Origin of the sequence: Lysinibacillus sp. NPDC048646 (assembly GCF_050272295.1) — a bacterium.
Classification (GTDB): Bacteria; Bacillota; Bacilli; order Bacillales_A; family Planococcaceae; genus Lysinibacillus.
Window position 1 is genome coordinate 57,672 of the sequence record NZ_JBNNLZ010000009.1, and the last position, 57,671, is coordinate 115,342.

Annotated in this window: 48 protein-coding genes (2 of these 48 cut by a window edge); 16 read left to right on the top strand and 32 right to left on the bottom strand. The window is 37.9% G+C overall.

From position 1 onward, the window contains the following. Nucleotides 1-741, top strand: the 3' portion of a protein-coding gene (locus ACQKII_RS11900; protein ID WP_427459472.1) for an NAD-dependent epimerase/dehydratase family protein. 165 nt of this gene lie to the left of the window's left edge; 741 of the gene's 906 nt are visible here — the last part of the coding sequence; the start codon falls outside the window, past its left edge; the stop codon is at nt 739-741. A gap of 68 nt (nt 742-809) precedes the next feature. Here the strand turns inward: ACQKII_RS11900 and ACQKII_RS11905 are convergent, their stop codons facing one another. The 5 genes from ACQKII_RS11905 to acsA all read right to left on the bottom strand — a co-directional run bounded on the left by ACQKII_RS11905 (nt 810) and on the right by acsA (nt 7,135). Next, the gene (locus ACQKII_RS11905; protein WP_427459474.1) at nt 810-1,940 is read right to left on the bottom strand and encodes an acetylornithine transaminase; all 1,131 of its coding nucleotides are present in this window, start codon (nt 1,938-1,940) and stop codon (nt 810-812) included. A gap of 115 nt (nt 1,941-2,055) precedes the next feature. Further along, nucleotides 2,056-2,847: an acetylglutamate kinase gene (gene argB, locus ACQKII_RS11910; RefSeq protein ID WP_427459476.1), complete on the bottom strand. Its 792-nt coding sequence runs from the start codon at nt 2,845-2,847 to the stop codon at nt 2,056-2,058. Next, on the bottom strand, nt 2,810-4,042 hold the full coding sequence (gene argJ / locus ACQKII_RS11915) for a bifunctional glutamate N-acetyltransferase/amino-acid acetyltransferase ArgJ (RefSeq protein ID WP_427459478.1): 1,233 nt from the start codon (nt 4,040-4,042) through the stop codon (nt 2,810-2,812). Before argJ ends, argB begins: the two co-directional genes overlap by 38 nt. Before the next feature lie 72 nt (nt 4,043-4,114). Continuing rightward, entirely contained in the window at nt 4,115-5,149 is a 1,035-nt protein-coding gene (gene argC / locus ACQKII_RS11920; protein ID WP_427459480.1) for an N-acetyl-gamma-glutamyl-phosphate reductase, read from the bottom strand. A 264-nt stretch (nt 5,150-5,413) separates the two neighbouring features. Then, the gene (gene acsA, locus ACQKII_RS11925) at nt 5,414-7,135 is read right to left on the bottom strand and encodes an acetate--CoA ligase (RefSeq protein ID WP_427459623.1); all 1,722 of its coding nucleotides are present in this window, start codon (nt 7,133-7,135) and stop codon (nt 5,414-5,416) included. 349 nt (nt 7,136-7,484) lie between these two features. On the opposite strand from acsA, the gene ACQKII_RS11930 reads away from it, so the two are divergent. Genes ACQKII_RS11930 through ACQKII_RS11940 form a run of 3 tightly spaced genes read left to right on the top strand, consistent with a single transcriptional unit; the run spans nt 7,485 to nt 9,948 of the window. Continuing rightward, entirely contained in the window at nt 7,485-8,117 is a 633-nt protein-coding gene (locus ACQKII_RS11930) for a GNAT family N-acetyltransferase (protein WP_427459482.1), read from the top strand. A gap of 23 nt (nt 8,118-8,140) precedes the next feature. After that, entirely contained in the window at nt 8,141-8,788 is a 648-nt protein-coding gene (locus ACQKII_RS11935) for an acetoin utilization AcuB family protein (protein WP_427459484.1), read from the top strand. Beyond that, complete coding sequence (locus tag ACQKII_RS11940) at nt 8,788-9,948, top strand: acetoin utilization protein AcuC (RefSeq protein WP_427459486.1); 1,161 nt, start codon at nt 8,788-8,790, stop codon at nt 9,946-9,948. Before ACQKII_RS11935 ends, ACQKII_RS11940 begins: the two co-directional genes overlap by 1 nt. A gap of 214 nt (nt 9,949-10,162) precedes the next feature. Here the strand turns inward: ACQKII_RS11940 and ccpA are convergent, their stop codons facing one another. Together ccpA and ACQKII_RS11950 are read right to left on the bottom strand one after the other, a co-directional pair. Beyond that, nucleotides 10,163-11,167, bottom strand: coding sequence for a catabolite control protein A (gene ccpA, locus ACQKII_RS11945; protein ID WP_427459488.1), 1,005 nt, complete (start codon nt 11,165-11,167; stop codon nt 10,163-10,165). A 564-nt stretch (nt 11,168-11,731) separates the two neighbouring features. After that, nucleotides 11,732-12,817: a bifunctional 3-deoxy-7-phosphoheptulonate synthase/chorismate mutase gene (locus ACQKII_RS11950; protein ID WP_427459490.1), complete on the bottom strand. Its 1,086-nt coding sequence runs from the start codon at nt 12,815-12,817 to the stop codon at nt 11,732-11,734. 172 nt (nt 12,818-12,989) lie between these two features. Here ACQKII_RS11950 and ACQKII_RS11955 point away from each other — a divergent pair, with 172 nt between their 5' ends. After that, nucleotides 12,990-15,146, top strand: a complete 2,157-nt coding sequence (locus ACQKII_RS11955) for a cell division protein (RefSeq protein WP_427459491.1) — start codon at nt 12,990-12,992, stop codon at nt 15,144-15,146. A 59-nt stretch (nt 15,147-15,205) separates the two neighbouring features. On the opposite strand, the gene ACQKII_RS11960 is transcribed toward ACQKII_RS11955, so the two are convergent. From ACQKII_RS11960 to ACQKII_RS12000, 9 genes are all read right to left on the bottom strand, one after another. Then, on the bottom strand, nt 15,206-15,700 hold the full coding sequence (locus tag ACQKII_RS11960) for a YtxH domain-containing protein (RefSeq protein ID WP_427459493.1): 495 nt from the start codon (nt 15,698-15,700) through the stop codon (nt 15,206-15,208). A 131-nt stretch (nt 15,701-15,831) separates the two neighbouring features. Next, entirely contained in the window at nt 15,832-16,338 is a 507-nt protein-coding gene (locus ACQKII_RS11965) for a DUF948 domain-containing protein (RefSeq protein WP_427459495.1), read from the bottom strand. A gap of 230 nt (nt 16,339-16,568) precedes the next feature. After that, complete coding sequence (gene murC / locus ACQKII_RS11970) at nt 16,569-17,867, bottom strand: UDP-N-acetylmuramate--L-alanine ligase (protein WP_427459497.1); 1,299 nt, start codon at nt 17,865-17,867, stop codon at nt 16,569-16,571. Nucleotides 17,868-18,101: 234 nt separating this feature from the next. After that, entirely contained in the window at nt 18,102-21,233 is a 3,132-nt protein-coding gene (locus ACQKII_RS11975) for a DNA translocase FtsK (RefSeq protein WP_427459499.1), read from the bottom strand. A gap of 210 nt (nt 21,234-21,443) precedes the next feature. After that, on the bottom strand, nt 21,444-22,058 hold the full coding sequence (gene ytpR, locus ACQKII_RS11980) for a YtpR family tRNA-binding protein (RefSeq protein WP_427459501.1): 615 nt from the start codon (nt 22,056-22,058) through the stop codon (nt 21,444-21,446). After that, on the bottom strand, nt 22,055-22,879 hold the full coding sequence (locus ACQKII_RS11985; protein ID WP_427459503.1) for a DUF1444 domain-containing protein: 825 nt from the start codon (nt 22,877-22,879) through the stop codon (nt 22,055-22,057). The genes ytpR and ACQKII_RS11985 overlap by 4 nt, the downstream gene beginning before the upstream one ends. Nucleotides 22,880-23,099: 220 nt before the next feature. Next, complete coding sequence (locus ACQKII_RS11990; RefSeq protein WP_427459505.1) at nt 23,100-23,618, bottom strand: hypothetical protein; 519 nt, start codon at nt 23,616-23,618, stop codon at nt 23,100-23,102. A 94-nt stretch (nt 23,619-23,712) separates the two neighbouring features. Then, nucleotides 23,713-24,234, bottom strand: a complete 522-nt coding sequence (locus ACQKII_RS11995) for a DUF84 family protein (protein WP_427459507.1) — start codon at nt 24,232-24,234, stop codon at nt 23,713-23,715. Between the two features lie 59 nt (nt 24,235-24,293). Next, a complete protein-coding gene (locus tag ACQKII_RS12000) occupies nt 24,294-25,370 on the bottom strand; it encodes a M42 family metallopeptidase (RefSeq protein WP_427459509.1) in 1,077 nt (358 codons plus the stop codon). A gap of 164 nt (nt 25,371-25,534) precedes the next feature. Here ACQKII_RS12000 and ACQKII_RS12005 point away from each other — a divergent pair, with 164 nt between their 5' ends. After that, nucleotides 25,535-25,849 (top strand): hypothetical protein, encoded by a 315-nt coding sequence (locus ACQKII_RS12005; protein ID WP_427459511.1) that lies wholly within the window; start codon nt 25,535-25,537, stop codon nt 25,847-25,849. Between the two features lie 84 nt (nt 25,850-25,933). Here ACQKII_RS12005 and ACQKII_RS12010 read toward each other — a convergent pair whose 3' ends face one another. From ACQKII_RS12010 to ACQKII_RS12045, 8 genes are all read right to left on the bottom strand, one after another. Further along, the gene (locus ACQKII_RS12010; RefSeq protein ID WP_427459513.1) at nt 25,934-27,160 is read right to left on the bottom strand and encodes an ATP-grasp domain-containing protein; all 1,227 of its coding nucleotides are present in this window, start codon (nt 27,158-27,160) and stop codon (nt 25,934-25,936) included. A 768-nt stretch (nt 27,161-27,928) separates the two neighbouring features. Then, complete coding sequence (locus ACQKII_RS12015) at nt 27,929-28,792, bottom strand: YtnP family quorum-quenching lactonase (protein ID WP_427459515.1); 864 nt, start codon at nt 28,790-28,792, stop codon at nt 27,929-27,931. A gap of 19 nt (nt 28,793-28,811) precedes the next feature. Next, nucleotides 28,812-29,459, bottom strand: a complete 648-nt coding sequence (gene trmB, locus ACQKII_RS12020; RefSeq protein ID WP_427459517.1) for a tRNA (guanosine(46)-N7)-methyltransferase TrmB — start codon at nt 29,457-29,459, stop codon at nt 28,812-28,814. A 100-nt stretch (nt 29,460-29,559) separates the two neighbouring features. Next, entirely contained in the window at nt 29,560-30,492 is a 933-nt protein-coding gene (locus ACQKII_RS12025; protein ID WP_427459519.1) for a diacylglycerol/lipid kinase family protein, read from the bottom strand. A 3-nt stretch (nt 30,493-30,495) separates the two neighbouring features. Then, the gene (locus ACQKII_RS12030; protein WP_427459521.1) at nt 30,496-31,506 is read right to left on the bottom strand and encodes a nuclease-related domain-containing protein; all 1,011 of its coding nucleotides are present in this window, start codon (nt 31,504-31,506) and stop codon (nt 30,496-30,498) included. 161 nt (nt 31,507-31,667) lie between these two features. Continuing rightward, the gene (gene dat / locus ACQKII_RS12035) at nt 31,668-32,522 is read right to left on the bottom strand and encodes a D-amino-acid transaminase (protein ID WP_427459523.1); all 855 of its coding nucleotides are present in this window, start codon (nt 32,520-32,522) and stop codon (nt 31,668-31,670) included. Between the two features lie 26 nt (nt 32,523-32,548). Beyond that, entirely contained in the window at nt 32,549-33,955 is a 1,407-nt protein-coding gene (pepV, locus tag ACQKII_RS12040) for a dipeptidase PepV (RefSeq protein WP_427459525.1), read from the bottom strand. 58 nt (nt 33,956-34,013) lie between these two features. Further along, nucleotides 34,014-34,238 carry a hypothetical protein gene (locus tag ACQKII_RS12045; RefSeq protein WP_427459527.1) on the bottom strand — a complete coding sequence of 75 codons (225 nt, stop codon included), beginning with the start codon at nt 34,236-34,238 and terminating at the stop codon, nt 34,014-34,016. Between the two features lie 374 nt (nt 34,239-34,612). On the opposite strand from ACQKII_RS12045, the gene ACQKII_RS12050 reads away from it, so the two are divergent. Both ACQKII_RS12050 and ACQKII_RS12055 read left to right on the top strand, forming a co-directional pair. Next, the gene (locus ACQKII_RS12050; RefSeq protein WP_010860244.1) at nt 34,613-34,834 is read left to right on the top strand and encodes a DeoR family transcriptional regulator; all 222 of its coding nucleotides are present in this window, start codon (nt 34,613-34,615) and stop codon (nt 34,832-34,834) included. 140 nt (nt 34,835-34,974) lie between these two features. Further along, nucleotides 34,975-36,156, top strand: a complete 1,182-nt coding sequence (locus ACQKII_RS12055; RefSeq protein WP_427459529.1) for an MDR family MFS transporter — start codon at nt 34,975-34,977, stop codon at nt 36,154-36,156. A 186-nt stretch (nt 36,157-36,342) separates the two neighbouring features. Here ACQKII_RS12055 and ACQKII_RS12060 read toward each other — a convergent pair whose 3' ends face one another. The 4 genes from ACQKII_RS12060 to asnB form a co-directional block, all read right to left on the bottom strand. Beyond that, on the bottom strand, nt 36,343-37,848 hold the full coding sequence (locus ACQKII_RS12060; RefSeq protein WP_427459531.1) for a GGDEF domain-containing protein: 1,506 nt from the start codon (nt 37,846-37,848) through the stop codon (nt 36,343-36,345). A 212-nt stretch (nt 37,849-38,060) separates the two neighbouring features. Beyond that, nucleotides 38,061-38,774, bottom strand: coding sequence for a pseudouridine synthase (locus ACQKII_RS12065; RefSeq protein ID WP_427459533.1), 714 nt, complete (start codon nt 38,772-38,774; stop codon nt 38,061-38,063). An 8-nt stretch (nt 38,775-38,782) separates the two neighbouring features. Next, nucleotides 38,783-40,396 carry a putative polysaccharide biosynthesis protein gene (locus ACQKII_RS12070; RefSeq protein ID WP_427459535.1) on the bottom strand — a complete coding sequence of 538 codons (1,614 nt, stop codon included), beginning with the start codon at nt 40,394-40,396 and terminating at the stop codon, nt 38,783-38,785. Nucleotides 40,397-40,608: 212 nt separating this feature from the next. After that, nucleotides 40,609-42,456 carry an asparagine synthase (glutamine-hydrolyzing) gene (gene asnB, locus ACQKII_RS12075; protein WP_427459537.1) on the bottom strand — a complete coding sequence of 616 codons (1,848 nt, stop codon included), beginning with the start codon at nt 42,454-42,456 and terminating at the stop codon, nt 40,609-40,611. Nucleotides 42,457-42,884: 428 nt separating this feature from the next. Here asnB and ACQKII_RS12080 point away from each other — a divergent pair, with 428 nt between their 5' ends. After that, on the top strand, nt 42,885-44,135 hold the full coding sequence (locus ACQKII_RS12080; protein ID WP_427459539.1) for an NAD(P)/FAD-dependent oxidoreductase: 1,251 nt from the start codon (nt 42,885-42,887) through the stop codon (nt 44,133-44,135). 552 nt (nt 44,136-44,687) lie between these two features. Here ACQKII_RS12080 and ACQKII_RS12085 read toward each other — a convergent pair. Both ACQKII_RS12085 and ACQKII_RS12090 read right to left on the bottom strand, forming a co-directional pair. Then, a complete protein-coding gene (locus tag ACQKII_RS12085; protein WP_427459541.1) occupies nt 44,688-45,380 on the bottom strand; it encodes an AIM24 family protein in 693 nt (230 codons plus the stop codon). Between the two features lie 452 nt (nt 45,381-45,832). After that, complete coding sequence (locus tag ACQKII_RS12090) at nt 45,833-47,104, bottom strand: L-lactate MFS transporter (protein ID WP_427459543.1); 1,272 nt, start codon at nt 47,102-47,104, stop codon at nt 45,833-45,835. Nucleotides 47,105-47,918: 814 nt separating this feature from the next. Here ACQKII_RS12090 and ACQKII_RS12095 point away from each other — a divergent pair. The 7 genes from ACQKII_RS12095 to ACQKII_RS12125 all read left to right on the top strand — a co-directional run bounded on the left by ACQKII_RS12095 (nt 47,919) and on the right by ACQKII_RS12125 (nt 55,910). Next, entirely contained in the window at nt 47,919-49,547 is a 1,629-nt protein-coding gene (locus tag ACQKII_RS12095; protein WP_427459545.1) for an ATP-binding protein, read from the top strand. Then, nucleotides 49,540-50,208 (top strand): response regulator, encoded by a 669-nt coding sequence (locus ACQKII_RS12100; protein ID WP_427459547.1) that lies wholly within the window; start codon nt 49,540-49,542, stop codon nt 50,206-50,208. The genes ACQKII_RS12095 and ACQKII_RS12100 overlap by 8 nt, the downstream gene beginning before the upstream one ends. Before the next feature lie 350 nt (nt 50,209-50,558). Beyond that, a complete protein-coding gene (locus ACQKII_RS12105) occupies nt 50,559-51,602 on the top strand; it encodes a DctP family TRAP transporter solute-binding subunit (RefSeq protein WP_427459549.1) in 1,044 nt (347 codons plus the stop codon). Between the two features lie 58 nt (nt 51,603-51,660). Then, entirely contained in the window at nt 51,661-52,707 is a 1,047-nt protein-coding gene (locus tag ACQKII_RS12110; RefSeq protein ID WP_427459551.1) for a DctP family TRAP transporter solute-binding subunit, read from the top strand. A 240-nt stretch (nt 52,708-52,947) separates the two neighbouring features. After that, entirely contained in the window at nt 52,948-53,445 is a 498-nt protein-coding gene (locus ACQKII_RS12115) for a TRAP transporter small permease (protein ID WP_427459553.1), read from the top strand. Beyond that, on the top strand, nt 53,426-54,694 hold the full coding sequence (locus ACQKII_RS12120; protein WP_427459555.1) for a TRAP transporter large permease: 1,269 nt from the start codon (nt 53,426-53,428) through the stop codon (nt 54,692-54,694). Before ACQKII_RS12115 ends, ACQKII_RS12120 begins: the two co-directional genes overlap by 20 nt. A 10-nt stretch (nt 54,695-54,704) precedes the next feature. Further along, nucleotides 54,705-55,910: an MFS transporter gene (locus ACQKII_RS12125; protein ID WP_427459557.1), complete on the top strand. Its 1,206-nt coding sequence runs from the start codon at nt 54,705-54,707 to the stop codon at nt 55,908-55,910. 288 nt (nt 55,911-56,198) lie between these two features. On the opposite strand, the gene ACQKII_RS12130 is transcribed toward ACQKII_RS12125, so the two are convergent. Together ACQKII_RS12130 and leuS are read right to left on the bottom strand one after the other, a co-directional pair. Next, the gene (locus ACQKII_RS12130) at nt 56,199-57,146 is read right to left on the bottom strand and encodes a DUF4181 domain-containing protein (protein ID WP_427459559.1); all 948 of its coding nucleotides are present in this window, start codon (nt 57,144-57,146) and stop codon (nt 56,199-56,201) included. Nucleotides 57,147-57,526: 380 nt separating this feature from the next. After that, nucleotides 57,527-57,671, bottom strand: partial view of a leucine--tRNA ligase gene (gene leuS / locus ACQKII_RS12135; protein WP_427459561.1) — the end only. It continues 2,273 nt past the right edge of the window; the window shows 145 of its 2,418 coding nt (coding positions 2,274-2,418); the start codon falls outside the window, past its right edge — the gene reads right to left on this strand; its stop codon occupies nt 57,527-57,529.

Here is a 57,671-nt window from a genome sequence, read left to right on the forward strand (position 1 = left end):
TTAGCTCAAGCACTTTCTAGTACGACATGGGATATTGTCTACGATAATATTTGTTATTCCCCAAAAGAAGCACAAAAAATTGTACAAATTTTAGAAGGTAAAACAAAGAAGCTTATATTTACCTCAACACTTTCTACTTATGAAGCAGATGGTATTGTAAAAACAGAAGCAGATTTTAATCCGTATGATTATGAAATTCGTATGGGTGATCGAGAAGATTTCACTTATGGTGAAGGTAAACGCCAAGCGGAGGCGGTCCTATTTAAAGAAGCTCCATTCCCAGTTGTGGCAGTGCGTTTCCCCATCGTTGTTGGCGAACAAGACTATACACGCCGTTTACACTTTCACGTAGAGCGTATAGTAAATGAGCAGCCAATTACGTTCACAAATGTGGATGCAAAAATGAGTTTTATTACCGATGATGAAGCTGCTGCATTTTTATATTTTGCAGGTATATCTACGATAGAAGGACCATTCAATGCTACAGCAAGTGGTGCTATTTCATTAAAAGATTTACTTAGACTTATTGAAGATGAAAGTGGCAAATATGCGAAAGTTTCACTGTTTGGAGGAGATGCAGATTCACAGTCTCCATATGCTATTCCAGCAGATTGGTATATGTCGAATGCCAAGGCAGCAGCTGCAGGCTTTTCATTTAGCCAGCTAAACGATTGGCTGCCTAAGCTAGTTAACACATTAGTAAAAGAGCAACAAAAATCAATACTGCCTCAACAGCATTAATTACTGTTTTTGAAAAAGTAAGTATGCAGGAAAAGGCGTCCAACCTGTTCCAAGATTGAACGCCTTTTTTATAGTAATATCGTTTTTAAAATCGCTACTGCTTCATCAATCTCCGCTTCTGAGACTGTAAGCGGCGGAAGAAGCCGGATAACGTTCGGCCCTGCTCCTACTAAGAGTAAACCCTTTTCCTCAGCTTCTGTAATATACGATGCTACCTCAGTGTCGCCACAACTAATGCCAAGCAATAAGCCCTGCCCTTGCACCGTATATGTAGTTGGTAAATTGGTTTTCAACTGTTCTACAAAATATGAGGATACATCTTGCACATTTTGTAAAAAGGACTTTGTAAAAACGTGATTAAGCACTGTTTCTGCAACACTCATTGCTAGTGGATTACCACCGAATGTTGTCCCATGTGTACCTGGTCCAAATGTATCATAGAGCTCAGCCGTTCCGAGCATTCCACCAATTGGGAAGCCACCACCTAAGCCTTTTGCTAATGTTACGATATTTGGTTTCAACACAGTCTGCTCATAAGCAAAGCGTGTCCCTGTACGTCCGATACCCGTTTGAACCTCATCAATAATCAGAAGAATACCCTTTTCCTCACATGCTCTTGCAATTGCCGCTGCAAATTCAGCTGATACGCTGTTAACGCCACCTTCTCCTTGAATCATTTCTAGCATAATTGCTGCAACTGAATCATCAACCGTTGCTTCGAGCGCATCGACATCATTAAAAGGTAAAATCGTAAATTTATCTACAAGTGGTCCAAATCCATTATGTACCTTCCCTTGTCCCGTTGCAGACATTGCTCCAAATGTGCGCCCATGAAACGACTTTTCAAATGTAATGATATGGTTTTTCCCAGTATGCTTACGTGCAAGCTTAATGGCAGCTTCATTTGCTTCAGCACCGCTATTACAGAAAAACGCATATGAAAAATGCGTATCTGCCACTAGTTTTTTCGCAACCGTTTCCTGCCCAGGTATTTCAAATAAATTAGAAATATGCCATAATTTCTCGCTTTGTTCGTGCACCGCCTTGACAATCGCAGGATGTGCATGCCCAAGACTTACAACAGCAATCCCACTTGTAAAATCTAAATATTTTTTTCCATTAGCATCTTCAACAACGGTTCCTTGCCCTTTGACGATTTGTGCACGACGTTTGCCGTAATTTCCAAATAAAGCACTCATTTTATCAGCTCCTCCTATCGATTACACCTCGGCGTAATGTGTCCTGATGTTTATCGAGCTACAGCGATAAACATCTTAAAAATCTGTGACACCCTGTCGAATACCTAACTCACCATTATAAAAAAGATAGACTTTTACTGGCTGAAGTTAAAATAGTCGTACCTAGTAAGGTATCGCCAACAATTTGTACGGACGGGATACCTGCATCTAGACAATCAATCGCCCCTTGCACCTTAGGAATCATTCCACCGTAAATATGGCCTTCCTCAATCCATTGTGCTATTAGGGAAGGTGTTACCTCTGTTTGGTATTCATCTTCAATACGAATACCTGCTACATCTGTGACAAGTAACAGGCTATCTGCTTTAACTGCAAGTGCGATTTCACTTGCAACTGTATCGCCATTAATATTAAGTGCCTGCCCATCTTCATCAGCCCCCACACAAGCAATAACAGGTACAATACCCGCATTCATTAACGCTTCTAAAAGTGCTGTATTCACCGACTGAATTTCACCGACAAACCCGTAAACATCTTTGTCTAAAAAATCCGCTACAATCAATTGATTATCAAAGCCGTTTAAGCCAACTGCTACAATACCTGCAGTTGTTAATTCATGGACTAGTGCAGGATTCACCTTACCGATTAACGTTGACTGTACAATATCAATCGCTGCCTCACTCGTTACACGGATGCCATTTAATGCATGAGATCCTACGCCACGTGCTGCAAGTTCGCGATTAATGGCAGGACCGCCACCATGCGTGATGATAAGCTCTACATCGCTATCTTGTAGCTTTTTAAAATTTTCAAAAAACGCTGCATTCAAGCCTTCCAGTGTACTTCCACCAAGCTTAATGACCATGCGCTTACGAGCGGTATGATGCATTGATTTGAACATAGTCATAAGTTAAATCACATCCCCATGCATGCCCCTTGCCTTCGCCAACACCAAGTGACACATAAATTTTTACTTCATGCATTTTCAAAATTTGAATTAACTCATCTTCTGAGAAAGGAATTGGCTCACCGTTTTCGACCATAGTTGCCCCACCAATTTGAATCGTAATTTTATCAGGGTCCACTGTTGCACCACTGTAGCCAACCGCTGCAATAATACGACCCCAGTTTGCATCACAACCAAATACTGCCGTTTTCACAAGCGGTGAACCAACAACTGTCTTTGCAATCTTACGCGCTTCCTCATCAGAAAATGCACCCTCAACTTCAACTTCGATTAGCTTCGTTGCACCCTCGCCATCTTTTGCAATCATCTTCGCTAAGTCTTGCGCAACTGTCTTTAATGTAAAATAGAAGTTTTGCCAATCCGGATGAGCCGTTGTTAAAGATTCGTTGCCTGCTAAGCCATTCGCCATCACTACTACCGTATCATTTGTAGATGTATCCCCATCCACTGTAATAGCATTAAACGTAAGGTTTGTTACATCAGACAACGCAGCCTGTAATACATCTGATTCAATATTCGCATCTGTCGTAATAAAGCCAAGCATCGTTGCCATGTTTGGCTCAATCATTCCTGAGCCCTTTGCTACACCAGCAATAATGACCTCCTTACCATCAACTATTGTGCTATAGCTCGTATTTTTCATGACGGTATCAGTTGTCATAATTGCCTGCGCAAAATCGATTGCACTTTCAAGATTATCTTGTGGCTCTAATTGAGCGATACCATTCTCAATAGGCGCCATGTTCATCATTTCGCCGATAACACCAGTTGAGCAAACGCCAACTAGATTTGCCTCAATCCCTAACTTCTCAGCTGTTAATACTTGCATTGTTTGTGCATCCTGCAAGCCTTGCTTACCTGTACAAGCATTTGCATTCCCAGAGTTCACGATCATCGCCTGAATTTTTTGTGTAATGTAGACTACCTCTTTTGTTACTTTCAACGGTGCAGCCTGTATTGCATTTGTTGTAAATACTCCCGCTACACTTGCCGGTACGTCACTCACTAAAACCGCTAAATCCTTTTTCTTATGCTTTAGTCCGCAATGCATCCCTGCTGCTTTAAAGCCCTTAGGTGATAAGATATTTTTACTTGATAATTTTTTCATGATATTTGTTGATGCTGTTAATGTCATAATGGAATTCCTCCTTAGGTTGTATGAAATATGAGATTACAGAAGCACACAGACTTCTGTATGCTATTACATTTAAATAAAGAACGGCACAACATCTAGTCCAGTCGTTTGCGGTAAGTCAAACTGAACGTTCATATTTTGAATTGCTTGGCCTGCTGCCCCCTTGACTAAATTGTCAATTACGCCAACTATCGTGGCACGATTTGTACGACTATCAACCTTCACGAAAATATCGCAGTAGTTCGAACCCTTCACACGATTCGTAGCAAGGCTATTTACATCCGTCACAATACGTACAAATGGATGCTTTTCGTATGCAGCTTGTAAACAAGCAACTAAATGACTCTCGGTTACATCCGTCATCACGGGTGCATATGCTGTCGATAAAATACCACGCGTCATAGGCACTAAATGTGTATTAAAGGAAATCGCCGTATCGACACCAGCAAACATGGAGATGGCCTGTTCAATCTCTGGAATATGTTGGTGTGTGTTTGTTTTATAAATGGAGAAGCTTTCATTTGCCTCACTAAAGTGGGTCGTTTGTGATGGCTTATTACCAGCACCTGAAACACCGCTCTTCGCATCAATGACTAGAAAACTTGGATCAATCAATTTTTCTTTTAATAATGGTAATAGTGAAAGCAAGACTGCGGTTGGATAGCACCCTGGATTTGCAATAAGAGATGCATTTTTCACATTGTCTGCATTCCATTCTGTTAAACCATAAACACTTTGCTCAATGATTTTTAGCGGTGCCGCTTTTTTACCGTACCACGCTTCATAGCTTGCTAGATCTTTTAACCGGTAATCACCTGATAAGTCAATTAACTTTGGACCTTTTCCTACTAATGGCGGCAATAGCTCACTTGTCACCCCAGAAGGTGTACTTGTAAAAACAACATCAAATTTCTCTAATGTCTCATAATCAATTTTTTGCAATGGCTTATCAGCAATATTAACTAAGTGTCCAAACTTCGAAGAAAATACAACACCTTCTTCTGAGGATGTAAATAAATCAATTTGCTCCACTGCCTGATGATTATGTAAAAAGCGAATTAGCTCTAATCCACCATATCCTGTTGCACCAACAATTCCTACTTTCACTGCACTCACCTCTGAAATAAGTTAAAAACAGTATACGTCTGTATAATTATTAAGTCAACTGAATTTTTATTTATTACTAGTATTTTCTTAATACTCTGTTAAAAGGGTATTATTTTCTTACTTACTAGCACGTATTCAGAAAAAAGAAGGCGAGAACTCCTTCGCTAACCGAATGAATTCCCGCCTTATCTTTATGCATTATATGAATAAAATCACTTACGCTTCAAGCACGTCCAAATTTTGAATTATGCTCTAGTGATCATATTAATCTTCCATAGTAGAAAGATCGCCTGTTGGTAAATTTAGCTCCCATGCTTTTAACACACGACGCATAATTTTACCACTTCGTGTTTTTGGAAGCTTCTCCTTAAATTCAATTTCACGTGGTGCTGCGTGAGCTGACAAACCTTTCTTGACAAAATCACGAATATCTTCAATCAGAGCATCAGATGGCGCAACACCTTCACGTAAAGATACGAACGCCTTAATAATCTCTCCACGTACTGGATCTGGCTTACCGATAACCCCTGCCTCTATTACATCTGGATGCTCGAGGAGTTTGCTTTCCACTTCAAATGGTCCAACACGCTCTCCAGCTGTCATAATAACATCATCAACACGTCCTTGGAACCAGAAGTATCCTTCATCATCCATGTAAGCAGAATCACCTGACACATACCACTCACCTTTTAAGAAGTATGATTCATAACGCTGTGGATTACCCCAAATTTGACGCATCATGGCTGGCCAACCGCGACGCACCGCTAAGTTCCCCATCGTAAAGGGTGGTACTTCATCACCCGCATCATCCACGATTGTCGCGTGTATACCTGGTAGCGGTTTTCCCATCGAACCTGGCTTGATATCCATACTTGGATAATTACAAATCATATGTGCGCCCGTTTCTGTCATCCACCATGTATCATGAATGCGATGCCCTAATTCTTCGTAACCCCAGCGAATAACCTCAGGATTCAAAGGCTCACCGACCGATAATACATGTCGAAGGGAAGATAAATCATAGTTTTCTAGCACGCCTCTACCAGCACCCATTAACATACGGAAAGCTGTTGGTGCGCTATACCAAACAGATACGCTATAATCTTCAATTGCCTGATACCAAGCCTGTGGTGAGAATCTTCCTCCTACAATCAACATTGTGATACCATTTAACCACGGCCCGAAAATACCATAAGATGTACCTGTTACCCAACCTGGATCAGCCGTACACCAGTAAATATCATCCTCACGTAAATCAAGCACCCATTGTGTCGATTGATACTGCTGGAGCATTGCATTGTGTACGTGCAATACGCCTTTCGGTGCACCTGTTGATCCAGATGTATAATGTAATATCATACCATCCTCACGGTCTACCCATTCTATATCAAACTGAGATGGAGCCTCTTTCAAGCGTTTATTGAAATCTAAAATTTGTGCTGTTTCTTCAATGTCAGTACCCACTAAAAATACGTGCTGTAAATTTGGTAACTTAGCTAATGGTACACGTTCGAGCAACTCAGGCGTTGTTACTAATACCTTTGCACCACTATCGGAAAGTCGATCGTATACCGCTCCTTCCATAAATGCTTCGAAAAGCGGTCCAACAATAACACCCATTTTTAATGCGCCTAATAATGTGAAATAGAGCTCTGGCGAACGTGGCATAAAAATAAATAAGCGATCGCCTTTTTCTAAACTTGTCGCAGATTTTAAAACATTCGCAGCCTTGTTCGTTAGCTTTTTCATTTCATTGAAAGAATAGGCTTCGTTACGCTTCCCATCATTGTAATAAAGTGCCACTTTGTTTTTGCGAAAGGTTTCCGTATGACGATCAATTGCCTCATAAGCCATATTTACTCGACCTGTTTCATACCAGCTAAATGCCTTTTCTGTTTCTGCCCAATCATGTGTTGCTTTTGCATCCTCATAATTAGGCAAATTATACTGTAGTGGTAAAGCTTTTAATTTCTCCATCGTTTTCATCCCCATGAAATTACCCCTTTCTTTGCTTTCGCTTTAGTACATTAGTAGGCAAATTTTAAATCGATTTACTTACGATATTCCCCTTAAAATCCGCCACCTTCTCCAAAGAAAAATACGTTATGTAGCAATTGTTATACAACAGTTTATACAGCAAAAAAACCACTGAATGTTTATTAATCAACGTTCATCTGTTAAATAACAGTTGCAATATATATCTATTTTACACGAATCTACCGAAAATGTCTCAATATTTTTATTTTTCCGAAAACGCAGTTATAATTTACAAAAATAAGCGTTTTTACGCGAGAAATCAGCTATAATGGAGTTATAAAACTCAGGTGGTGTAATTATGGAACATAAAAAAACTTTTTTTTCTGTTACAAAGGAAACAAAGCATGGTACTGTGTACGTGGAAGGACCTGTTCCTCCAGAAAAATTAGCTACATATTCATTCCACGAAGGCTTGGTTGCCTTTAGACCTCCAAAGCAACAACAGCAAGCCATTATTGAAATTGCGGGACTTCCTGAAGGTCGAATTATTATTATTCGCAATGAAGATATTATCGTAGGTTATGTAACCTATCTGTACCCCGATCCACTTGAACGTTGGGCAGAAGATCGAATTGATAATATGATTGAGTTAGGGGCTATCGAAGTAATCCCAGCCTATCGTGGAACAGGTACTGGTAAAACCTTGTTAGCCGTGTCCTTCATGGGAGATGAAATGGAGGACTATCTCGTTATTACAACTGAATATTATTGGCATTGGGATTTAAAAGGTACTGGGTTAAATGTATGGGATTATCGCAAAATGATGGAGCGAATGATGAGCTCCGCTGGCTTCGAATATTTTGCTACAGATGATCCTGAAATTACATCTCATCCAGCTAACTGCCTCATGGCACGAGAGGGAAAACGTGTGCCACCCAAGACAATGGAAAGATTTGATAGACTTCGTTTTAGAAATCGCTTCATGTATTAAAACCACACAAGGGGGATGCGTATATGATTGTTGAAGAAATTATGAATGAAGAGCCGCACACATTAGCACCTACAAACACTGTACTCGAAGCACTGAAATTGATGCGTGAGAAAAAAGTACGCCATTTACCTGTCGTAGATGAAGACCGCCATGTTCTTGGCGTTATAACTGAAAGGGATATTAAAGAGGCATTACCTTCCTCATTGCAGGACGAACCAAATTCAGCAGTTTTCAATGCTGCTGTTCAAGAAATCATGGTGAAAAACCCGCTCGTTGGCCACCCGCTTGATTTTGTAGAAGAGGTCGCACTCACTTTTTATGAATCCAAGGTAGGCTGTTTACCCATTGTCTCAGGTGGAAAATTAGTCGGTATCGTGACAACTACTGATTTGCTCTATACATACATTGAGCTAACAGGTGCCACTGAGCCAGGTTCCAAAATCGAAATACGAGTATCTGATACACCCGGAATATTGTTTGAAATTACGAAAATTTTCAATGAACACCATGCAAACGTCCAAAGCGTCTTAGTTTATCCTGATTCTGAAAATACTCAAAATAAAATTTTAAGCGTCCGAGTAAAAACACTAAATCCATTAGCTATGATTGAAGATCTTCGTAAAAAGGGCTTCGATGTCCTATGGCCTAATTTACCAGGTGTTTCATTATAATGAAAAAGGCCGTATTTGTTTATTCACCTGAACAACTCGGATATAAATTTTCAGATACACATCCTTTCAATCATAAACGTTTGACGCTAACAATGGATTTACTAAAAAATATCGGGACTCTTAATGATGTAGATATTGTTCCAGCACGTGTCGCAACAGAAGAAGAACTCTTACTTGCACATGATCCTAAATACATTGATATTGTTAAAAGAGCCGGGCATGGCGAGCTTACCGAGGCACAAGGTGAAAGCTATGGCATCGGTACAGAGGATACACCTATTTTTAAAAATATGCATGAAGCAAGTGCACAACTTGTCGGTGGGACATTAACAGCTGTCGATTATGTCATGGAAGGGAAATCTGAGCATGCCCTAAACCTCGGTGGAGGTCTACATCATGGCTTCCGTGGGCGCGCTTCGGGTTTTTGTATTTACAATGATAGTACAGTAGCTATTCGTTATTTGCAGGAAAAATACAAGGCTCGTGTGTTATATGTAGATACCGATGCCCATCACGGAGACGGCGTACAATGGAGTTTTTATGAGGATCCTGATGTTTGTACTTTATCTATACATGAAACGGGACGCTACCTATTCCCAGGGACAGGGAATATTACCGAACGTGGCAATGGCCCAGGTTATGGTACATCTTTTAATTTTCCAATTGATGCATTTACTGAAGATGAAAGTTTCTTAGATATATATGAAAAAGCTATGCGCGAAGTCTTTGAGTTTTTCAAACCAGATGTTGTCTTAACGCAAAATGGGGCAGATGCACATTACTTTGATCCTCTAACACATTTATATGGTACTATGAATATTTATAAAGAAATTCCTAAGCTTGCGCATAAATTAGCACATGAATATTGTGGAGGAAAATGGATTGCTGTCGGCGGCGGTGGTTACGATATTTGGCGCGTTGTTCCAAGAGCATGGTCTATGCTGTGGTTGGAAATGACAGATCAAGAAATGCCTACAGGTGCTCTCCCTCAAGCTTGGTTAGATCGCTGGCAGCCAGAAGCACCAGTACCCTTTATCCCAACATGGGAGGATCCAAACCCTCTATATGAGCCAATTCCACGAAAGGCCGAAATCGAAGAAAAGAATGCACAAATGTTAGACAAAGCGTTACATATTATACGCATTGAAAAACGTGTTTAAAAAGTTAAGCCTCATGATTATCGTGAGGCTTTTTTCATGCTAGGCAGTGATTGAGTTCTATCCGTCACTTTCGAGGTTCTATCCATCACTTTCAGAGTTCTATCCATCACTTTCAGAGTTCTATTCATCACTTTCAGAGTTCTATCCGCTCCATCTATCCATCTCAATAAAAAAACACGTAAATCATAAAATAGATTTTACGTGCTTTTCATAATTAGTTGCTTTTTACAGATTGTCGCTGTTCAATACGATACGGTAAAATAACGGCTTCATTCTCAACAGGCTCTTTGCTCATTAATTTTGTGAGTAGACGCATTGCAACTGCTCCAATATCGTATAGTGGCAATGCAACACTTGTTAGTTGCGGACGCACCATACGTGCTAGCTTTGAGTTTTCAAAACTGATGACCTCAATATCATCTGGAACACTTTTACCTGCGTCCTGTGCACCGTGAATCAATCCGATTGCTAGTTCATCGCTACCTGCAAAATAAGCTGTCGGGGGATCTTCAAGGGACGATAGTGTTTCCCAAGCCTCTAAGCCTGTATCATAGCTAGACTCATCTCCCACAATAAGTGATTCGTCTATAGTTAAACCTGCATTTTGTAGTGCTTTTTTATAGGCTTCAAGCTTGTATTTGCTATTAATCGTATAAGTAAGTGGCCCTGTTACAAAACCAATTCTCGTATGACCATTTTTTATCAGTAACGTAATGGCCTCATTAGCTGCCTGGAAATAATCAATATTTACAGTTGCAATTGATTGCGACTCGTCTACTGAACCTGCAAGTACAATCGGCACAGGTGAATGATCCATCGACTGCCGCATTTTTTCAGTTACTTCATCACTCATCATTACAATACCGTCCACTTGTTTACCTAGCATTGTATCCAGCAGTTGTAATTCTTTATCTTCATTTTGATCTGAGTTGGCTAGAATGATATTGTAACGATACATTGTCGCTATATCCTCCACACCGCGTGCCAGTTCCGCATAAACATTGTTTGCAATATCCGGGATAATCACGCCAACTGTTGTTGTTTTCTTACTTGCCAAACCACGCGCTACAGCGTTCGGACGATATTCTAATCGTTCAATTACTTCTAAAACTTTTTTTCGTGTTGCCGGTTTTACATTTTGGTTACCGTTGACTACACGAGAAACTGTTGCCATGGAAACATTCGCTTCACGGGCAACATCATAAATTGTAACAGTCATCGTACGTGCCTCCCTTTTTCCTTATATAGCCTTATCATACGATAATTTTCATATCCTTTTCAAGAACAAGTAAGTCCATCAATCGAAAAGCCAAGTAGTAATAGTACTATTATAGACATTATTTTGTCACCAAAGCATTCTTTTGTAGTATTGTGCAAGAAATGCATGCAATCTTACGCTATTTGCTAATCATTCATTATGTAATATTTCTTTTCGATATAGTGAAACTTCAAACAGGGGGATTTTCTTCATCCCCCGCTGTTTGGTAGTCGAACCATCGGGCTTTTACGGTCAGTTGATCGCCCTCCTTGTTAGCTCCCACTTGAGGTGGGCGGCTTACTGACCGTTAATGCGGGATATAGTGAAACTTCAAACAGTGGGGGTTTTCTTCATCCCCCGCTGTTTGGTAGTTGAACCATCGGGCTTTTACGGTCAGTTGATCGCCCTCCTCCTGTACTCGTTCTCAGTTTTCCACTTGAGGTGGCGTTTTACTGACCGTTAATACGGGATAAAAAAACCGTCTGTCAAAAATGACAAACGGTTTTTAACTCATTACATTAAAGTTTAGGCATGAATCTCATGATTTTTCATGAATTTTTGTAGGGTATCGTAGAATGCATCGAATGTCGGAATATCCATTTGTTGTTGTGAATCAGAAAGTGCTACAGATGGATCTGGATGAACCTCTGCCATAACACCATCTGCACCGATAGCAATTGCTGCCTTCGCACATGGTAATAGTAAATCACGTCGACCAGTTGAATGCGTTACATCTACAAATACAGGTAAATGTGTTTCTTGTTTTAAAATCGGCACCGCTGAAATGTCTAATGTGTTACGTGTTGCTTTTTCGTACGTACGAATACCACGTTCACATAGGATGATGTTTTCATTCCCTTTAGACATAATATATTCTGCTGCATGAATGAACTCATCAATAGTTGCTGCTAAACCACGTTTTAAAAGGACAGGCTTGTTCGTTGCCCCAGCTGCTTTTAATAATTCGAAGTTTTGCATATTACGAGCACCAATTTGGATCACATCAATATATTCTAGCGCTTCTTCTAAATGACCAGGTGTTACAATTTCGGTAATTACACCTAAACCATATTCTTTAGATACACGCTTTAAAATTTTTAGACCTTCTAATCCAAGACCTTGGAAGTCATATGGAGAAGTACGTGGTTTATACGCACCGCCACGAATAAGTTTTTCGCCTTTAGCTTTAATAGATTCTGCTACAGCTGCTACTTGCTCGTATGATTCTACAGCACAAGGACCGAATACGAAAGATGGTTTTCCTTGGCCAATTAGTTCACCGTTAATATTTATAATTGTATCTTCAGATTTTTTCTTACGTGATACAAGTAATTCTTTCTTTTTATCTGCTTCTAATTGTTTTAGTGCTGTTTTGAAGATTTGTTTAAAAATATAATCAACCGTCATTTGGTTTAATGGTCCGTTGTTATTTTCTTTAATCAGATCAAGCATGTGTCGTTCACGCAGTGGATCATAACGATTCACACCTTGTTTTTCTTTAATTTTACCGATTTCATCTACTACTGCTGCACGTTCGTTAATTAGACGAAGAATTTCTAAGTTTAATCCGTCAATTTGACTACGTAAGCTTTCTAAATCTTTCTGGCTCATGCTTCTTGCTCCTCTCCCCATGACAGACACTTTCAGAACTCTGAAATGTATGTTACATTTTTAGATATTAGCATTATTATAATCAATGTTGTTCAGAATGTCACGCATTTTTAATTTAGCGCTTCAACTCGCTAAATTATTTTGAGATATATCAAGGAAGGAAGCGATTACATTGAGTTCAAAATTATTTGCGCTTGATATCGGTACACGTTCTGTTGTCGGCATTATTTTAGTAGAAGATAATGATCATTTTCACGTACAGGATATTTTAGTAAAAGAGCATAAAGAGCGCGCCATGGTGGATGGTCAAATACATAATGTCATGTATGTGGCAGATTTAATCAATGAAATTAAACATGAGCTTGAAGAACAGCATGGCCCTTTAACAAAGGTCAGTGTAGCAGCTGCAGGTCGCTCATTAAAGACCGAACAAGCGAGTGTGACAATTAGTATACGCAATCGGCCTATTTTTACAGAAGAAGATATTAGCCGTTTAGAATTACAAGCCGTTCAACAGGCACAACAGCAACTTTTACAGCAGAAAGAGGATGCAAAAACGAGCCACTATTACTGTGTAGGCTATTCTGTCCTTTATTATCGACTCGATGGTGAGGAAATTGGTAGTCTTCTCGATCAGCAAGGCGACGAGGCACAAATCGAAGTGATTGCAACCTTCCTACCACGCGTAGTGGTGGAATCTCTCATTGCAGCTCTAAAACGCGCCAATTTAGAAATGGAAGCACTCACTCTAGAGCCGATTGCTGCCATCAATGTGCTAATCCCGCCAACGATGCGTCGCCTTAATGTTGCGCTCGTCGATATTGGCGCAGGTACATCTGATATTGCGATTACTGATAAAAGTACAGTTGTGGCCTATGGGATGGTGCCAACAGCAGGTGATGAAATTACTGAAGCCCTTAGTGACCATTATTTACTAGACTTCCCAGTAGCAGAAACGGCTAAGCGTCAACTACAGACTGAAGACGAAATATTAATTCAAGATATTTTAGGCTTTGATCAATTTTTTGCGAAAGCCGAAGTGCTAAAAGCTATTGAGCCTGCTGTAAAACAACTGGCACAGGCCATTGGAGAAGAAATCTTACGTCTCAACAATCGTACTGCCCCGAAGGCTGTCATGCTTGTAGGCGGGGGGAGTTTAACTCCAGATCTTACAACGGAACTTGGACTTGTGCTCGATTTGCCTACAAATCGTATTGCGGTACGTGGCGTTGACGCCATACCAAACTTAACAAAAGAAGAACATATAAAACCTTCACCTGAACTAGTCACACCAATTGGTATTGCAATCGCCGCAAAGAAAATGCCCATCCAATATATGAGTTTAACTGTTAATGAGCAAGTTGTACGCCTATTTGAACTAAAGGAAATGACAGTTGGAGACGCATTTTTAGCTGCCAACATTCGTGCCAAACAATTGTATGGCAAGCCCGGTCATGGTTTATCGGTGAGCGTCAATGGACAGGATATTTTCATCCCAGGTGGCCACGGACAACCAGCACAAATTTTAGTTAATGGTCAACAGGCCTCCACTAAAACCACTATTAAAACAGGCGATGCCATCCAATTGATAGAAGGTCAGGACGGTCAAACAGCAAAAGCTACTGTCAGAGATATTGTGGATGAGGCAGCTATCAAAACAGTTACCATTCATGATACAAAGTATGTCATTGAACCAAAAATTACTGTCAATGGTGCACCAGCATCACTCGATAGCATTTTAAATGATCGTGACGTTATTGCCTTTGAAATTGCTGAAACAGTCGAAAATGTATTTAAATTTACAAATAATTGGGATTTACTGAAACGATTTGAGTCATATTATATTCATGTTGACGGTAAGCCACTGTATTTACCAGAGTTTTCACCCTCTTTATTGATAAATGATAAGCCATGCAAAATGTCATATGCAGTCCATAATAGGGATGTGATTAAATTCCAGCAACAAGCATTACCGACTGTTCAACATATTGCTGATCAGATGAATATTTTGCTCGAAGATAAGATTATTATTCATTTCCAACATGAAGTTTTAGAGCTAAATAAAATTGCCCATGAAGTGTTCGTCAATCAAGCTGTCGTACCACCGCTTTCTACAGTACCAAATGGCGCGACAATTTCGTTCAAAGAAAAGGATCAAAGTCGATGGATTTATCAGGATGTATTTCGTTTCTCAAGCTGGCAACTCCCTACTACATTTAAGGGAAACTTTACGATACTACGAAACGGGCAGCCAGCAAGTTTTGACATGGAAATTTTCGGTGGCGATAAGTTAGAAATACTGCTTGAAGAAGCTCACACATCATACTAATAAAAAAAGGGATACAATACGTCATTGTTAAGACGTACAGTATCCCTTTTCGTACATTGTTACGCGCGAACTTCCTCTGCTTTATCTTCAACAGCTTGCTCTACAGCATCCTCTGCTTTTGCATCTGATTTTTCGGTAAAGTCTTCAAGTGGTTCTTCTCCCTCAAATGAAACAGTACCATCGTCGAAAACAGTTGGTGCTTTTGCAGATTTCAATGTTTTCACTTTTTCTACCAATTGTGTAGATTGCTCTTGAATTTGTTTTGATAATTGAACTGTTTTATCTTTTGCCGTCAATGATAAATCTGCACTCTTATCTTTTAAGTTAACAGCTTGTACAGCTACATCACTACGTAAATCTTTCCCTGGTTTCGGAGCTAGTAATAAGCCTGCAGCTGCACCTACAATACCTCCAACTAATGCGCCAATGACAAAATCTTTCATGTTCACACGCTCCTCTTCATAGATTGATTCTTGTGAATGATAAAGCTGCGGCAATGAACTTTCTAGTTGTTGTTCTTTCACTTCATTAAAATTCGGTTTTTGAGTCGTCATGCTACAATTCCTCCCCATTTATCTAATGCGCCTTGGCGTAATTATGCCGGTGAATTTTGCATCCGGCTAATAAACATACGCATGAGGCTTTATTTTTATTCAGAAGGCAGTTAACGCCAACCAAATAATAATTATTTTTTACGGCCCCATTTTCTTTTCGGCTTGTCCTCATTTGCTGTATCGAAAGAATATGGTTCCTCTTGTACAATTTCTTGAGCCTGCTCGATTATTTTACGTTTCTTCCACTTATCTGCAATGCCCATTGCAACATTACTCCACTGAACAACTTGAGCAATTTTTTCTTCATTTTGCTCAATATTTTTTGAGATAGACGAAGTAATTTGCTGTACCGAAGTATTTAAACCGTTCACGGAGTCCCCAATTCCCTTGACTGCATGAACAACAGAATTTAACTGTTTGGATTTATCTTGAATATCCTCAGCTAAGCTATTTGTTTTGACTAATAAGGAAGTCGTTTCGCGTGTAATACCTTCCATTTGTCCCTCAATGCCTGCAAAAGTACCCGTTAGGCTGTTAAGAATCGATTTAAGCGAAAACAACGTCATACCGATGCTCACACATAAGATTAAAAAACCGATTGCCGCAATAATTGCAGCAATATACAAAATAACTTCCATAAATAGACCTCCCACTAGTAAGAATTACATTACTATTACTTTCCCTATCTTCGACAAAAAAAACTGAATTCCTTCCCATTTTTGAGAAAAAACAGCTTATTCCTTGCGGATTAAGCTGTTTCGTTGTTATATCATTTCGTCTAGAAGTACTATTGTTACTTCTAGACGAACGGACTTTTACTTCTGCCGATACGTTACACTGTCCTTTTGACATAGAAAACAGTTCTGAATCATTTTAGCAAGTCTTCAAAAGCGTCTTGGAATTTGTGGACATCCCCTGCGCCCATAAATAAAAACACTGCGCCTTCATGCTTTCTTAACACTTCGATGCCTTCAGTAGTAATCACAGCACTTCCCTCAATCAATGAAGCTAAATCTTGGATTGAAAGGGCGCCTTGTGTCTCCCTTGCCGAACCGAATATATCACATAAGTAAGCTGTATCTGCAAGGCTTAGGCTATCTGCAAAGTCTTGTAAAAATGCTTGTGTACGTGTAAATGTATGTGGTTGGAAAATAGCTACCAGTTCACGTTCAGGAAATTTTTGACGAGCTGATTGAATCGTCGCACGAATTTCTGTTGGATGGTGTGCGTAATCATCTATTAATACATTATTCCCAATATCCGTTTCAGTAAAACGTCTTTTCACACCTTTATATGTGTTCAAACGTTCTTGAATAATCTCTGGAGAGATACCTTCATATTGACAAAGTGTAATAACAGCTAAAGTATTTAATACTGCGTGATCTCCAAACAATGGAATAAAGAAAGTGCTATAAAACTCATTACGAACAAATACATCAAATGTTGTTCCCTTAGTCGTTTTCTCAACATTACGTGCTTCAAAATCATTTTCAGCACCAAATCCATAATAAACAACAGGTACTTTCGCTTGAATACGTTGAAGATGTTCATCATCCCCACATGCAATGATGGCATTTTTCACTTGTAATGCAAGTGATTGGAAAGCAGAATAGACATCTTCTATGTTTGCAAAATAGTCTGGATGATCAAAATCAATATTAGTCATTACAGCGTAATCCGGATTATACGCTAAAAAGTGTCGTCGGTATTCACATGCTTCCATCACAAAGAAGTCTGCATTCTCATGTCCAGCTCCCGTACCATCACCGATTAAATAGGATGTTGGTTTATAGCCATTTACAACATGAGCCATTAAACCCGTGGTAGATGTTTTACCATGTGCACCTGTAATTGCAATTGATGTGTAATTCCCAATATAATCGCCTAAAAACTTGTGATAACGAATAATCTCAACACCGATTTCACGTGCACGCACTAATTCTGGATGTTCATCAGGAAAAGCATTTCCTGCAATTACCGTCATACCTTGTTTAATATTATCTGCATTAAATGTAAGAATTGGAATATTACGATCACGTAACGGCTGCTCCGTGAAGAAATACTTGTCAATGTCTGAGCCCTGTACTTGTTCACCAGCATCGAATAAGATTTGTGCAAGTGAACTCATGCCAGAACCTTTAATGCCTGTGAAATGAAAAACTGTCATTAATTAAACCCCCCGGGAAATACTAAATCCCATCTATCATCTATTAGGTGTATCGTATTTTTTATGCTCTGAATTTTAGGTATTAATACCTTTTTTTAAACACAAAAAAATACGTACTGTTCAAAACATCTTGTCTATTATAGCACTATTTATACATAAGGATAAATGTGCAACTTTTCTAAAAAAACTAATTTTGACGAAAGTCAGATAATCTATACGAAAACACTGCAATTCTTATTCAAACATAGCAATTAAATCTTGCTCAGTAATATAACTTTCACGTGGTTTACTACCTCTTGCCTCTGATACAAAACCATGAGTTTCTAACATATCAATTAAACGTGCAGCACGATTATAACCGATATGATACTTGCGTTGAATAAGAGACGTAGAGGCTCCCCCTTGATCATAAACAAATCGGCAAACATCCTCAAACAGATCATCCTGCTCTGCAGAAACTTCAATTTTCTTTAAAAGCTCCTCTTGGTCGAAGATATAATCCGGTTCACCTTGCTCACGAACATGGTCTATGATTGCTTCTATTTCATCATCCGTCACAAATGTCCCTTGCAAACGTACTGGTGCAGACATTCCATTACCTAAATATAGCATATCGCCTCGTCCAAGTAACCTTTCTGCTCCTTGCCCATCTAATATAGTGCGCGAATCTATTTGCGACGACACCGCGAAGGCAATACGTGTGGGAATATTTGATTTGATGAGCCCTGTAATAACGTCCACAGACGGTCTTTGTGTCGCAACAATTAAATGAATACCACAAGCACGTGCCTTTTGGGCAATACGACAAATTGCCTCCTCCACATCTGCAGGAGACATCATCATTAAATCTGCTAACTCATCAATGACAATTAAAATATACGGTAATTTTAAACTATGCTCATTATTTTTATCAGCTAGTGCATTATAGCGCGTGATATCTCGTGCACCGGCATGTGCAAATAACTGATATCGTCGCTCCATCTCCTCGACAGCCCATTTTAAGGCTGCTGTTGCAGCCTTAACATCTGTAATAACTGGACTGACTAAATGAGGAATATGATTGAACGGAGCAAGTTCCACCATTTTAGGGTCAATCAGCATTAATTTTAACTCATGTGGTGCAGCCTTATATAATAAGCTAACCAAAATGGAATTAATACAAACTGACTTTCCTGAACCTGTAGCCCCAGCAATTAAGCCATGTGGCATTTTTCGTAAATCAATCGTTACAGGCTTTCCTGTTAAATCCAGCCCAAGTGCCGCTTCAAGCGGTGAATCTGATTCGAGGAAGGAAGCACTATTTGTCACTTCTGATAAACGAACAGCACGAGACACACGGTTTGGAATTTCTATCCCAATTGAACTTTTACCAGGGATCGGTGCTTGAATACGAATGTCCTTGGCTGCCAACGCTAGCTTCAAATCATCTGCTAGGTTACGAATTTTACTTACCTTTGTTCCATGACTGACTGTTATTTCAAATTGTGTCACGGCTGGCCCTTGCATAATTGATTCAATTTGAGCTGAAACCTGGAAATAAGAAAGAGCTTCCACTAAAGTATCTCCTTGTTGCTCCATCCACTCAGTATCTTGTGTTTTTTCTTCAGGTGGTTCTAAATACGCTTCGCCTGGTTTATGATACACTTTGACTGGTTTAGGAGATGCCACGACTGGCTCCTCCTTTTCAGGTACCGCTTCAGCAATTGGACACTGTTCTTGTAAATTCCCATCAACTACTTCAGCATTCCCCATAACACTTGGAACATCAATCTTTTCCTCTACAAGTGCTTGATCAACAATTAGCTCTGAATCCATTAGTGAAGTCGCTGATATCTCATCGGCTCCTTCTAACTCCATCACTGTATTTTCTACTGTCGATGGGCGAATCATTGTTGCTACCGATGACATTGTAATCTCAGTTACCTTCTCCACTGCTGCGTTGATTGATCCTGTATTGAGAGGTGTCAGCTCTGCTTCTTTTACCATAAACGAAGATGTAGATTCTGATTTTTCTACAGGTGACTCATCTTCATTCATAGCAGTAGGTTCAGTTTTCTGTTGATTTTCATCAGGAACAAATGGCGGTGTATCCTTAAGCTGTTGGCGATGCTGCCACTTCTCTTTATCCGTTTTTAACATTAAAACATTAAAAGGAATACGGCTTTTTTCTTGCTTAATTGCTGCTTTATCAAATTGCTCAGCTAAAACCTCTTGCTCGGCATCTTCATCTGCGGTCGGTTGTACAACGGTCACTTCACCAATATGAATTGTAGAATTTTCTATTTGTACTTGTTCCACAATCACTTCTTTAACATGAATATCCGATTCATTTGCAGAGAGTTGATCGAGCGCGAGTTCTTGCTGTACAGCTTCCTTCACTTGTTCTTCGAAACCAACTGCAAAAGATGTCGTTGGCGGTACAGCCATATTCGTAAATTCTTTTGTCTGGATCATTTCTTCTTCTTGAACTTCATCAAATGTACTTGGTTGTTTCTCTTCACTTTGACCTTCAACAAATAGTATTGGTTGTTTTTTTTCTTCATACTCTTCATCAAATGTAATCGATTGCTTTTCTAATGATTGAACTTCATCAACTGTTATTGTTTGGTGGGAAGTGGCTTCAGTAACGTTAGACTCCTTAACCTGATTATTTACATCATTTGGTGTCAGGCTAGGCACTTTTTCTACTAGTATATTTTCAATAGCCTCATTTGTTGTCGCTTCTTTTACAGACGCAGATGATGAAGGTATTTCAGCATCATTTTCATCCTTACGTTTGTTTAACAAGTGCTCAATTGGGCTTGGCTTAGCGAAGCCGTAGACTGGTGAAGGTACATCAGTTGGTACAAAACGTTTACGATTTGGTGGCAAAGTACTTTCAACAGTTGGTTCTGTCTTAGGAGTAGCCTCCTTTTGCTTAACTGGTTCATATTGAGCATCACGAAAAACCATACGTGCTTTTGAAAGATTCTCTTGCTCTGGCTGACTTCGCGTAATTGTCGTTCTGCCAGTACGCTTTGTGCGATTTTCTAAAAGCTCACGAATGCCCGAAACTTCCACATCGTAAACGCGTGAATCTACGATATGATTATGTAAATGCTTCGGTAACGATAGATCTTCAATTTGTCCATAATAAGCATCTTCCATTTGATTGAATGTCTCTTTAGGTTCGGTTAATGGTTCAATTTCTTCGTCCTCTATTAATGGAAAGCGAAAAGCCTTTTGCTTAGCTTCTGGTATTTCTTTCAACGATTGCTGTTGCTCGTGTTGTTCCTGATAGTTTTCATATTCATAATCGTCTTCATATTCGTACTCATAATCATCTCTATTTATAATTTTATCTATTTGTTTTTTAAACCAATTCACTTTGTTTCACTCATTTCTCATACACTTCGTTTATAGCGTAGTCTATGCTTTAAAAGAGAGACTTTTAAAAACAAAGTCCACGTCTATATAAAAAAGCATACCATAAAAGTGTTATAGAAACTTGCATTTATAGGCCCAACCTTCACAAAAAAATCGTCACGTCACCAGCAACATTGGTAACGTAACGATTTTTGAATATACAATATACTTTTAACGAGTTGGCGTTTCAAAAGCACTGCCAATTTCCGCTTCTTCTGGTAACACTAAAATCCCTTTTTCAGACGGCGCATTTGGAATCGCTAATTCTCGAGCCGAACATAACATTCCGAATGAATCAACTCCTCGTAAATTACCTTCTTTAATGAGCATACCAGAAGGCATAACTGCTCCAATTTTAGCAACTACTACTTTCTGACCAGCTTCAACATTCGGTGCACCACAAACAATCTGTAAGTTCTTTTCACCTACATTTACAGTGCAAATACTTAATTTATCAGCATTTGGATGCTTTTCCTTTGTTTCTACATAGCCAACCACGAATTTTGGAGAGAAATCAACATCAAGACTAATTGTAGCACCATTCTTCGCAATAGCAGCTTCAAGTTGTGCTACAAATTCTGGTGTCACTTCCACAACACCTCGTGACTCTGTTTGTACATAATTGCTGGCATTAAACAAATTAAAAGCTTTAATTTCTCCTGTTTGTGCTTCTCTTAAAATAGCAATATCACCAGCACGCTCAACCTCTGTTTTGACTATAGCCTCTGTCGCTAACTGCACTAATAATACGTCTCCTACATGCTCTTTGTTGTAAAATACATTCATTGTTCTTCTTGCTCCTTTTTCACTCTGTTTTTCGCTAAAATAAAGATTGGTTCTAATTCCCCATCTTCATAAATAAATGATAACGATGTAATCGGTACTGTTCCTACAGAAAAGAAATGCATTGTCATCTGTGCTAATACATCATACCCTGTTTCATTACGAATATCACCAAGTATTAATACATCTTGATGGGGAACAGATATCGTCATATCCCCCTCAATTTGTGCACGCATTTCTTTTAAAAAGCTTTCATTTAGAATACGACTTGCATCATAGCCATCGTTGGCATTAACAAAATAAAAGACATTTCCAGCCACTTCATCTTTCTTATAGACGGTCGGTAATTGCTTGACAGAAAAACGTGCCAGTTCGCGAATTTGCTCTACTGTCAATTTTAGTACCTCTAGCATTGACTCATCAATAAAGCGATATGTTTTTCCTAAATCAAGTGCATAAAAAATCCGTGTTTCTGCGGTATGCTCCGTAGTGATAAATGCATGCCCCTCTTTTGATGCTTGTGGATAAGATGTAGCACGGATCACTGGGTAAATTTGTGTAGCTGTTTGGAAGCCTTGTTCCATCTCCTGTTCCATTGCCATAAAGGTTTGCTCAATTGTATAAACAACTTCATTGATTGCCACCTCTTGCTTTTCACCATATTTCGCGATAATACCTGGTAAAGAAAGGTCCATTCCTTTCCCTATTTTTTTATGATTTAAGCGCAATTTATCATGCTTTTTATCAAATTCAAAATCAAATATTTGCTCATTTAACTGTTTTTTTAATAGCGACACAAGTTGCTCTGATTTTATTTGCTTCACTTAGTTTACGTCCTTTCTATCAAATAGATCTCAGCATAAATGCGTACGGATTTTGGTTCGGACATAGGCCGCACGAGGTTCGACACGATGTCGATCATTTCCGTAAAACTTTAGTATGGCGGCTTGAATTTTATTCAACAAGCTTTAGTACACCCATTGTATAAAGTTCAAAGTAAAACGGCTCACATGTTTGTGAACCGTCTTGTTCAAAACTATGCAATTATTTAATCTTAACCGAATGAACGATTTCCGTCATCTCAAGTAGATTATCTTCAATATTTTTGGCCTGTGAAATGGTCGTCATTTTCACACCACCACTACTAACAATTAACTCGAATTCATCATCTTTTTCTGTGTTAGAGATAGCTGAAAAACCGAAACTATCATCCTTTTCATAAGTATTCTCTTTGATAATTTCTTTTGAGCTGTCTTCTTTTAGTAAATTATAATAAAGTTTGCTGTCTGAATCTTCCCGATCATTGATGAAAAGAATATAAGATTCCTTTCCCTTAGATATTAAAATATTATATTTATCTGAACTGTCCTCGATTTTAAATTTAGTCGGTAAAAATAATTGAATATCTCCAATTTTATCTGTATGTTCTTCTGGCTTCTCTGCAAAAACAGTTTCCGTTATTTCGAGCCCATTTGCAATTTGTTTGTCGACAGATTGATTACAGCCAGAAAGCCCCAAAATTAAAAGCATTAAACTCAACGCTTGTAGCCACTTACGAGACATTTCTATCTTCCTTTCATTGCTAACTTTTTTTTATTTTAAAAAAATTCTAGTAAAGTTGCAACTACTCTGCTCCATTGTCACTAGTTCAAAGACACTATCTAGCTGCTAATGTGAACAAATATTGTCCAACTAACAGCGCGACAATATGCTCAAACATAGACTGCCGGCTCACTAATCCTTGCGTAAAAACACCTACAGCCCCAGCACCTTGGCGAATATCTAGACGCTTTGTGTATGCTTCCATAACGGGACCAAGCTCCTTCCCAGCTCTTATTTCCTGGGCAATTTCTTTTGGTAATATAATTTGCGCACCAGCAGCCGTAAAAATTGTTCCATCAGCTAAGACAAGAGCACCCCAGTTACAGACATACATATCACCATCAATTTCAGTGACACCACCTTCAAGACCAAAAGATAAGGTTGCACCTGTAGCATGTAATGTATTTTTGGCACGATTCATCGCACCTTGTCGTGTTTCTTCTGTAGTTATAGGTTGATCAGATACTTCAGAGGCAGCTTTGACATATGCAAAAACAACTTTTTCAAAATATTGTTTAACGATAACTTCAACTGCCTGCGTTTTTGCTTTATTCGTTGTACCAATTGCTATGTCCATAAAAATCCCTCTTTCCACACATAGAAAAAGATGCCATAAAAGGCATCTTTCATTTTACTTTATACATTAGCGTGAATCGTCTCTAATGTCGAACGGTCTGCTTTTTTCACTAATTCTACAATTAATGCTTTTGCTGCAGCGTAGTCATCGATATGAATTATTGATGCAGAGGTATGAATATAGCGTGAACACACCCCAATTACAGCACTTGGAACCCCATCATTTGCTGTGTGCACACGACCAGCATCCGTACCACCTTGTGATACAAAATATTGATATGGGATATGATTAGATTCCGCTATATCTAAAATGAACTCACGCATTCCACGATGCGTTACCATTGAACGATCAAGTATTCGTAGTAACGTACCTTTACCAAGCTGCCCAAATTGATTTTTATCGCCAGATACATCATTTGCAGGTGAAGCATCTAAAGCAAAGAATAAATCGGGTTTAATCATATTTGCTGATACTTGAGCACCTCGTAGTCCAACCTCTTCCATCACATTAGCACCGGAATATAAATGACAAGCTAGTTTTTCATTCTTCACTTCTTTCATTAATTCAACAGCTAGTCCACAGCCATATCGGTTATCCCAAGCTTTAGCCATAATTTTCTTAGGATTAGCCATCGGTGTAAATGGACATACAGGAATGATTGATTGACCTGGACGAACACCAATTGCAATAGCATCTTCTTTACTGTCGGCTCCAACATCTATCAGCATATTTTTCATATCCATTGGTTTTGCTCGTTCAGTATCTGTAAGTAAATGAGGTGGAATCGATGAAACAACCCCAGGGATAGGACCATTTTTTGTAAATACTTCAACACGCTGTGCAAGCATTACTTGATTCCACCAGCCGCCTAACGTTTGGAAGCGAATCATGCCGTTGTCTGTAATCGATGTGACCATAAATGCCACTTCATCCATATGACCTGCTACTAAGATTTTCGGTGCATCAGCTACGTCACTATGCTTTACCCCAAAAATACCACCTAAATTATCTTGAATGATTTCATCAGAGTATTTCGCCAACTCAGATCGCATGAACGCGCGAACTGCATGCTCATTACCCGGTGCACCTGGTAACTCTGTTAATGTTTTAAATAATTGTAATGTTTCCTCATTCATGATGACTCTCTCCCCACGAAGTAGAATTTTCTTCCTTGCTATTGTATCACATTTATTTTTGAAGTCGAAATATTGATAAATTTCATAAAAGTCCCCATGTATGAACGTGCATTCACTCTCTGTGCTATGATAAAATGAAGTTATAGGAAAAGGAGGATAAAGCCATGAAATTACGTGATTTTTTAATTGGTGTTGCAACAGGCCTAGCCGCCGCAGTCATTATTAAAGAAGCAAGTGAAAAAGTTTCTCCGTATGTGCCTGCTGGACAAGTACTTGAAAACATAAAAAAAGAATTTAAAAAGGATGCACCGATAGACGGTTCGTGGATTTATATGAAAACAGATGATTTTACAAATGGTTTCATGACAATTCCTGTTTATCGTGGTGGTATTTCACGCATGCATGATGGTGAAATGCAAACATTCGAATTCGCTGCAGACGCTCGCTCGGGCGTTGTTGTTGAACTAACTGAAGTATAAACTTCACACGAAAAATAATCTTTTTGCCGTATTTGCGCAGAAAAGGGGATGCCTCAAATGTTGAGTCAGCCCCTTTTTTTCATTTTACTCAGAAAGTCCTTTATTATTAAAATACTTTTTGTATTTACGGTAGTAGTTTAAATTATTTAACGTCAGTTTCACCCAACGCTTTGCATTCATATCCTCATTAAAGTACAGTGAGTTCGTATATCTCCCCTCACGAATCAATTTTCGCGCTTCCAGCTTAAGTTTTTCATTTGATGCGTATTTGAATAGTACACCTTTAGGAATAATCATCCACAAATGCTTGTCCTCTACATAGGTTACTTGTTGTTCAACATTTAACATATGATCGTCCGCTACATATTTCATTAAATTATGTCCACTGGCCGTTACATAATAACTTGAACGGCCATTGCGCAAATTAATTTCAAACAGCTTATACTGTTTGTCACGTATATCGTATTTCATATCAAAATTTGCAAAACCAGAATAGCCGATATCCTCTAAGAAGAAGCGAACCTGGTCCATTAATTCTTTATCATATGTTGTGACGATTGCTGCATAACTACCAATGCCTTCTGGAGAATGCTCTTCCAAAATAGGATTGCCAAGGCACATCAACTTCACTTTGCCATCTTTTCCTACATACGCATTTAATACACGCATATAAGAATCATCGCCAGGGATAAACTCTTGAATAATCATTGTATCTTGGTAGGATGAACTATAGATTGCTTTTAAAATTGCTGTTTTTTCTGCTTCATCATGTGCTATGAAAACTTTTTTCTTTCCTGGAAATGTACAAGCCCAATATTCCACTGAGTTCGAAGCCTTTAAAATAATTGGATACTCAAACGGTGGTGTGAAGGATTGATAGTTTTCTGCTGTCACTGTTGTCGTTCCTGGATACTTAAAATTATACTTCTCACACATTTTATAGAAGTTTTCTTTTAGTAAAATTTCATCCATTAACGATTCGTCGATATATGGTACTGTAAAATGCTCCTGTAATGCTGGTTTGTTTTTGATGATTAGTTTTGCATAATCATCACCACAAGCAAGTAGCAGTAAATTTTTATCAGCATATTTTTTTGCCACTTCTGCCAGTGCAGGTGCAAATACGTCCTGTTCATTTAGACGATCGATTTCTTGAAAATCAAGGATATGGCTATCCTGTGTAGCTGTTAAATGTGAACGTCCTAATACAAGTGGTTTAATGCCGTATGCTTCGTAAAACGCGCGTGCCATGCCATATGCATTCATATCTGATCCTAATAATACTGGTAAAAATGGTTGCTCAGTTGCCATTGCTATTTCAACTCTCTTTTGTGTTTTAGTATAGTTTTAGTGTATCATATTTTCCAAAATGTTCACGAAAAAAAAGCCCAAAAGATTTTTTAAAAGCCTACGATATGAGCGTGGCAGCATGAAACGCCTGCAGCATCAACGAGACAGGGGTACGAAGCTAGGTTGGCGGATGCTCGGCGCTCGTTCGTGGACAGATTCAAAAGATATACATGTACCCAAAACAGGGAGCCAGGTATTCATTTTTATGAGAAAATGTTTGTCGATTCGTTTATTTATAATTTACTTTATAATCATCGGATGTAATCCATTTGAATTTCATTGAGAAGATACGTAGTAAAATAACACTTCTGACAATCAAACTCGCTTTTGATGTTATCTCAGTATATTAATTTCCGATTAACCGGTCAATGCGAAATATTCAGAATAGTGTATACTAATATTGGTGATTAGCGGATGTAATCAATAATCAGAAAGTAGACGTTTTCAAATAGCTGAATAATACAGAAATAATTTTTTCTTCACTTTTTCACCAATTATGAAATGATTTGCTATAATCACTGCATCATGGGCTAAAGCACTTTTATACAGTCGCCCACTCGCTTGCAAGTACGAAGTGAAAATTAGAATTCCACAAAGGAAGTAAGCGACCTTGAGAGTGTAATACTTTAGCCTAAATAACAACTATACCCTAAGTACAGTACACATAAATCTAAAGCTTTCTAAACAGAAAAAAACGTATGAACACTTAAGGTTCACACGTTTTACTTTTTAAAATGTAATGACAGCTTGTCTGCTACGTTCTAACTTATCTACAATTTCTTTGCCTGTAGCATCCCATTTCATCATACGGTAATACGCATCATGATAGAAAATAAAACTGTAGCCATTCTCTAATGCTTCTTTCATAATACGCTCTTTGGCAAATACACTCGTCATTGGATAATCGTCATATGCTAACACCCATAATGGATTCTGATGAGCGTGTGTTGGCATAATGTCTGCCATATGCAATAGTACTTCATCGTTTTGTGTTAATTTAATGATAGCATGTCCATTACTATGGCCACCTGTATGGATCATCTCGATACCTGGTGTTACTTGTAATGTACCCTCATAGGTTTCCACTAAGTGCTGTACTGGCTCCCAGTTTTCTTTCCAATACGTGTTTTTCGAGCGGATATTCGGCTCACGCATTTCATCCCATTCAATCTTCGTCACATATATTTTTGCATTTGGAAATGTAGGTACTAAAACATCACCTTCCCACTGCGTTAAACCACCAGCATGATCAAAATGCAAATGTGTCATTAACACAACATCAATATCCGCAGTCGTTAATCCAAGTTCATGTAAGCTATCAGCCAATGTTGATTCCTCTGTTACACCATAGTTACGTAATTGCTTTTCGTTTAACTTGTTAAAACCGACTCCTGTATCAATCATATAGTTTTTACCTTCATATTGAATTAAGATAGGCTCTGTCGGTAATTCGACTTGATTTTTATCATTAACTGGATATTTGCGTGACCAAAGCGGCTTTGGTACAACACCAAACATTGCACCGCCATCAAGGCAAGTGACACCCCCGTTTAGCCATGTTAATGACATATTGTGAAACTGTAATTGATCCATCCATACTCCCCCTAGAAAACTATTTTGTGATGAACTGTGATTCTAGACGATAAATCGGCTGCCCCTTAGCAGAAAATTTCTGCTCATATTCTGTCATAATATTATCCTCAGGCATATTCGCATGTAGGTCGAGTGATACATACTTCAACAACATGCCATATTCAGACATACTAATTAACGAATACTCAAACAAACCACGGTTATCCGTTTTAAAATGGACTTCCCCATTATCAACTAAAATCGACTCATATAATTTCAAAAAACCCTCATGCGTTAGACGACGCTTTGCATGGCGAAGTTTAGGCCAAGGATCTGAGAAATTCAAATACACGCACTCTACATCGTTTTTCTCGAAAAATTTATATAAATCCGCGCCATTTACTTTTAATAAGCGTAAATTCGCTGGAGATTTCACCTCTAAAATATTTTCTAGTGCACAAACTATCACACTATCATAAAGCTCTATACCAATATAGTTGATATTCGGGTTCTGTAAGGCCATCCCTGTCACAAATTGCCCTTTCCCTGTACCCACCTCAATATGCAGCGGGTTGTCATTGCCGAAAACAGCCTGCCAATTTCCTTTAAAGTCTTCAGGATTTGGAATGATCACCTCTGGATGACTTGTAATCATTTCCTCTGCCCAAGGCTTATTTCTTAATCTCAATTTTCTTCCTCATTTCCTTCTGGGTAATTATTTATTGATTTTTTATAGTATAACGTAAAACCATCAATTTCGCATAAAATTATTGCGAAATGACATTTCTTCAATTATCCAAAGTCATCGTCTTCCATGCATTCTGTTTGACTCCACAATGAATAGCCATACCCTGTTCAATCACACCTATATAGTTACCATCTGTATGACTATCAATTTTGTCAGAGCCCACGATAATCTCAAATTGATTGCTTTGCAAAAAAGTAATTTCTTTAAACTTAGTATGCTTCTCAAAAAAAACAGTCGCGAAAACAAATAGTAATTTCAAACGTGAAATGCCGTGAACAATCGTCACTTCAATTTTTCCATCGTCGGGTTTAGACATAGGTGAAATTTTCATGCCACCACCAAAATAGGGATGATTACTCATAGTGACAAACCATGCCTGCTTAAAATGCCACTCTTGATCGTTAGTACGAACTGTCACATTAAAGCGCTCAAAATTAAATAATCCTCTAACAACAGCAGCTGCATAGGAGAGTTTGCCGAGCCCTATTTTATTGAGATAATATTTAAGACGTGACTTATTAATGTGCTTTGTAATAAATGCATCGAATCCAATACCTGCATTATTTACAAATAGTTCATGTTGCATTGTTCCAAACTGAATCATTCCTATATCCATCGAAATTTCGGCTAATTCAGATTGTACATAGGTCTCAATTTGTTTAGCATTTCGAAATATCGGGAAATATCGTGCGAAATCATTCCCTGAGCCCGCGCGTACAACGCCAATAACCATAAAGTCATTATGTACGACACCGCTGACAACTTCATGAATCGTGCCATCCCCACCGACAATGACGATGAGCTTTTTTGTCTGTGCGCCATGTGCCCAATGCCTTGCAATTTCCAGTCCATGCCCTTCGTATTCTGTGAAGGCAACTTCATAGTCTATGGTTAAATGTTGTTGCAGACGGTGCCAAACTTTCTTTCCTTTCCCATTACCAGCTGCCTCATTTATAATAAATAATACATGCATATGTTAATCCTCAGCTGATGGCTGTGATGTCTGTTGCCAAATATCACGATTAAAGGACGTCGTTTGTACATTATTTAAAATCGTTTGTGCTGCACGAATTTGCATATGCTTCATAGGGGAGGATACCTTTTTCAACTGTTGCATCCAATCCCCATAATTGCGGTGATCCACAAATTGTATACTAAAGGACGATCCCGGATAGTCGAAATAGCCATTCCGTGTTAACACAACTTTTCGAATGGGCATATCTAGCTGATCTTGTTTAAATAACTGTGTTAAAACCGATTCCATACGGCTTAAATTAATCATAGGATTGAGTATTTTAAAATCCTTTGTCCCAACTTTTTTCACCCAAAATCGTTCACTACTGCCTACATACACCGCTTGATTTTCTGCTTCAAGCACTGTAATACAAATACATTCTGTTGGTGACATTAAAACAACATCGAGTTCGATTGGGGCTTTTCGCACCTGTAAAATAGGATAATAAAACACTAAATAATTATCCGGTAAATTTTGCAGTAATGTACGTAATAAAGAGTCACGCATAAATCGAGGATCGACATACGATTTTTCTCGCAAAGTTGAGCTTGCCCATTTCATTTGGAAATGGAAAAATTGGTCGATGAACATCCGCTTCAATTCGTGAATAGACTGCGGTGCATACACTATTTTTGGCTCAAAGGTTAACGTCGTTTCCTCTTCCGGAATAAAATCTTCCTCATTCACGAACTCATTCGTTACCTCTATCTGCTCAATATCTTCTTTTATATCTTCCTTCTGACGACCAGTAAAAATTTTTCTGAATAACGAGAAGCGTACTTTTTCCTCGAATGGCTCATTTTCTGTGTCATTGTCGACATGCTGCCACTCACTAATTTCCTCTCCCGACGCCCATTGTCGTTTAACACGTTCCCATTGATTTTTTTTTAACCGTACAAATTGTGTTGGATATCTAGCTAAATCAATTTGATAACGTGAAACATAATCTTGTATCTTCACTAATTGTGCCATTTTAAGGTCACTCCAATCTTACTGCCCATGTAAATCATCATCTTTTTATTTTACATGACGTTTCAGGAGAAAACATCCATATTTTGCTCTATAAAAAAAGAACCACCTAAAACCTTGGTTCATAACCAAGGTTTAGAGTAGCACTTTTTAACGACTAACGCTTATTTCGCTTCGATTGAAATTGGTAATTTTGCCTCAAATGCTTTTTGTAATTTGCGTGTCCATTCACCAGGAACACCAGCACCAATTTTATTGCCATCTACATCGATAACTGGCGTCACTTCTGAAGATACAGAAGACACAATGATTTCATCCATTGTCAATAGGTCGCCTTTTGTCATCGGCTCTTCAATGACTGGTAAACCAATTTCTGTTGCACATTTTAAAATAACTTGACGTGTAATGCCATTTAAGATGTAGTTATTTACTGGGTGCGTATAAAGTCTACCATCTTTAATACCATAAACATTGGCAGACGAACATTCTGTGACAGTTTCACCGCGGTGTAAAATCGCTTCGTAGCAACCTTTTTCAGATGCTTCTTGTTTCGCAAGTACAGCGCCAAGTAAATTTAAAGATTTGATGTCACAACGTAACCAGCGGATATCTTCCACTAATGTTGCTTTTACACCTTTTTCGAAATTTTCGATTGAACGCTCGCCAAATTTCACATTACCTGTTAAGACAGCTGGTACACTCGCATCCGGGAAGATATGGTTACGAGAATTCGTACCACGCGTAATTTGAAAGTACACATGACCTGTGTCTAAGTTATTTTTTTCAATTAAATCGTGTAATAATTTGTGTAAAACGTCTTTTGTATAAGGAACGACAAGTCGAATTTTTTCGGCACTGGCATAGAAACGATCAATATGCTCTTGTGCTGTGAACATATTTCCGTTATATACTTTGATTACTTCATAAATGCCGTCACCAAATTGGTAACCACGGTCTTCTGGTGATACTACAATCGATCCTTCTTCAACGATTTGATCATTCAATAATGAGTATGCCATGTTCATTCATCCTTTTCATTTTCGAGTTATTTTTGCCCTGCAAGTTCAACAATTGCTTCTGCGTAAATAGCTGCAGCTTTCACTAAGTTTTCAACAATAACGTATTCATCCGCACGGTGTGCTACATCTGGCTCGCCAGGGAATAGCATACCGAAAGCGACACCTTTTTTCATGACGCGTGCATACGTACCACCACCAGTTGATAGTAGGGGTGTTTCGTAATCTCCAGTATGGCGTCGATAGACACTAGCTAGCGTTTGGATTAATGGTTCATCTTCACTCACAAAATGAGGTTTTGAGTCATCTTGAATATCCAGAGAAAATCCTTTTTCTGCAGCTAAGCGTTGCGCTTCTGTCATTTTTTCATCAAATGGATACGTTACAGAGTAGCGCATGCTAATGACTATTTTGCTACCTTTGGTCACATCATAGCTTACAATACCAGGATTTAAGGTCGTTTTACCGGACATTTCGTCCTCAAACTGTAAGGCAAGGGCGTGACCATAATGATCATGATGAAATACCTTTGTCACAAAGTCAACAAATTGCATACTTACCTCTGTTGTCAGCTCTTGTTGTAAAAATGCTGCAAGATAAACAGCCGCATTGATGCCTTTTTCAGGCTCCATTGCATGAGCTGCTTTCCCTTTGATAGTTATTATATAGTGAGAACCATCCATTAATAAAGAGCCTTCTAGCTGATTTTTGCTTAAAAATGTTTGAAAATTCTGTTCCAATTGTGAAGAAACGAATTGAATTGTCGCTACTGCACAATCTGGTACCATATTTGGGCGCTTCCCAGCATTAAATAGTAGTAGCTGTTCTTTTGATGCATCCCCTATATTATTTTGTGAAAACACAAGCTCTGCGATGCCCTTTTCTGCATTAATGAGCGGGAAATCTGCATCTGGTGCAAAACCGATTGCTGGCATTTCCTCATTTTTAAAGTAGTGGTCGACACAGCGGAAGCCTGTCTCTTCATCCGTACCGATAATCATACGTATACGTTTGTTTAGTTGAATACCTGCATCTTTTACTAGCTTCATCGCCATCCAAGCTGCGATCGTTGGGCCTTTATCGTCTATAGCACCCCGGGCAAATAACTTACCATCTGCAACCGTGCCACTAAAAGGTGGGTATGTCCAGTTCGCTTCATCACCAACTGGCACAACATCTACATGACATAAGATACCAAGTAAATCCTCACCCTGACCCATTTGTATATGTCCGGCATAATTATCAACATTTTTTGTCTCTAGTCCTTCAGATTGACCTTTTGCTAATAACCATTCAAGAGCATTTAACGGTCCTTCACCAAAAGGTACTTCGGTAGTTATTGTCGTTTCATCCAGTACACTATTAATTTGCACAAGCTCCTGCAGCTCCTGTACTAACTCATCTTGTCTTTCTTTTGCAGCCTGTAACCAATCCATTATATGTACCTCCTCTAGTATAATAAGATTATTCTACTCTTTACACTAAAAATTACAATCAGCTTTCTAATAATCGTCTAGCAATTTCGCCGTGGCGTAATTGCGTCCGGATTTTGAATTGTGCAGGCACAGTCGTGTGTTGTTGTTGTTGTTGTTGTTGTTGTTGTTGTCGCTTTCGCACAGATAAAACCGTGTTGCTGTCGCTTTCGCACAGATAAATTGCCACAGGACGTGGCGTTCTTAGACTGAGTTCCTCTATTTCAGTAGGTGTTTGGACATCCACTGAAAAGGAACCACATTAGCTTTCATCTCACCACCTTCAGAGGTGGGCGTCTTCTGTATCTGCCGCTACGCTTTCGAAAAAAACATTTGCTGAATGAAGATATATTTATCTAACACTACCACATATAGCATCTATTTCACTAATTCCCACAAAATACAGTATAAACTTTGTGTATGATTTGTAAATTTCAATCGTATTCACTAGAAAAACAGCTAGTTTTTTTATATAATGAAGTTATCAGAATAATCGTTCTGAGCATAAAAATTAGAAAAGGGGATGTCTAAGGCAGCAACTTAAGAGCCTAAGTGCACTCCGCACATATTGTCGTCCGCTAGTCTTTGCCAAGAGAATTAAGATGAAGGAGTGGTTCATTTATGAAACCAACTACTGATCGAATGCTTAATCGTATTAAAGACGTGTACATGTTTATTTTAGACAAAGGAACCGTGTCTACACAGGATTTAGTCGAAGAGTTTAGCATCACTCCTCGCACCGTTCAAAGAGATTTGAACGTGTTAGCCTTTAACGATTTGGTGATGAGTCCAAGTCGAGGCAAATGGACAACGACGAGTAAAAAAGTAAAAATGACGTCTTAGTTTTTACGCCTAAAGCGTAAAGCATTTTTGTATGAGAAAAGGAATGACCTTTCGTCGGGGTCATTCTTTTTTTGCTATTTACAGTCTCTTTACAATCCGTTACACTCGTAACATTCTACATGTTGAGAGGAGGATTTTGTATGAAACTGTCCAAGTTGTTTCACCCGCTTGTATGGATTATTTTAGGTGGAACTGTTTTTACGCGCATTGCAAGCTTTATGGCGATGCCTTTTTTAGCTATTTATCTACATAATGAAATTGACGCTACACCTTTACAGATTGGACCGACAATCGGAATTGCTCCGTTAATTTCCACAGTAGGGGGCTTCTTTGGCGGTTATTTAACAGATCGCTTCGGTAGGAAAAGTGTTATTTTGCTAACGGTTGTTGTCTGGAGCATCGTTTTCTTCGGTTTCGCTACTGCTCATACTATTTGGCTCTTTGTCGCATTAAACGCCTTAAATGGTTTATGTCGCTCATTTTTTGAGCCTTCGACACAAGCGCTAATGATTGACTTCACGCCAGCAGACAAACGAAAAAGACTATTTTCATTGCGCTATACAGCTATTAATATAGCAGCAGTTATAGGTCCTGTTATTGGTGTATATATTGCTAAACTATCTAGTCCTAGCATCCCGTTTATACTGACAGGTGCCATGTATATCGTTTATGCCATATTTTTATTTTTCGTGTTGAATCGCTATACAATGCAGCAACAAAAAGCAGCAACGCCAACAAAGATCTTACAAACCTTCACGATTCTCTTAACAAATCGTGTGCTCCTTAGCTTTATTTCTGGTGCGATATTAATAAATATTGGGTACTCCCAATTTGATTCAACACTTCCTCAATTAATTGAGTTGAAAATTGAAGATGGTGCCAAGCTCTATTCCTTACTTATTTCATTGAATGCTGCGGTTGTCTTATTACTGCAGTTACCGATTAGTATCCTATCGGAGCGTTTTTCATCGAGAGCAACACTTCTTGTAGGTATTCTTTTCTTTGCAGTTGGTCTTATATTATTTGGCGCCTCAAATAATTATCCATTTTTTATAGCAGCGATGATACTATTTACAATCGGTGAAATTTTCGCCTTCCCTACAATGAATGTCATGATTGATAACATTGCACCTGATACACAAAAAGCAACTTATTTAGGTGCGTCACAATTCAAAAATTTAGGTGGCTTTATAGGTCCAATCATTGGTGGTTGGCTACTCACTCATTATATTGATGCTATATTTACTGTTATTGCTATACTTGTTTTATGTAGTTCTTTTTTTTACAAAACGAAATCAGAGCAATCTCCCCAAAAAAATTAAAATGCAAAAAAAATTCGCTCACGTTCCGCGGGCAATCCGTGAGGTCTTACTTGACCCATTGTCCCGCTGGAATGTTGCGAATTACATGTAAATAACCAATATTAGTTTACAAATCCGAAATTCTATATTTTTATAAGAGATTAACTGACCAAGTAGATATAATTATTTGCTATACGCCATCATTTCTTATTGCCCTGCAGCAACTTCATTATATCTTGAGTATCGATCTTTACCTGCGTTCTTCGAGTGATATAGTGCTTTATCAGCCCTTTCAAATAAGCTTATTTCAGATTCATTCATTTCTCCACAAATTGCGCTGCCCATACTCACCGACAGAACAGACCAACTTTGTATGTTGACATCTTCATATTTTATTTGACGAATTTTCTCCAAAATAGAATTTGCTAATTGTTCCAATTGATTTTCTTCGCTATCGTATAACACAACGGCAAACTCATCACCACCAAACCTTACAACAAATCCTTTCTTTTTCACCTCTAGATTCAAAATTTTTGCTGTTTCTATAAGTATCCTATCACCTTCTGCATGACCGAATTGATCGTTTACTTGCTTAAAATTATCTAAATCTATTAGTAATAAAGCTGGCTTATTCGCTTTTCTTTTTTTCAAAATATTGTCCATCTTGCTAATGTAGGTGGCACGATTATATACACTTGTTAATGGGTCATAAGTTGCTAATTGAATTGTTTTAGACAGCAGAGCATTAATCACTAACAGCATGATAAAGGACGTAATTAATGCAATCATGAGTAATATCCTAAACTGCTTGGTATTTTTCGTTAGGGCTACTATTTCCGCATGATTATCATATTTCACAGAGATGACCCGTTTGGTAGATTCACCTCGAACTGTTTCAGCCTCATAAGGTAAAAAACGATACGTCTCTATATAGCCGTTCTTTAACTTTTTTTGATATTCAGTCGACTGCATCGTTTGTTTAGCACGCTTATAATAATCCTGAAACGTTTGCGATTGATTTTTCACAGTAATGCGTTTAGATTGTGCGTGAGCAAAAAAAACGCCCCCTGGACCAATTGTTTGCACTTGCAGCAAATCATCATATTTTTCAACTAAATATTGTGCGGTTTTTTCAAAATTGAATGTTTGAAAAATAGGAAATTCATTTAATTTAATGCCGATCTCTAGTAAGTATTTTTTGTCAGGTGTTGCTAAGTAGCTAAATTTACGATATTCCCCTGTTGTCGTTGAAACATCAATACCATCTGTGTAAAATTCCCCACTTTCTCTTCGCTTATCCAATAAAGCAGAAAAGCGTTCACAACAGCTTAAAAAATCCAATCCTTTATCGTGTTTAAATGTCGTATAGATAACGGTATTCGTTTGATTCAATATGTATATGTCCATTCCATGCTCTTTTTTCATTTTTTGTAAATCCCATGTAGAAATATTTGGATTTTCTTCATAATATTTGGATAATTCTCGCAGCTCTTGTTCCATCTTATCAGAGATATCTTTATCAAAATAAAAATGCGCATTATCTACAGTTTGCATATCAGTGAGAATATGATTTTCAATTAATGTTCGATTAATGGCTACCTGTTTCTCAATATCTGCCACTAGTATTTGTCTGTTTACGTAAGAAATTACGGCAACAAGTATTAATGCAAAGGCAATCAAAGACAGTAATAATTTTATACGCAGTTTTTTCATTTACTTATCCTCTAGTCATTTTCCTTATCATTTTTTTCAGAACATTAAACATTTATCGTGCCTTGAACCTCTAGTCACGAGTGGTCTCGTCGAATCAATAAATTAAATAAAAAAATTTTATTTATATATCCTATTATACAGTTATCGGGATAAATATGTAATATGTATAAAAAAAACCCGGTACTATATATCGTATAGTACCGAGGACTTGTTTAATCTGTATTTTGCAAGGAAGCTAATTCTTCAATAGTCAGCTCACGATAGGCACCTAATTCTAGGTTTTCATCTAATTTTAAGTTTCCCATCGAAAGGCGTTTTAAGTATGTAACACGTTTACCCACCGCTTCAAACATACGTTTCACCTGATGAAATTTGCCTTCTTGAATCGTTAACTCAATTTCTGATTGTTGAGCAGACTTTAAAATAACGAGCTCACCAGGTTTTGTTATATAGCCATCGTCAAGCTCAACACCACGAGCGAATACCTCTCCGTCCGCCTCTGTTACAATACCTTCTATCAGTGCATAATACACCTTTGGTACATGTTTTTTAGGAGACAATAAATTATGAGCTAAAACACCGTCATTTGTCAGCAGTAATAAGCCTTCTGTATCTTTGTCTAAACGACCAACTGGAAATGGTTGAAAATGCTGATGTACTGGCTCTAATAAATCAATGACCGTTTCATCACGTAAATCTTCCGTCGCAGAAATAACCCCTGGCGGCTTATTCATCATATAGTAAACAAACTCTGTGTATACAACACGTTCACCGTAAACAGAGACGTCCTGCTTTTCAGGGTCAACTTGCATTGCCGCATCCTTCACATATGTGCCATCTACTGTCACTGCTTTTTGCTTCAGGAGCTGCTTAACTTCCTTACGCGAGCCGTAGCCCATGTTTGCCAGTAATTTATCTAAACGCATAATTCCTCCTATTTAAAGCCCAGTTTGCTTGTAATTCTTGTCAACCGTTCTCCAAGAAGTTTTTGTGCTAAGCCAATTCGTAATGATAAAAAACCATAAACTGAAATTCCTACTGTAGCACAAATAACAGAATAAACTAACGCTGAGAATTTTCCATCCACTGGTCCCATTAAAAACTCTAAAAGTTTATGAACGATTAATACACTTACGGCCATCGCCACTGTTAAAAGAGAAATTAGTATGACACGACGTACTACCATATCTGATTTATAGTTAAGCGTTTTCTTAAGTACTAATATATTAATAACAATAGATGCACCGTAACCAATTGCTGTTGCAAGTATTGCACCATCTGCCTCCATCCAACGAATCAGTGGAATGTTGAGTGCTAACTTTACAAAAATGCCTGACAGTAAACTGAAAACAATCCACTTTTGGAAGTCGATACCTTGCAAAAGTGCCGCTGTTACTTGGAATAACGCAAATAATATAGCCACAGGAGCATAGTGCGCTAAAATATTGGCACCCATTTCACTTTCTGAATAAAGCATAAAGTAAATTTCATTCGCTAATAAGGAAATCCCAACAACAGCTGGTAATGTAATGAAAATTAATAATTGATATGTTTTATCCATCGCATGACGTAACGATAAATACTCACCTTGCGTAAAGTATTTCGTTATCGTTGGCACTAAAGCCATAGAAAAACCTGTTGCTAGCATAACAGGTATTATCACCACTTTATGCGTCGTAAAGTTAATCATTGATAGATACTTATCTGTCACTTCCGCTAAGCCAATAGAAGCCATTGCTCCGTTAAAAGTTAACATATCCACAAGCTGAAATAGTGGATTAGCTATTCCAACAAATACCATTGGAATCGAATACGTAATCACTTCTTTATAAATATCCGTCATTGGCAGTTGCGTAGAAGTTACACTTTGACTGCGCAGCGCATTAAATTCTGGCTGATATTTTTTCCAGTAATAATACAAGACGATTAAACCACCGATTGCGCCAATAAATGCTGCAAATACTGCAAAGGAAATCGCTGTTTGTGGTTTTCCATTAAAAACAACTACGACTAAGAATGAGCCACCTAATAACACGACAATTCGAACAATTTGCTCCACTAATTGCGAAACTGCAGTCGGCTGCATTTTGTCATACCCTTGAAAGAAGCCTCGCCATAAGCTCATGAACGGTACAACAATTAGCGCAAAGCTGACCCAACGAATGACAGAAGCAATTTGCTCGACTGAAAATGCCTGTTCATCACTTTTTATAACCAGCCCCGCAATTGGTGTTGCCAGTAAAAAGAGCGCAATAAAGGAGGCAAAGCCTGTTATCATCATAATCAGTATGCCCGACTTCATGAGCTTACGACCTGATTGATAATCACCCATGGCATTGTATTTAGAGACAAATTTGGATACAGCAATAGGTGCACCAGAGATGGCTACTGCCAACATGATCGAATAGGGAATGTATGCATATTGATACAACGCGATGTTTTCCTCGCCAACAATCGCATAAAACGGAAAAATATAAATTAATCCGAGAACCTTTGATAAAAACATCCCCATTGTTAATATCGCAGTACCTTTCATTAAATTGGACATCGTATCCATCCATTCATTGTAAAATCAAACTTTTTTTTGAACTAAAAATATATTTTTCTAAGACAAAATAAAACCAACTGTTATCTTAACATATTTATAGGAAAACAGTCGCATAAATACATTGAAATATTTTTGCAAGTCTTTATTTTAAATCTGCTAAAAAAATAGCGGTTCAAAAAATCATAAAGACTTTTTGAACAGCTACTTCTCTATTACATATCCACGAAAAATTGTTTATACCATACTAAGAACACATAGGCTGTCCAAATATAGCGACCACGATTAGCTTTCCCCTCGTAGTGCTCATCTAAATAACCAACTAATTGCGTAGTATCGAAAAATTCATTGGCAAAGTCAGTTGTAAACATGTCTTTCACCATATTATAGTATTTTTCTTCACGTAACCAGTGACGAATTGGTACTGGGAATCCAAGCTTTGGACGTTTAGCCCATTCCTCAGGCAGTTCCTGATGCGCTGCTTGTCGAAGAACATATTTCGTATCAATATCATTGACTCGATATCTTGATGGAATATTTTTTGCCAACTCCATCACTTCTTTATCTAAAAATGGTACACGTAATTCAATTGAATGCGCCATACTCATTTTATCAGCCTTTAATAAAATATCACCAGGCATCCATAGATTTAAATCTAAATACTGCATTTTTGTGACATCATCGTCACCAGGTACTTCGTCATAAATACGTTTTGTAATAGTTTGAACAGATGGACCGTTTTTGTAATCAGGTTTTAACACGTTTAATGCATCATCCTCATCCCAAACGACAGCTTCCCCAATGAAGCGTTCCTCTACTGTTTGACCACCTTTTACAAGGAAATGTGTATACTGGTTTTTCGGTAGCATCTCTGCCATACCACGTAACGCTTTACGAAGCCCAAAAGGAACTTTTTCGTATTGTTGCATTCTGCCTGAATTTTGGTACCAAGAGTAGCCACCAAAAATTTCATCTGCGCCTTCACCTGAAAGTACAACTGTCACATCCTTCGATGCTAGTTCGGAGAGGAAGTAGAGCGGTACAGAAGATGGGTTTGATTGTGGCTCGTCCATATGCCATTGAATCTTCGGTAATGCTGCAAAACATTCATCTGCAGAAATATATTTACGTTCGTTTTGAATGTTTAATGTATCCGATAAATCTTTTGCTAAGTTTGTTTCATTGAACATATCTTCATAGTCAGAGAATCCAACAGAAAAAGATTTGTCTGGACGTAGCAATGCCGTAATATAACTAGAGTCAATCCCACCCGATAGGAAAGAACCAACTTTCACATCACTAATTTGATGCGCTTCTACAGATTCTTTCACCGTTGTGCGGATGTCTTCCACATATTTTTCAATCGTCGCTTCTTTTGCATGGAATTTTTTATCCCAGTATTGCACAATTTGCTTTTGACCATTTTTAATAAGCATATAGTGTGCAGGTGGTAACTTGTACACACCTTTAAAGAATGTTTCATCCATTGAAGAATACTGGAAAGTTAAATAAGGGCGTAGGGCATTTTTATTTAATTCTTTCATGAATGCTGGGTGTGGCAAAAACGATTTTATCTCTGATCCGAAAATGAATGTGCCATCAGTCGTATTTTCTGTATAGTACAATGGTTTAATACCAAAGCCGTCACGAGCGATGAATTGCAAATCATTCTTTTTATCCCAAATACAGAATGCGAACATACCGCGAAGCTGTTTTACAAAATCAACGCCATACTCAACATAACCGTAAATAATCACTTCACTATCAGATTGTGTTTTAAACGTGTAACCTTTTGCAATAAGGTCTGCACGTAGATCTTGAAAGTTAAAAATTTCTCCATTAAATACGAGAACGATATTGCCATCCGCACTGTAAAGTGGTTGATTTGCCACATCAGATAAGTCGATAATACTTAAACGACGGAAGCCCAACGTTACTTTATCGTCACTATGAATACCACCGCTATCTGGACCGCGGTGAATAATAGTATTCATCATATTTTCAATTGTTTGGTGATGATCAATCACATTTGTTCCATTAATATATCCTATAAATCCGCACATCTATTTTTTCACCTCATAATTTAGTGCATAACCTTTATCATCATAGCACGAAAAAGCGTTCATTTCATGCTGTCATTGCAGATAAAGTTAAATTTTAATCGATGGGGATTTCTCCACCGATATTTTCGGAACTTAGGCTAAATACGCCACGTCCTGTGACTAAGCCTACTAAGTGACCAACATTATGTTGCTGCCGCTACGTTAGCACTACACTTTCGCACAAAAAACATCTGTTGGCCTAAAGCAATCGGGTACTTACAGGCGCTTGTCTTTCGTATACATCTAGAAATCTTAGCGCACGTTAGTACGGAATAAAAAATTATAAAACACTTTCGTTTAATTTTCAATGTAAAGAAGCCGCCCTCTATATAGACTTCATGTATAATAGAAAAGATTCCTAAAAATGAAAAGAAAGTGAGTTCACATATATGTATGATGTTATCGTAATTGGTGGCGGCCCTTCTGGTTTAATGGCTGCCATTGCTGCTGGAGAGCGTAAAAAGAAAGTATTGCTGCTCGAAAAAGGCACAAAGCTCGGCAAAAAATTGGCCATCTCTGGCGGTGGTCGTTGTAATGTCACGAACCGACTCCCTGTAGAAGAAATCGTGAAGCATATTCCAGGAAATGGCCGTTTTTTATATAGTCCATTCACTGTTTATAACAATGAAGATATAATTGCCTTTTTTGAAGAGCTAGGTGTTGCATTAAAGGAAGAAGATCACGGCCGTATGTTCCCTGTTTCTAATCGCGCACAAGACGTGGTCGATGCACTTATTCGTAGAATGCAGCGCCTACACATTGAGGTACGTCTTAACACACCTGTTAGCAAACTACTGATGGACGATGAAAAAATTCTTGGTGTACGCCTAGCAGATGGCACTGAAGTACGCAGTGAAGCTGTCGTCGTGGCAGTTGGTGGTAAAGCAGTGCCACAAACAGGTTCGACTGGAGATGGCTACCCATGGGCAGAGCGTGCAGGGCATACGGTGACAACACTATTCCCAACAGAGGTGCCCGTTTTATCGAAAGAAGCATTTATTCAAAATCGTGAACTCCAGGGACTTGCTCTGCGGGATGTTGCTGTTTCAGTGCTCAATAAAAAAGGCAAGGTGCTCGTTACCCACCAAATGGACATGCTCTTTACCCATTTCGGACTAAGTGGACCGGCAGTATTACGTTGTAGCCAATTTGTCGTCAAGGAACTAATGAAAACCGGTTATGAACCTGTCACAATGCGCATTCAATCCCTTGTTGATTACAATGAGGAAACCTGTGTGCAATATTTAAACAAGCTTGTGAAAGAAGATCCTAAAAAAGCAGTGAAAAATGTTTGGAAAGGGATAGCCCCTGAACGTTGGTTACTTTTTTTATGTGAGCATGCCGATATTGATGTACAACTGACAGGCATTGAATTATCACAAGAAAAAATACGTAACTTAGCACGACTGCTTGTCAATTTCACAATGACAGTTAGCGGTACACAATCTCTAGAAAAAGCATTCGTTACCGGTGGTGGTATATCCGTTAAAGAGATCGAACCGAAAACAATGGCCTCAAAGAAAAAAGCTGGTTTATTCTTCTGCGGAGAAATCCTCGATATTCACGGCTATACAGGTGGTTATAATATTACGTCTGCACTTGTTACAGGACGTATAGCAGGAATGAGCGCGGCATTATAATGTCGCATAAGTTACTACCGAAAAAACAACTGATAACTCACAACATTTACTTTTACTGCCAATATTTTAAAGAAGCTAGCTAATTGAACATGGCAAAGTCCAAAAATGGCAGAAAATAGTTGCTCATAGCGGTCTACGCTCGTTATAGGGGCTATTTGTAACTACTATTCTTTCTGATAAAATTTCAAAAGGTATTCGGAATGTGATAATTCTGAATACCTTTTGTCATTTTTTTATTTCAAAAACTAGTGATACGACATACACGTTTCAATTTCTTTGATTTGACGCATAGAGCGATTACCAAAGACGTATTGAATAAATGTCATTTTAAAGACAACGATTGGAACGAAGTGCGGTGACTCTTGCGGGAAAAGCGGGAAAGTCGAGATCCTGGACTGAGCGAAGCGAAGGAAGCAGCTCGACCCCGCCCGCGGAAAGCGTCCGCCCGTAGTGGAAATCAACGCTTTTATCTAAAGTTATTGTTAAAGAAAAAAGACTATAGGCTAACTCGATTTTTGTCTAGTTTGTCTACAGTCTTACGAACACGTTCTTTTAACTTTCGCTCGTAGTATATACTTCTTCAAATGGTTGAATAATGACAAAGCCTTCGCCTGAGAATGCCATTTGAATGGATTCACCACTGCCACGTCCGATAAACGTCCGGAAACTAATATCTGTTTTAAATTCGGGTGTTAAATTGCCAGACCATGCAACAGTGGCATGTGGATCCGTATAAACTGTTTCACCTGGCTTCACTAACAAGGTCAGCGGTTCAAAATGTGTCGTAATCGCTACCTTTCCTCTTCCTTTTAACGTTACATTAAATAATCCACCTGACATTATTCCTGCCATTTTACGCATCAAATGAATATCCCAATCGATAGTCGGCTCAAACGCAAGTAAATCATTCCCATTTACACAAAGGCTTTCATCCTGTAAATCAAAGATCGTAATTTTTTTACCTTGATCGGCTAAATAAAGACGTCCACGACCTTTCGCTTTCATTAATTGCGTGCCTTCGCCTGTTAAGGCCTTTTTAAACATTTTACTTAGCCCGTGCTCCATAACACGCTCGCGCTCAAACTTTATATCTCCTATGTAAGAGATCATTGCCCCCATTTTGGACCAAACTTCACCATTTAAGTTAACTTCTAATACACGCTCTGTTTCTAACTCAAAATAGTCGTTGACGTTGTCATTTTGTTGCGTTTTGTTAACAAATTCATTTAATGAAAATTTCCCCATTTCATTACCCCTCCTTTATTACTTTATATACGTTCAACGTGTCGAAAAGATTCAACCTATTCCGCCATAAAAGTAATACACTACCTCCACTAAAGTGATTGCCAAGGTCACCGCATTGCTTTCCTTCAAGCTTATTTTAATGGATGACAAGCACTGTTTGTAGTCACGGTCGTTGAATGGACTCCATTTACGTCAGCACCTTATGCATATTGCATATCCATTCTTCCACAGTATTGTTACACTCACAAACATATCGTAGCAATAATTCTCTTTTAGTAACGAAATCACTTTATTTTCCATAATGTTATTGACATCAAACAGTCTCTGTTATATGTTAGATGAAGATTTATCGAGTGTTGTATAACAACTACTACAAAAAAAACCGCATCAGCGTCATGTGCAAAATGACACTAATACGGTCTATACTTTCAAGTGCAAATTGAAAGTATTAATTATTGTGTAGCGGAGACGTCTCCAACGTTTTGTGATGCTGCTTTTAAAGCTGTGCGTTTGCGTACATCTGCACGTAAAGTAATTGAAATAATAAATGAAATTGCAATTAAACCTGCAAATACATAGAATACTGGAATGTAACTTCCATACGCGTTTTTAATTGCGCTCACTAGAAGTGGACCAAAAACCCCACCTAATGACCAAGTTGTTAATAAGTAACCGTGAATAACACCAAGTTGCTTTGTACCAAATAAATCACTTGCGAATGCTGGTAAGTTTGAGAATCCACCACCATAACAACTAACAACTAAGAAAATAAGTGCTTGGAAAATAATAGCGTTTGTCGTATGTGGTAACACGATAAATGTGATTAATTGTATCGTAAAGAAAATAACAAAGACGTTCGAACGACCAATATAGTCAGACACTGCAGCCCAAATTAAACGGCCACCACCATTAAATAACCCCATAATCCCTACCATTGCTGCGGCACCTGCAACTGATAATCCTACAATTTCCTGTGCCATCGGAGATGCTACAGAAATCATCATAATACCAGCAGTTACATTCACCAAATGCATTGACCATAACATCCAGAAATGCTTAGTTTTTACTGCTTCTCGTGCTGTCATAACAGCTAAGTCTTGTTTCACTACATCTTTGCCCTTGTCAGCTGCAGCTTTCATGTTTGCAGGCATATAACCAGGTTTCGGTGGTGCAATATATAAAGCCCCTAAAATCATTAACGTGAAGTAACTTGCTCCTAAAATGAAGTACGTTGTAGAAATGCCAACTGCTTCCATTAAGTTTGCTGCGACTGGTGCTGTAATAAGCGCACCTGATCCAAATCCTAACACAGCCATACCTGTTGCTAACCCACGACGGTCAGGGAACCATTTAACTAATGTCGATACAGGAGCAATATACCCAATCCCCATACCTAATCCACTAAGTACACCATATGTTAACCAGTACAATGTTACAGAATCCATTGAAATAGCAACGCCTGCTCCAGCTTGTCCTGCTCCAAATAACACAGCAGCTACCATAGCTGATTTACGTGGACCCATTTTTTCTACTAAGCTACCAAATAACGCCGCTGAAAAACCAGCAAGCCCCATCATAATGGTAAAGGCAACCGTTACTTTCGTTTCGCTCCATCCCATTTCTGTGACGATTGGCAGCTTGTATACACTGTATGCATAAGCTCCACCGATTGAAAGGTGAATAGCGATTGCAGATAATGCAATTAACCATCTATTTTTATTCATAAATTCTCATTTCTCCCCTCTTTTGCTACCTGTGAAGATTTCATGAACTTCCATGTTAAACAATTTACCACTTAGAATTATTCAATTGCAAGATGTTTTTCTAAAAAATATTATTTCTCCAAAAAGTTTTTTAGAAATAACCGAATATTTTTTATACCTTAAACCTTACAGTCTCTAAGGAAAAAGCCGTTTATAGAACAGATTTCTCATCATTTATTAGCTAATATTATTTTTCTACTCTACTATCAAAATATTTATAAATTATTTCAACATAATTAAACTTGTGCATACTTTCTCATATTAACGTAACACTTTTTATTCTCTATTATTTCCATTCAGTAGTGATATTTATTAAACTACCTTTTCACAGAAAGTAGTTATTATTCATCATGCAGAAATATTGAGAACAAAAGAGAAATTTATAACGTTAATAAGCAAAAATTATTTGCGCAAAAATATTAAATAAAGCTGTATAAAAAATCACTTTATTCCTTTTAATGTATTAAATAGTAAAAATACAAAAATAACCTTTTGTATATTTCATCCTTCTTACTAAAATACACATTATTTTTTATTATTCAAATATATATTTTTCTAACGTGTAATAACTATTAATTCCTTCTAAATACAACATAATCTACTGGTTCCTATAAACCTTTTCCATAAGGAATACAAAGGAACGATTGTTATAGTACACGAGTGAAATCAGTCCAAAATAGCCGATATTGTATTACAACAAGCTGTTCATTTATGGTAATTTATAATAGAATGAAGTTCCTAGTTTAACTCCCATAGAGCGTAAAGAGGAAATGAGGTGTTGAATTTAATAGAAGGAAGGCAATGTTGCTTTTCCTCCTTTTACATTCCTATGAAAAATATTTCATTACGTTTAAAGATGTTTATATTTTCATTCATTATCGTCATCTTTTCTATTGCCACCAGTGGAGCAATTATGATTCATAATCTTGCTGGTGCTTTTGAAAAAGAATTTGGCGCACGGGCAATTGCTATTGCGAGGACCGTCTCACAACTTACAGAAGTTCAAAATAATGTGGGAAAACTTGAAGGTTTTGAAATCATTCAGCCAATTGCTGAACGTATTCGCTTAACAACTGATGTCGATTATATTGTTATCATCGATATGAATCGAATTCGTTACTCACATCCGTCTGAAAGTAGGCTCGGCACAGTATTTGAAGGTGGAGACGAAATAGAAGCTTTTTCGCAACACGAATACATATCAAAGGCGCGTGGCGTACTGGGTTACTCCATTCGTGCGTTCGTACCGATCATGAATGAAGAGGGCACAGAACAAGTTGGTGTCATTACAGTTGGCCTACTTGCCCCGAAATGGTATAACCTGCTAGATGAATATCAACTTGATATATTAGCGTCTCTTTTTTGGGGGTTAGCTATAGGCTTAGGGGGTTCTGTTTGGGTTGCCAACCATTTAAAACGTCAAACATTTAACTTAGAACCATATGAAATCGCCAGGCTTGTGGAAGAACGCTCCGGCATTATTCAAGCAATGGATATTGGCATATTAGCAACTAACGAAAGTGGAAATGTCACGTTTATTAACAGATTAGCAAGGCAATACACACATTTCTTTGGTCAGAAGATTACTCGTAAGACTTTATTTAAAGATACTTGGCTTGCAGAGGATACTATTCAGCAACACGAAGTATACCGTCCTCTCCTAATGTTCGAGCAAATGTATTTAGTACGCACATTCCCAATTCGTATTTTGGAGCAAAATGCAGGCTATCTCATTATGCTAACAGATCGAAAAGAAGCGAATATGTTAGCCGAAGAATTAACTGGCATTAAAATTCTCGTTGATTCTTTACGTGCACAGCAACATGAATACATGAATCGACTCCATAGTATTGCTGGATTAATTCAGCTCGAACGTAATGAGGATGCTTTAAGTCTCATTATTGATGAAATAACAGATGAAGAGGAGATCATTCGTAGCTTACATGACAAAATACACGACTATTCAATTCAAGGTTTATTACTTGGCAAATATTCGAGGGCGAAAGAACTCAGTGTGGAGTTAACTATTGATGAGGATTCTAACCTTGTTGATTTTATGAGCGGTTTTTCAAGTGGAGATATGGTAACAATCCTCGGCAATCTCTTGGACAATGCCATGGAGGCCTGTCTCGAAAGTACTCATAAGGATGTTCATATAACGGTAATCGGAGATAAGCACCATTTATTTATAGAAGTACAGGACAGTGGTAAAGGCATTGAAGGATTGCCACAACGTATTTTTGATTATGGTTTTAGTACAAAGAAAAAAGAAGGGCATGGTATTGGACTTGCACTTGTTAAACAAATTGTGGAATCTAACAAAGGAACGATCCAAGTCGAATCTACTGCCCATATTGGCACAATAATTACTATTATAGTGGGGGTGACTGAAGAAAATGTGTAGTCTTTCCGTTTTTATCGTAGAAGATGATCCGATGGTGCTAGAAGTAAATAAAGGATTTCTGAATAAAATGAATGGTTTTCAACTTGTAGGTGAATCAGTCAATGGACGTGATGCTTATGAAAAAATAATTTTCAAAAAACCAAATCTGATATTACTCGATATGTTTTTACCAGATATGACAGGCATGGAATTATTTCTAAAGCTTCGTGCAGAGCGTATTCCATCAGATATTATTATGATTACAGCAGCTAGAGACTCACCAACAGTACAAGAGTCTCTCCGGCTTGGTGCAATCGATTACCTTATAAAACCTTTCCGTTTTGAACGCTTTGAAAAGGCGTTGCAACAATATAAAAACTCTACAAAAAAGTTACTAAATACAAATGCTGTAAATCAAGAGGATATCGATAAATGGCTGGGTATTCAGCAAGAATCTTTTGAATTACCAAAAGGCTTAAACAATATTACGATGCAACAAATATTAGATTATTTAATGTCACATAGAGCCTCGATTACTTCTGAACAACTTGCTCAAAATGTCGGAATGGCCAGAGTAACAGTGCGTAAATACTTAGACTTTTTAGCCACAAAAGGTACCGTGAATATTGAATTAAAATATGGTTCAGTGGGTCGCCCAACAAAATACTATTCTATTAAATAATTTGTACAGGTAACCAATTAGTCCTTCAACCATTACCAATAGATTAAATAACAAGAATCTGCTCGATTCCGCGGATAAGCTACAACCTCCGCAGGCGCCCCAGTGTCTGTGAGGTCTTCCCTAGCTTTTTTCCCGCAGGAATCTCGCAGATTCTTTGCTTTTTTTCACAACAAAATTCATTACTGCAACAAATAAACAGTCCCGACTGGTCTAATATCAGTTTTTTAAAATAGTAAATTGTTATATACCATAAATACCAAAATGTCCATTAATACCATAATATTGCTTATTTGCATAGATATACTACAATGAAGAACATTCACATCTTAAATAGATTAGGGGTGAATTATATGTGGAATAAGCGTAGTAAAATACGATTTGTTAGCGTTCTCATTTTAATAATAATTCTGTTAGTTTCATGTCAACAGCGCGATTACCCAGTTGATAATGAGCAGTTAAGTCATGAAGAACAAATTGTTATTCGATTTTCACATGTTGTTGGTGAAAATACACCAAAAGGAATGGCAGCAATAAAGTTTGCCGAACTCATTAAAGAACGAAGTAATGGCCATGTAGAAATTCAAGTGTTTCCAAACGGCGTTCTCTATAAGGATGAAGAAGAATTAAATGCACTATTGCGTGGCGATATTCAAATGATCGCACCGGCTATTTCTAAAATTACAACTCTTGTACCTGAGTGGTCAGTGATGGATTTACCCTATGCATTTAAAAATGCTGCCGAAGTTCATAGCTATGTAGGTAGTGAAATTGGTCAATCTTTAATGAAGAAATTAAACGTACATAATCTATTATCTGTGGGGGTTTGGGATAGCGGATTTAAGCAGTTAAGCAATAGCATCCGGCCCATCGAACATATTAGTGACTTAAAAGATTTACGGATGCGTATTATGCCAAGCGATATTTTAGCGGAGCAATTCTCTAGCGTTGGTGCTTATCCAAAGAGGATTGACTTTAATACCGTTTTTAATCAGCTGCAAAAAGGCAATGTAGATGGTCAAGAAAACACATTCACGAATATCACTAGTAAAAACCTTCATTCATTACAGGACTACTTAACAGTTAGTAATCACGGTTACTTAGGTTATTTACTCCTTATGAATAACGAGTTTTGGGACTCCTTACCAAAGGATGTACAAACACTGCTCATTGACACGTTAGAAGAAGTACAAGAATGGGAATGGCAACTTGCAGAGAATCTTAGTGCCAAACGTCTGCAAGAAATGGAAGCCTGTGAATGCATTAATATTCACTACTTATCTAATCAGGATGTACAAAAATGGGAGTCAGCTTTTGAACCTGTTTATGACTATTATGCAGGAAAGTATGACAGCAAATATATTAACGCACTACCCAAAAATCAATCACATCATTAACTTGAGTTTAAAGGTTGTCCTTTTAACTATAATAAAAACTTTTTAGGGGGATATTGCAATGAAAAAATGGCTTTTCATGTCACTAATGGCTGTGCTTGTACTAGCGCTTGCTGCTTGTGGTGGGGACAAAAAAGAAACAACTTCTGCTCCAGCAGCTGAAGGAGATGGCGGCTATACAAAAGATAAACCGCTTGTAATAAAGTTCTCTCACGTAACATCGATTGACAGTGTGAAGGGGAAAGCTGCCGATGCTTTTGCTAAATTAGTAGCAGAGAAAACAGATGGTAAAGTAAAAGTGGAAGTTTACCCTTCATCTCAATTATATGGCGATAACGATGAGCTAGATGCATTAGTATCTGGAAACGTACATATGATTGCACCTTCCGTGACAAAAATGGTAAAAATCGATCCACGTTGGCAATATGTGGACATGCCTTATCTTTTTGAAAACGAAGAGCATGCACGTAAATTCTTTGAGTCTGATGTTGCCAAAACAATTCTCGAATCCGATCAGTTAGCGAATAACGATATTAAAGGTTTAGTTTTCTGGGAAAATGGTTTCAAACATTTCTCAAATAACAAACATCCACTTGTCAACGTTGAAGACTTTAAAGGTCTAAAATTCCGTGCTCAAGCTGGTAAAGTACTAGAAGCACAATTCAAGGCTATACATGCCGGCTCAGCAACAATCGCATTCGGTGAAACATATGCTGCGTTACAACAAGGAACTGTAGAGGGCCAAGAAAATACATTTAACAACTTCGATACACAAAAATACCAAGAAGTACAAAAATACTTCTCAGTATCTGAACATGGCCGTCTTGACTATGCAATTTTTGTAAACAAATCGTTCTGGGATAAAATCCCTGCTCATTTATTAACAGCGGTTGAAGATTCTTTAACGGAAGCAACAACTTTAGCTTGGGATTTAGCTTCTGAAGAAAACGCAAAATCATATGAAAACATTAAAAGCTCTGGCATTGAAGTTATTGAGTTAACACCTGAACAAAAAGAGAAAATCAAGGCTGAACTTGAGCCAGTTTATGAAGAATTCGGTGAAGTTATTACGGAAGAATTAATCAACGGTATTCGTGATTTAAAATAGCTCTTCAAATTGAGTGTCGATAAGGTATCGACACTCACTCTTTTTCTTAAAGGTAAATCGCTTACACTTACCCAATACTAGCGGGTGCTAAAATTTCCATTTAAACGTTGTGTTAATTGTTGCAACATCTGTAGGAAGTTAACCATCCATAAGTACAGATTAAAACAATATTTACTTCAGTATTGTACTTATGTTATTGAATGATAAAAATCAAATTGACAATCTTAAGGAGGCATCAGAATGAAAGCTTTACATAAAGCATGGGGTTATTTAGAAGAAATTCTTGCTGGTTTCTTTTTTGTCACAGGTGTAGTACTCATTTTTTATGGCGTAATCATGCGCTACTTGTTCAACGAACCTCAAGCTTGGGTAGAAGAACTCGCTCGATATACAATCATTTGGGGTACTTTTTTAGGGTTTGGCTTAGCACTGCGCCACAATCAACATATTCAAGTAGACATTTTATACGATCAATTAAAACCTTCCATGAAACGTATTCTAGACATAGTAGCAACAGGCTTAAGCATCCTATTCTGCTTAATCTATACGTATTATGGCTTTGTTCTAGTAGAAAACCGTTACACATCTGGCATGGTTTCACTTGATATTGGTATTCCAATGTGGGTTGTCTATTTAGTACTACCCATTTCAGGTATTTTATTCTTACTAAGATTCGTAGAGAGATTAGTCAATATTCTACGTGGAAGGGATGAAGAATATGCTAATCCTCTTACTTAGTTTCTTTATTTTACTTTTCTTACGCGTACCTGTAGCAGTCAGTTTAGCACTATCAACTATTATTGTGTTCTTCCAAATTGATTTTAATATGAACATGATTCCACAACGAATTTTCACTGCACTTGATTCATTTCCGATGATGGCGATTCCAGGGTTTGTTCTTGCTGGGGTGCTAATGGCGCGTGGTGGTATTTCAAAAAATTTAATCGAAGCATTACGTGCTTGGATTGGTCACCTTCCTGGAGGGCTTGCAGTAGTAACAATCGTTGCCTGTGCAATCTTCGCAGCAATTTCAGGTTCTTCCCCTGCAACAGCTGCAGCCATCGGTTCTATTATGATCCCTGCAATGATTTCAGCAGGTTATAAAAAACGTTACTCGATGGGCCTTGTTGCTGCTGGTGGTACGCTAGGTATTTTAATTCCACCTAGTGTCCCTTTAATCATCTATGGTATTACATCTGAACAATCCATTGGCGAATTATTCATGGCAGGCGTTATTCCTGGTCTTGCATTAACTGGCATCTTAATCATTGCAGCCATCTTCTACGCAAAAAGAAATGGTTTCAAAGGAGATGAGCCTGCAACTTGGGAGGTGCGTTGGCGTAAGTCCTTAAAAGCAATTTGGGGTGGCTTCTTACCTTTCCTAATTTTAGGTACTATTTATTCTGGTATTGTAACACCAACTGAATCCGCAGTTATCGCCGTTTTTTATGGTTTGATTGTTTCACTTTTCGTCTATCGCGAAATGAAACTAAAAGACTTCCGAGAAGTATTAGTAGAATCCATTAACATCACGGCCATGATTTTCTTAATAATCGGTGCCGCTTCCTTATTCGGTTTATATTTAACAAATGCACAGGTACCACAGCAAGTCGGTGCTTGGATAGCAGAAAGTGATATGAACAAATGGATTTTCATGATTATCGTTAACGTCTTATTCTTTGTTATGGGAATGTTCTTAGAAGCAGTTTCAATTATTTTAATAACATTACCTATCTTATTACCAATCCTTGTACATTTCGATATCAACCTCATTCACTTTGCTATTATTATGACGATTAACATGGAGCTTGGGATGATTACACCACCAGTTGGTCTGAATCTCTTCGTTGTTAGTGGGATTGCCAAAGAAAAGCTTGGTGAGGTTGTCAAAGGGGTTATTCCGTTTATCATCTTAATGATTGTGTTCTTAGCTATTGTTGTATTGCTGCCACAACTATCACTGTGGTTACCAGAGCAAATGAAATAAGGATGTTCTGATGAACACATTCAAACAGGGTTATTCGCTTAAAGATAAGCAATTTTGGGTTATCGTGATGAGCTTAGGTCTTGCATCCGTATTCATCTTTGCTTCGATGTATTCGGTTCAGCCTTTGCTCCCCTTTTTTACTGAACAATTTAATATATCCGCTTCTTATGCAAGTTTGGCGATGTCGATGACAACATTGTCTGTCATTATAGGCTTACTGGTATTAGGTTTTTTATCTGATCGACACGGACGTTTACTGTTCATTAAGGTTGCGCTCATTCTCACAGTGATTCCTTTTCTTTTTATGGCATTCAGTGACTCTTTCTTTCATATTGTTGTTTGGCGATTTATACAGGGCTTTGCCATTGCTGGTGTACCAGCAGCGGCACTTGCCTATATGAGTGAAGAGATTGATAGTCAATCGATGGGGCTTGCCACATCACTTTATATTTCAAGTAATGCACTTGGTGGAACAATTGGTCGTTTAGTCATGGGCTCAGTGACAGAGCGTTACTCTTGGGAAACAGCGGTTCTTTCACTTGCACTTCTTGGTTTCATCATTTTTATAATCGTTTGGCTAGCACTACCCAAATCTAAGCATTTTGCACAACATGGTCGTACAATAAAAACAGATGTACACGGTTTTTGGGTTCATTTAAAAAATCCAAATCTGCTGATATTATTTGGTTTAGGGATTATTTTACAAATATCGTTTACAGGAATGTGGACATTTATTCCGTTTCATTTAACAGAACCACCCTTCTCTCTTTCATTAAAAACGATATCTTTCATTTTTTTAGCCTATAGTTTAGGCATTGTCGGTTCGCCAATCGCTAGTGCTATTGCAGAAAAAATAGGAATTAACATCATACGAACTATTGGTGTGCTCCTACTAGTTAGTGGTATTGCGTTAACATTAAGCCATTCACTTTTTATCATTATTGTTGGTTTATGTCTTGCCTGTTTGGGTTTCTTTACGGCCCATGCATTAACATCAGCAACTGTTAGCCGTACCGCAACCCATCAAAAGGGAAGCGCTTCCAGCTTATATCTCGTTTCTTATTATATTGGCGTCACTTGTGGAAGTACGTTGCTTAGTCCAATATGGGGATTTTATCAATGGCAAGGCATCGTAATCATGACAATGATTCTCCCTATTTTTTATATACTTTTTTTAAATATCACATTTAATAGCAGAAAAAGTGATTGCGATTAGTAACAAGAACGAAGCAGATCACATAAAGAGATGTTGTCTTCGTATAGAGGCATCTCTATTTTTTGTCTGATTGTTTCACCTTTCCGCTGCAAGTATTAAAAACATGGCAATAACTCTTTTTAGTAAACGGTGGTGTCTCAACAATAAATTGAGACGCCTCTCTTCTTAACAAAACCAACGTTTTTACTCTGCAAGTTTTTTCATCTTATTCACTCCTCTATTTTCTTTACATTCGCTATTGTAAAAGAGGTAAATGAACTTTAGACGAACTAACAAACAATTTATATTTTATAGATACCCTATCAATATAAACCCCAAAAATAGTACCAAAGTTAGCAGTCCCGAAGTAATAGAGATATAATGCCTTTTTTCTTCACGTCCATAATAATAGTCAATGGCTATATAAAATAGCAATGAAACAAGAATAATAGTCATGGCAGCAGCAATATATATAACCCAGTTTTTTATTATAAATACCAACAACATGATAAAATTTATGAAATGAACAATATACATGGTACGCTGATGACTTTTGCTAACATATTTTTGCTCTTTTGGGATGTTAAATTTTTTCCGAATGATTCTTTCAGTACGCCACGCGACTAGTATGATAACTACTAAAAAAATGGACAAAGGAATCCATGAACTATTAATAGTGCTATCTTCTTTAAAAGAAAAGGCAATAAATTCCGACGCGACTTTCAAATCATTCACTTTGTAAAATACATTGGTTTTAATATCAATAAAAGCTAATTGATCAACATTGAGTAATATTTTTAGCTTAGCTGTTTGTTTATTGTCAAACTCAATCCAAATATCACGAAATGCACTATAATTATCATCTTTCTTAGATAGAACAGCCTTTTGAAGAACGTTTTCGAATAACTCTGTTTCTAAACCCTTGTCATACTCTCTCTGACGTACAACCCACCCGCTCCTCCCAGCTTTAAATTGGTTATTCTCCCAGTTTACCGCAATTGAAAATTGTTTTATCTCTTCCCGTTTTGCTAAATCAACAATTGTTGCGAGATTAGAGGCATTCTCTGATTTCCACGGACCAATTGCAATGAAAAAGAGTAATGTCAATGTAGCAGCAACCATAACAGTTGAATAGTGCCACCATCTGTTTTGCATACTTTGTTGCTTTGCTTTATGGAAAATACGTTCCTGCAATTGTTGCGTAAAACGTGGTGCTTCCCCAATCTCTTTATTTAGTTTGTCCTTAAAAGATGTCATCTACTAGCACCTCCCAATCGCTTTGTTAAATGTTTGCTACAATTAATCATTAAAAATTTAACATTTTAATGGAGGATGTCACTTCCATTCTTCCCCTTTAGCTATATAAAAATAGACTATATTTCTATAGTCTATACTTCACTACTATACAAAAAGATAATGTTACTATTTGAATTTGTTTCTAACTCATCTACAACAGACTCTAAATCATCGACTATCGCCATTTTTTGGTCTGAAGCTTATGCTACACTTTCAACACGATTCGCGTTCATGATGCTTTTCGCACGCATATGTAATTTTTCCTATAACCTACACGAATAAAAATAAAAGAACCGAGTCATACGCTTTCATAAGCATATGACTCGGTTCCCATAAATTCTTTATTTTACTACGATATTCACAAGCTTACCTGGAATAACAATTACTTTTACTAAGTTCTTGCCAGCCATATATTCTTGTACTTTCTCGTCTGCTAGTGCAACTTTTTCAATATCTTCTTTTGAAGCATCTTTTGATACAATAATT

Coding starts and splice junctions, on each gene's coding strand:
- ACQKII_RS11905 (WP_427459474.1), bottom strand. CDS start 1,940: ATGAGTGCTTTATTTGGAAATTACGGCAAACGTCGTGCACAAATCGTC.
- argB (WP_427459476.1), bottom strand. CDS start 2,847: ATGACTATGTTCAAATCAATGCATCATACCGCTCGTAAGCGCATGGTC.
- argJ (WP_427459478.1), bottom strand. CDS start 4,042: ATGACATTAACAGCATCAACAAATATCATGAAAAAATTATCAAGTAAA.
- acsA (WP_427459623.1), bottom strand. CDS start 7,135: ATGAAAACGATGGAGAAATTAAAAGCTTTACCACTACAGTATAATTTG.
- ACQKII_RS11930 (WP_427459482.1), top strand. CDS start 7,485: ATGGAACATAAAAAAACTTTTTTTTCTGTTACAAAGGAAACAAAGCAT.
- ACQKII_RS11935 (WP_427459484.1), top strand. CDS start 8,141: ATGATTGTTGAAGAAATTATGAATGAAGAGCCGCACACATTAGCACCT.
- ACQKII_RS11940 (WP_427459486.1), top strand. CDS start 8,788: ATGAAAAAGGCCGTATTTGTTTATTCACCTGAACAACTCGGATATAAA.
- ccpA (WP_427459488.1), bottom strand. CDS start 11,167: ATGACTGTTACAATTTATGATGTTGCCCGTGAAGCGAATGTTTCCATG.
- ACQKII_RS11950 (WP_427459490.1), bottom strand. CDS start 12,817: ATGAGCCAGAAAGATTTAGAAAGCTTACGTAGTCAAATTGACGGATTA.
- ACQKII_RS11960 (WP_427459493.1), bottom strand. CDS start 15,700: ATGACGACTCAAAAACCGAATTTTAATGAAGTGAAAGAACAACAACTA.
- ACQKII_RS11965 (WP_427459495.1), bottom strand. CDS start 16,338: ATGGAAGTTATTTTGTATATTGCTGCAATTATTGCGGCAATCGGTTTT.
- murC (WP_427459497.1), bottom strand. CDS start 17,867: ATGACAGTTTTTCATTTCACAGGCATTAAAGGTTCTGGCATGAGTTCA.
- ytpR (WP_427459501.1), bottom strand. CDS start 22,058: ATGAATGTATTTTACAACAAAGAGCATGTAGGAGACGTATTATTAGTG.
- ACQKII_RS11990 (WP_427459505.1), bottom strand. CDS start 23,618: ATGTCTCGTAAGTGGCTACAAGCGTTGAGTTTAATGCTTTTAATTTTG.
- ACQKII_RS11995 (WP_427459507.1), bottom strand. CDS start 24,234: ATGGACATAGCAATTGGTACAACGAATAAAGCAAAAACGCAGGCAGTT.
- ACQKII_RS12000 (WP_427459509.1), bottom strand. CDS start 25,370: ATGAATGAGGAAACATTACAATTATTTAAAACATTAACAGAGTTACCA.
- ACQKII_RS12005 (WP_427459511.1), top strand. CDS start 25,535: ATGAAATTACGTGATTTTTTAATTGGTGTTGCAACAGGCCTAGCCGCC.
- ACQKII_RS12010 (WP_427459513.1), bottom strand. CDS start 27,160: ATGGCAACTGAGCAACCATTTTTACCAGTATTATTAGGATCAGATATG.
- ACQKII_RS12015 (WP_427459515.1), bottom strand. CDS start 28,792: ATGGATCAATTACAGTTTCACAATATGTCATTAACATGGCTAAACGGG.
- ACQKII_RS12025 (WP_427459519.1), bottom strand. CDS start 30,492: ATGCATGTATTATTTATTATAAATGAGGCAGCTGGTAATGGGAAAGGA.
- ACQKII_RS12030 (WP_427459521.1), bottom strand. CDS start 31,506: ATGGCACAATTAGTGAAGATACAAGATTATGTTTCACGTTATCAAATT.
- dat (WP_427459523.1), bottom strand. CDS start 32,522: ATGGCATACTCATTATTGAATGATCAAATCGTTGAAGAAGGATCGATT.
- pepV (WP_427459525.1), bottom strand. CDS start 33,955: ATGGATTGGTTACAGGCTGCAAAAGAAAGACAAGATGAGTTAGTACAG.
- ACQKII_RS12050 (WP_010860244.1), top strand. CDS start 34,613: ATGAAACCAACTACTGATCGAATGCTTAATCGTATTAAAGACGTGTAC.
- ACQKII_RS12055 (WP_427459529.1), top strand. CDS start 34,975: ATGAAACTGTCCAAGTTGTTTCACCCGCTTGTATGGATTATTTTAGGT.
- ACQKII_RS12060 (WP_427459531.1), bottom strand. CDS start 37,848: ATGAAAAAACTGCGTATAAAATTATTACTGTCTTTGATTGCCTTTGCA.
- ACQKII_RS12065 (WP_427459533.1), bottom strand. CDS start 38,774: ATGCGTTTAGATAAATTACTGGCAAACATGGGCTACGGCTCGCGTAAG.
- ACQKII_RS12070 (WP_427459535.1), bottom strand. CDS start 40,396: ATGTCCAATTTAATGAAAGGTACTGCGATATTAACAATGGGGATGTTT.
- asnB (WP_427459537.1), bottom strand. CDS start 42,456: ATGTGCGGATTTATAGGATATATTAATGGAACAAATGTGATTGATCAT.
- ACQKII_RS12080 (WP_427459539.1), top strand. CDS start 42,885: ATGTATGATGTTATCGTAATTGGTGGCGGCCCTTCTGGTTTAATGGCT.
- ACQKII_RS12085 (WP_427459541.1), bottom strand. CDS start 45,380: ATGGGGAAATTTTCATTAAATGAATTTGTTAACAAAACGCAACAAAAT.
- ACQKII_RS12090 (WP_427459543.1), bottom strand. CDS start 47,104: ATGAATAAAAATAGATGGTTAATTGCATTATCTGCAATCGCTATTCAC.
- ACQKII_RS12100 (WP_427459547.1), top strand. CDS start 49,540: ATGTGTAGTCTTTCCGTTTTTATCGTAGAAGATGATCCGATGGTGCTA.
- ACQKII_RS12105 (WP_427459549.1), top strand. CDS start 50,559: ATGTGGAATAAGCGTAGTAAAATACGATTTGTTAGCGTTCTCATTTTA.
- ACQKII_RS12110 (WP_427459551.1), top strand. CDS start 51,661: ATGAAAAAATGGCTTTTCATGTCACTAATGGCTGTGCTTGTACTAGCG.
- ACQKII_RS12115 (WP_427459553.1), top strand. CDS start 52,948: ATGAAAGCTTTACATAAAGCATGGGGTTATTTAGAAGAAATTCTTGCT.
- ACQKII_RS12120 (WP_427459555.1), top strand. CDS start 53,426: ATGCTAATCCTCTTACTTAGTTTCTTTATTTTACTTTTCTTACGCGTA.
- ACQKII_RS12125 (WP_427459557.1), top strand. CDS start 54,705: ATGAACACATTCAAACAGGGTTATTCGCTTAAAGATAAGCAATTTTGG.
- ACQKII_RS12130 (WP_427459559.1), bottom strand. CDS start 57,146: ATGACATCTTTTAAGGACAAACTAAATAAAGAGATTGGGGAAGCACCA.